Source organism: Bradyrhizobium forestalis (genome assembly GCF_002795245.1).
In the GTDB taxonomy this organism is placed as follows: domain Bacteria; phylum Pseudomonadota; class Alphaproteobacteria; order Rhizobiales; family Xanthobacteraceae; genus Bradyrhizobium; species Bradyrhizobium forestalis.
On the sequence record NZ_PGVG01000033.1, the window covers coordinates 1 to 56347 of the forward strand.

Genomic DNA, 56347 nt, shown 5'->3' on the forward strand with positions numbered 1-56347 from the left:
GCTCGTCCGCACAAATCTCATGCACAGACGGCCGATCAACAACTTGCTCGAACTACGGCAATCCGTCCCAATCAACCAAAATCAGTTGAACCTTGGACTATACTTCCAATGAACCGGACAGCCGTGGTTGCCATGCGGCGTCGAGCGGATGAGCCAGGCCGTCGATCTCCACGGCAACGCAGCGGGACAGGATGGATTCCGGAGCTCCTTTTGCGATCAGCATGTGCTCCTCGTTCCGTGCGACGAGAACGGACAAGCACCGTCGCTCGAAGTCGAATGGGACTTCCGAAAGCCGGGCCCAGCCGTCCAGGCCATCGTGGCTCGCTGACAATATCGCGTCGTCGAGAGGGCTTCTGACTCCGGCCTGGAACGTGCTGTTCAGGTGCGCGAAGCTCAGGACGCGATCGCTGGGCCGGTCCTGCGGATCGATATGCGCCTCCAGCGTGATCCTGGCTTCCGTCAGCGTACCGGTCTTATCGACGCAAAGCGTGTCCATCGCACCCAGGTCGTGAATCGCCGACAGTCGCTTCACGATGACCTTTCGCTCCGCCATGCGCAGCGCGCCGCGGGCGAGGGTCACCGTCATCACCATAGGCAGCAGCTCGGGTGTCAGGCCGACGGCGAGCGCGACCGCGAAGAGGAAGGATTCCATTGCGGGACGTTGCGCGACGAGATGAGCCATCAGCACAAACAACGTGAGGAAGAGCGTCAGTCGCAGGATCAGCAATCCGAGCCCTTGGACGCCTTCCTCGAGAGCGGTCGGTGGCGCGTTGGCGGCCATTGCCGAGGCGATCGCGCCGAAGCGCGTCCGGCCGCCGGTCCTCACGACCAGCATCTTGCCGCTCCCGCCGACGGTACTGGTTCCCGCGAACAGCGCGTTGGTGGCATCTGCCGGCAGTGCCGCCGAGCAGGGAGCGTCCGTCTTGAAGGCCGGAAACGGCTCACCCGTCATGAGGGCTTCATTGACCTGCAATTCCTGGGCATCGAGAACGACGCCATCGGCCGGTATCAGATCGCCGATACGGAGTTTCACGACGTCCCCGGGGACGAGAGCCGTCACCGAAATCGTCATGTCCCTGCCATCCCGGACGACGTCAGCCTGAATGGCGACCGATTCCCGCAACGCTTCGGCCGTGAGTTCGGCGCGATGCTCCTGAACGATATCAAGCGTGATGGACAGGGAGAGCACGGTTGCGATGACTGCAAAACTGCCGATGTCGCCGCTGAGCCCGGATACGAGCGCTGCCGCGAGCAGCATCGCAATCAAGGGATTCCAGAGGCGTTGGCCGAGCTTGCGCAAGGCTGACCGGTTTTGGGAGGCGTCAGCGCGGTTTGCTCCGAAGATCGCCAGCCTTCGGTTTGCTTCGATTTGTGCCAGGCCTTCGGGACCCGAGCCGAGCGCGCGGCAGAGCTCGTCCTTTGGCGTCTGCCAGAACTCAGCCGCCAGAGTGTTGGCCGGAGTGGACTGCTCGATCATCGAAGGGCTCGCCGGTCACTGACATTTGGGGCTCGGCAAGGGTAATAGGCTGCTCAATCTTCGGGTTGATACGGCTCAATTCGGTTTTGGGCGATTGTGGCGGCACCATCCTGATGCGGCCGGTCGAGAGCTTCGAGGGCAGCCTGCTCCTGCGACAGACGCCACTCGATGTAGTTGCGCTCGACATCCGTTAGATGCGTCTTGAGGAGCCGATGATAGCGATCGATGTTTCTGCTGTGGGCGCGACCGCGCGCAAGGCTGGCTGCCGACATGTCCCCTCCTCGTTCCCACACCTGAGGTCGCGCTGCCTCAACCCATCATTTTTTCCGCGGTTTTTCCAAAGGCGGGAAGATCTGATTGGCGGGTGGTTGCCCGCTGGTCGGAACGGCGATGGCAATGAAGCCGCGGCCCATCGATGCGTGACAGGCGTTGCAGCCGTCGGTCAGAACACGCATGGAAGCGGCGAACTTGCGGTCATCTCCCGCCGCGATCGCGTCGGCGATCGAGAGCAGCGGCTCCTTCATCGTGGTCACGTTGCTGACGGGGACTGCCGGATAGAAGATGGCCGCTTCGGCCAGGCTATTCGTCAGCTGCCGCAACTCATACGCGGCCAGGTCCCAGTTCTTCGCCTTGCCTGCATACCATAGCTTGAGATGCTCAAGCTGCGCCATGCTCATGACTTCGACGAGGCGAGGCGCCTCTTGTTTCGCGCTTGCGGACGGTGGAAAGTCGGACTGAGCAATCGCGGATGTAACCGCACCGGCCGACATCGCGAGAACCGCGCACCATTTCTTCAGCGTCATCCGAGCATTCCCCGTGAATCTCGACCCTTACTATCAGGGGCGCGTTCCATGCCCTTGCGCTGAATCAAGCTTTCGCGTTCCCCCGCCACGAAGTGAAACAGGAGCGCGACATCCCCGAAGGCGAGGTCGCCGAACGTCAATTTCGAAATTGGTCCCTTGCCGCGAGGTGCCCAAGCGAGATCAATTCGGCTTTCCAAGAAGTCTTCGGATGATCTTCCTCAAATTGTCGGCGTACTCGTCGACGACCTGCCGCCTCTCGGCCGATGGCGAAAGCTGACGATCATCGTCCTCGTCCGCTGACGGAATATCCGTCCGGGACCTCCCGCGGATGGAGGCGATCGGCTTTGTCACTTTCACGGGAATTCCGGCCTCGGGATGGAGCTGCGCGCACAGTTCAGGGTAAGGGCCAATTCCATCAGCGGATTTCACACAGGTCAAATCGCCGCCAATCGCTCGGCGTCTTGCCCGAAGAAGCGAGTTCGTGTGTCTCATCCGGTTAGCTCGCGGCGGCTAGGCGCACGAGGCCGTCGGATCGCATTTGGGGCAGCAGCCGTCCGCGGCTGCGCCGAGCTGACGTCCGATCTCGATCCTGAGAGCTTCCTTGTCCCATTTCGTGCCGTCACTTCTGATGATTCGCTTGGCGCGTTCGAAGGCGTGGCTCTCGGCAGCGTCATCTCCGATACGGACGATCACGTCGCAGTGGAAAGGACACGCCGTCGTCGCACGGGTCGTCTCCAGTGCGTAGCGCACGACGGCAGTGAGATCGTCGGTTTGAATGTCGGCAAGCATGTCGGGTCTCCTGATCGGCGTACTCCTTGGCCCAGACGATCCCGAGGGTTCGACGAAAATCGGCCCCGGGCTCCATGGGAGCGCCGAGGCCGACTGTCGCTTGGTTCTTCCATCCAGGGTCCGAGCCCGTCCAACAAACCCGCGTTGCCGATCTTCGTTCCATCGAACTCTCCGGCGGAGCCGCTCTCCGGCCTGCTCCATGCTCGCGGTCTTCTGCACCCATCTGTGAAAGCGGCGCCGGGAAGGCCTAGGGATCCGAACGTCGCTGCTTTCGGCAACGGTACCTCGACAAAGCGTTCCCGATGCCGATACGACGCTATAGTCAGGGTCACGAACATGTCTTGATCCAGCTCAAGGGCGGCCGGAGGCGCTTGACTGGGTGCTCTCGACTGGCTCCTTGCCCAGGAGCGCTTCGCGATGTCCTTGCCGCTCCCGTGTGGATCCGTTCAGGACGTTTGCCTAAGTATTGGCCCGCAATTTCAAGGCCGGAGCGCCGGGCGCATATGTGCAGCATGGAGCGCAACATCATCTTCAAATGTCCCCGCACTGGCATGAACGTGCAGCACTGGCTTTCCGACTCAGCGTCCGATGCCGCGGACACGCACGTATCCGTCCGATGTCCCGCTTGCGCCGCGCTCCACTTCGTCAACACCGCCAGCGGCAAGATGTTAAGCGAAGCGATCGGCCGGCGTCGCGGTCTCGGCGACCAGCCTGATCCGTCCCGTCCTTGACGTGGCGAGCCTCGCGCAGGCCAGAGGGCGTGCCAAAAACGGGCGAGGAGTCTACGCCCGCCCGGAGTAGATATCTGCAAAGCGTTCGCGCAAGACGTTCTTCTGCACTTTTCCCATCGCGTTGCGGGGCAAACCGTCGACGAACACGACGCGCTTCGGCTGCTTGAATCTAGCCAATCGTCCGGACAGCGCGGCGAGAATGGCGCGTTCGTCGACCGATGAGCCCGGCGACCGAACCACCGCCGCGGTAACACCCTCGCCAAAATCGGCGTGCGGCACGCCGACGACCGCGCTCTCGGAGACGCCCGGAATCGCGTCGATCTCGGTTTCGATCTCCTTGGGGTACACGTTGACCCCGCCGGTGATGATGAGGTCCTTGCCGCGCCCGACGATGTGCAGATAGCCATTCGCATCGAGCTTGCCGAGATCGCCGGTGATGAAGAAGCCGTCGGGACGGAATTCGGCCGCGGTCTTGTCCGGCATGTTCCAGTAGCCCGCAAAGACGTTCGGGCCCTTCACCTCGATCATGCCGACGTCCCCAACGGGGAGGGGGGCGCCGGTCTCGGGATCGGTGACGCGAACCTCGACGGCGGGAAGCGGCCGGCCGACCGAGCCGGCAATGCGAGGCCCCTCATAGGGATTTGAGGCGATCATCCCGGTTTCGGTCATGCCATAGCGTTCCAGAATCGCGTGCCCGGTCCGCTCCTTCCAGGCCCGGTGTGTCTCGGCCAGAAGCGGCGCCGAGCCGGCGACGAACAGCCTCATGTTGGCGGTGCTTCGCTCGTTCAGGTTCGCGCTCTCGAGCAGGCGGACATAGAAGGTCGGCACGCCCATCAGAACGGTGCTGCGCGCCATCGTTGCCAGAATGCGCTCGGCGTCGAACTTCTGCATGAACAGGATGCGCGCGCGTGCGGCGAGGGTGACGTTGCAGGCCACGAAGAGCCCGTGAACGTGATAGATCGGCAGCGCATGGATCAGCACGTCCTTGCTCGAATAGCGCCACTCCTCGACCAGCGTCAGGGCGTTCGAAGACAGATTGCCGTGTGTCAGCATGGCTCCCTTCGAGCGGCCGGTCGTGCCCGACGTGTAGAGAATGGCCGCGAGATCGTCATTCGCCCTGGCGACAGTGTCAAATCGCGCCGGGAAGTCTGCCACGGCATCGGTGAGCGAGCCCTTGCCGTGGTGATCGAGTGTCTCGACGCGGCCGCCTGCCTTGGCGGCGATGGCACGCAAATCGGCCTCTTCCCTGGGATCGCACACGATCAACGTCGGCTGCGCGTCGCGGATGAAATACTCGGTCTCAGTCGGCGTATAGGCGGTGTTGAGCGGCAGATAGACCGCGCCGGTGCGCAGCGTTGCAAGATAGAGCGCGACGGCCTCGACGGATTTCTCCGCCTTGACCGCGACGCGGTGGTTCGGGCCGATGCCGGTCCTGGCGAGAAAGTTCGCGAACCTGCCGCTCAGCGCAGCGAGGTCGGCATAGCTCAACGCCGCGCCGTCGTCCTTCTCGATGCAGATGGATTGGTCGGACTCCGCGCCGGCGAGCAGGCGATCGTACAGGTTCGAGGTCATGACGAGATCTTCCGTTGCGAGTTGGTATGAGGACTGAGAACGAGGTCGCGCGACGACAATTTTGCGCGAAGCGCCTTCTTCACCTTGTCGGAGGCCATGACGGTGCCGGCTTCCGCAAAGGCCTCGTGGTTCGCCTCGATGTGCTCGAGCGCGTAGAGATAGTTCACCATCAGCCCGTAGGACTGCTTCATGCCCTTGGCGGAGGCGTCGCCGAGGAAATTGAGCCGTTCCAGTCGCGCGCCATTGCCGAGATGGAAGCGGGCGACGGGGTCGACCGGCTTGCCCGAGGGGAGCTTGGCTTTCAGGAAGTAATAGGCGGCGAGCGCGGTGATGGCGTCTTTCGCCTGCGCGATGTCGCCGCCTTCATCGATTGCGGCCATCGCCTGGCGCGTATCGTCATCGATCGCAGCCGATGCCTCGCTCTTGAGCTCGCGCCGGACCCAGCCGGCAAAGCCGGGCACGGGCGACAGGGTGACGAAGGTCTTCAGGTTCGGCAGCTCGCGGGCGAGATCCTGCACCACCTGCTTGATCAGGAAGTTGCCGAATGAGACGCCGGCCAGGCCCTTTTGCGTGTTCGAGATCGAGTAGAACACGGCGGTCGTCGCCTCGCGCGCGGCAATCGCCTGGCGCGACTTGTCCAGCAGCGGCCCGATCGCGCCGGGAATCTCCTTGGTGAGCGCGACCTCGACGAAAATCAGCGGCTCGTCGACGAGTTGGGGATGGAAGAACGCATAGCAGCGGCGGTCCGGCGGCTCGAGCCGGTTGCGTAAGTCGTCCCAGTCCTGGATGGCGTGGACGGCTTCATAGCGGATGATCTTTTCGAGGATGTTGGCCGAGGTGGTCCAGTCGATCGGTCGCAGCACCAGAAAGCCCCTGTTGAACCAGGACGAGAACAGGTGGACGAAATCGTCGTCGACGGCCTCGAGCTCGGGATGTTCGCGCAGCAGCGAGAGCAGCACCTCGCGCATGCGCACCAGCGACGACGTCCCGCCGGGCGCCAGATTGAGGCGCCGGATCAGTTCCTGCCGGCGCGGCTCCGCAACGGCATGGAGCGCCTCGAGCCTGGCGCCGTCGCCGCCCTCCTTGCGCTGGTAGGCGGCGATCGCGAGCTCGATCGCGCGACGGTCCGGCCCGAACCGGTCGGCGAGGGAGGATAGAAATTTGAGCCGCTGCGGCTCGGCCGCCCGCTCGAAGGCCGCAAGCAGCGATTGCGCGATCGCAACGCCGGAGGCTTCGCCACGACGCGACAGCAGCGCCTCGCCGAGAAGCTCGAGGTCGCGGTCCTCGCCCGCATCGCGATCCGGCTTGATGCCGAGAACCGCACGGCCGCGTTGTGTCAACGTGTCGATCAGCCCTTGCAGGAATTCGGGCGCCGCAATGCGTCCGGATCGGATGTCGTTCAGCATGGTTCGTGCCTCCTCGGTTATCGCGATGGCGGACCCATCACGAGGTTGGGCAGAAAGGTCGAGATCGACGGGACAAGGCAGAGCAGGACGACCGCGAACGCCATCAGCACGACGAAGGGCAGCGTTCCCCAGATCACGTCCCGCAGGGGGATGTCGGGCGCGATGTTCCTGATGACGAAGATGTTGAGTCCGACGGGCGGATGAATGAGGCCCATCTCCATCACGATCGTCATCACCACGCCGAACCAGATCAGGTCGAAGCCGGCGTCCTTCAGCGGCGGCAGGATGATCGGCGCCGTCATCAGGATGATCGAGACCGGCGGCAGGAAGAAGCCGAGCACGACCACCAGCACCAGGATCGCACCCAGCAGCACCCATCGGGACAGCTGCATCGCGACGATCGCCTGCGCCGCCGCCTGGCTGATGTGGAGATAGCTCATCACGTAGGAGTAGAGCAGCGACATGCCGATGATCAGCATCAGCATGGTCGATTCCTTCAGCGTCGATTCCAGGATCGGGCCGAGATCCCGCGGCCGCCACACGCCGTAGATCGAGGCGATCAGGACCAGCGCCAGGATGCCGCCGAGCCCGGCGGTTTCCGACGGGGTGGCGTAGCCGCCATAGAGCGCGATCATGACGCCGCTGAGCAGCACGACGAAGGGCAGCACGCGCGGCAGCGCGCCGAACCGCATCGCCATGGTGAAGCGCTCGTTCGACAGGATCGGATGCTGCGCCGGATCGGCGGCATAGGCGCGCTGCGCCGCGTTGTATTCGGACTTGAACCTCAGCACCGCATAGGTCGCAAACAGCAGCACCAGGAGAAGGCCCGGCCCGATGCCGGCGAGGAACAGGCGTCCGAGCGACTGCTCCGCCGCCACCGCGTACAGGATCATGGTGATCGAGGGCGGCAGCAGGATGCCCAGCGTGCCGCCGGCGGCGATCACGCCCGCGGCGAAGCCGCCGGAATAGCCGCGCTTGCGCATCTCGGGAATGCCGGCCGAGCCGATCGCCGAGCAGGTCGCCGGAGACGATCCCGCCATCGCGGCGAACAGCGCGCAGGCAAAGACGTTGGCGATGCCGAGACCGCCGGGAATGCGGCCCATCCAGACATGCAGTGCGCTGTAGAGATCCTGTCCGGCCTTCGACTTGCCGATCGCGGCGCCCTTCAGGATGAAGAGCGGGATCGCCAGCAGCGTGATCGAGGCCATCTCCTCGTAGACGTTCTGCGTCACCGTATCGAGCGATGCGGCGGGCATGAAGTAGTACATGAAGATGACGGCGACCGCGCCGAGCGCCAGGGCGATCGGCATGCCCGAGGCCATGACGGCGAGGGTCGCGCCACCATACATCAGTCCGACGGCAAGCGTGCTCATTTGCTCCTCCATGCATCGAGGCTCGCGGCGAGCTGAAGCGCGATCTGCAGCGTCATCAGCGTCATGCCCAGCGACATCATGCTGTAGGGAATCCACAGCGGCGGGGCCCAGGTCGATCCGGACACCTGTCCGTCGACCCAGGCTTCGTGGAACAACGTCCAGGACTTCCAGGCGAAGAAGCAGCAGAACAGCAGGCTCGTCGTGTCGACCACGAGCATGCGGATGGCATTGCCGCGTTTCGACAGATAGCCGGTGAGGGCCTCGATGCCGATATGGCCGCGTCCGGCCTGCACGAAGGCGGTCGACAGGAACGTGGCGCCGACCAGCAGGAACACCGCGGCCTCGTCCTGCCAATAGGTTGCCGCGTTGAAGAAGTAGCGCGCGGCCACGCTGTAGCTCAGGATCGTGCTCGCGACGATGAGCGCGATCGAGCAGAGCACGACGATCGCCCTGTTGAGCAGGGTCATCGCGCGAGCGATCCGTCCGACCGGGGAGCCGGGGCGCGCCGCGGTCACGGCGGCGGAATGACCGAGATCGATGCCATGCGCGCTCATGAGCCGGCCTCCATGGCAAGCTTGATCAGGCGGGCGCAGTTTTCGTTCTTGCCCGCGTAGTCCTTCCAGGCCGTCTCGCGCGAGAGATCCCGCCAGGCCTGAACCGTCTTGTCGTCGAGATCGTGCACCGTCGCGCCTGCGGCCTGGTAGACCTTGGCCACGCGGACATCGTCCTCCACCGCCGCGGCGCGGCCGAACGCTTCGAGCTCGGCGCCGACCGAGACGATGATGTCGCGCTCCTCGCTCGAAAGCCGGTCGAACACCGCCTTCGACATCACGAGCGGCTCGAGCATGAACCAGTAGCTCTTGGCCCGCCCCGTCGTCAGATGCTTGGCGAGCTCTTCCAGGCGGAACGAGGTCAGGCTGGTGGACGAGGTGAGGGCGGCATCGCAGGCGCCGGTCTGCATCGCCGCATAGAGTTCGTTGGAGGGGAGCGACAGCACCGAAGCGCCGGCAGCCTGCAGCACGAGATCCATCTCGCGCGAGCCGCCGCGGATCTTCATGCCCTTGGCATCGCCGACCTCGACCAGCGGGCGCGCACGGCTGGCGACGCCGCCGGCCTGCCAGATCCAGGTGATGATGACGAGGCCCTTGGCGGCGAGGAATTTACTGAACTCCTGGCCGATCGGCTTGTTCTTCCAGCCGAGGCCTTCGTCGTAACCGGTGACGAGGCCCGGCATCAGGCCGATGTTCAGCTCGGGAAGATCGCCGCCGGCGTAGGAGATCGGGATGAGGCTCATGTCGAGCGCGCCTTTGCGCATCGCCGAGACCTGCGCGTTGGTCTTCATCAGCGACGAGCCCGGATAGATCTCGGCGGTCATCGCGCCCTTGCTGCGCTCCTGGATCAGCGCCCCGAAGCGCCGGCAGAGCCGGTCGCGGAAATCGCCCTCAGTCGCGGTGCCTCCCGGAAACTGGTGCGAGATCTTCAGGGCCGTGGCCGCGCGCGCCTCTCCGAACCGGAGCAGCGCCGGGGCCGCGATCCCCAGGGCCAGGGCTTGGCGTCTTGAAATCCTCATTCCATACCTCCCGTTGCCAGATTGCATTTTTTATTTCTGATCTTGCATACAATTAATATATGAACTGCATGCTGTATGTTTTGTCAAGCGTATGGTATGGAACTGACAGATTAGGTGTATACAATGAGCCAGGCCTCCAGACTGAAGCAGGCGATCGAAGACGCTGTGATTGCAGGGGAATTTCAGCCCGGCGATCGTTTGGACGAAGCCTCGCTGGCGGAGCGATTCGGCGTGTCACGGACGCCGATCCGGGAGGCACTGCTGCAACTCGGGGCCGAAGGCTTCATCGATGTGCGCCCGCGACGCGGCGCCATCGTCAGCGTCCCGTCACCAACGCGGCTGTTCGAGATGTTCGAAACCATGGCCGAGATCGAAAGCGCCTGCGGACGGTTGGCGGCGCGACGGCTGACGCCGGACAATGATGCGGCGATGGAAGCTGCGCATCGGGCCTGCGAGGCGGCCGCGCGAAACGGCGACAGCGAGCAGTACTACGCCGACAACCGCAACTTTCACGAAGCGATCTACCGCGCCAGCCGTAACAGCTTCCTGGCCGATCAGGCCTTCGCCTTGCATAAGCGCTTGAGTGCCTATCGCCGCATCCAGCTTCGGGCGCGCAACCGGCTGCTGCAATCGCTGCAGGAGCATGCCGGCATATTGGAAGCGATCCGCGCCGGCGACGAGCAATTGGCCGCGACCCGTCTTCACGACCACGTCCTGGTGCAGGGTGAACGGTTCTCGGACATGGTCCTCGGCCTTTCACCGCCCGGCCAATCTCCTGCCGAAAGCAGGCGGGAGACCGCGAAATAGACGTGGCTGTTCACACCTGGTCTGGGACGCAGACCGGTTGCCGTGCCGCGCGCCAGTTAGATGGCCCGCAGCCCTTTGGGCATCTCCCGGATCAGCGCATCGATATCGCTCTGCTCGAGCGTCTCCCTTCTCCAACAGCTTCTTCGCGACGCGGGCGGCTCGACAAGCTCATGCCGGGGCGCCTTGCGCGCCAGGATTGCGGTCAGCGCGCGGATCATTGACGGCGTCCGCGCGAGGGGGGAGCCAGCTAGCTCAACGCTGCCGAGAGCTTGTGCATCACCCGGTCGAGCACCTTCACCTCCTCGGCGGTCAGCACGCTGAGCAGCTCCGTCTCCCGCGCCAGAGCGTAAGGCACGATTTTGCGATAGAGCGCGCGGCCGGCCGGCGTCAGCGAGACGATCAGCTCGCGCCGATCGTCGGGATGGTGCTTGCGGCTCGCGATGCCGCGCGCCTGAAGCCCCTGGACGGCGCGGCTGACCTGCATCTTGTCGAGCGTCGTGAGCGGACCGATCTCCTTGGTCGCAATCTCCGCACGCGCGCCGAGAATGGCAAGCACGCGCCATTCCTGCCGCGTCAGCGTAAAGCGCTCGGAATAGACCTCGGCAACCGCCAGCGACACCTGCTCGGCAAGGCGCGCCAGCCGGTACGGAAAATATTGTTGCAGGTCGAGCTCGCGACCATCCTGTCCCGTGCCGCGCTCGGTCGCGTCCCTGCGCCGCACCTCACCCGCACGTCCCATCACGCGATGTCCGCCCGCCGATCCACCCGGCAGATTCTTCCGAGCCGGTTGATCCAGATCAAATCTAGGAAATAGTAACATCTGATACCAATTTCGCAACCGCAAGTCCAGGGAGCGAAACATCATGAAAATCGAGAAGATCCATCACGTCGCCTATCGCTGCGTCGACGCCAAGGCCACGGTCGAGTTCTACAAGAAGGTCATGAACATGGATCTTCTCGGCGCCATCGCCGAGGACCGGGTGCCTTCGACAAAGGCGCCGGATCCCTACATGCACATCTTCCTCGATGCCGGGAACGGCAACATCCTGGCCTTCTTCGAGCTGCCGAACTCTCCGCCGATGGGCCGCGATCCCAACACGCCGGACTGGACGCAGCACATCGCCTTCCAGGTCAAGGACCTCGCCGAGCTCGAAGAGGCCAAGGCGCGCGCGGAAGCCGCCGGCCTCGACGTCGTCGGCGTCACCGATCACACCATCTTCAAGTCGATCTATTTCCGCGATCCCAGCGGCCATCGCCTGGAGATCGCGGCCTGGACCGCCACGCCCGAGCAGATCGACCGCATGAAGTCGGTTGCGCACGAGATGGTCGAGGAATGGTCACGCACCAAGCGTCCGCCGCGCCACACCGCCTGGATGCATGAGAAGGAATTCGCGGACGCGCATTGATCCTTGGCCGTGCATCAGGAAGCGAACATGACGAGCTACATCTATCCGAAGTTCGGCTATCGGCGTTCCCAGGAGCAGGCCGATTGTATCGTGAAGCGGCATCCGATCGTGGTGATCGGCGCAGGTCCCGTCGGCCTGACCGCGGCGCTCGACTGCGCGGCACGCGGCCAGCCGGTCGTGGTGCTCGATGACAACGACACCGTCTCGATCGGCTCGCGCGCGGTCTGCTACGCCAAGCGTCCGCTCGAGATATGGGACCGTCTCGGTTGCGCGGCGCCCATGGTCGAGCGCGGCGTCAGCTGGAACGTCGGCAAGGTGTTCTTCCGGGACCAGCTATCCTACCGGTTCGATCTGCTGCCCGAGGCCGACCACCAATGGCCGGCCATGATCAATCTGCAGCAATATCATCTCGAAGAGATGCTGGTCGCCAAATGCGGGGCCAATCCGCTGATCGAGCTGCGCTGGAAGCACCGTCTCATCAGCCTCAAGCAGGCCGCCGACCATGCGACGCTGGCGGTGGAAACGCCCGACGGCATCTTCACCATGGAGGCGCAATGGGTGATCGCCTGTGACGGCGCCAACTCCGACCTGCGCAAGATGGTGGGCGCCGAGTTCACCGGACAGTTCTTCCAGGACCGCTTCCTGATCGCCGACGTCGCCATGAAGGCGGATTTTCCGACCGAGCGCTGGTTCTGGTTCGATCCGCCGTTCCATCCCGGCCAGTCCGTGCTGCTGCACCGGCAGGCGGACAACATCTGGCGCATCGACTTCCAGCTCGGCTGGGACGCCAATCCCGAGGAGGAAAAGCGGCCCGAGCGGGTGATCCCGCGCCTCCGCGCCATGCTCGGCGAGGATACCGAGTTCGCGCTCGAATGGGTCTCGATCTATCAGTTTGCCTGCCGGCGCATCGACAATTTCCGCCAGGGCCGGGTGCTGTTCGCCGGCGACGCCGCGCATCAGGTCTCGCCGTTCGGCGCGCGCGGCGCCAACACCGGTGTCCAGGACACCGACAATCTCGCCTGGAAGCTCGCGATGGTGCTGCGCGGCGAGGCCTCGGAAGCGCTGCTCGACAGCTATCACGAGGAGCGTGCCTATGCGGCGGACGACAACATCCTGAACTCGACGCGAGCCACCGACTTCATCACGCCGAAGACGAAGCCGAGCCGTTATTTCCGCGACGCCGTGCTGGAGCTCGCCCGGCATCACGGCTTTGCGCGGCCGCTGGTCAATAGCGGCCGGCTCTCGACACCGACCCCTTACGTGACCTCGGCGCTCAACACGCCCGACCATGATGCGGTGCCGGGCGGCATGCGGCCCGGCACGAATGCGGCCGATGCGCCGATTGCGGTGGATGGCAAGCCGGCCTGGTTCCTGCATTGTCTCGGCGATGGCTTCACGGTCGTCGCGTTCGGCAAGGTGAGCGACAAGACCGAGATCGCGGTGGGGCCGTTCGCGGCCAAGCTCATTCTCGTTGGCCGCGACATCGAGGATCCCAAGGGTCTGCTCGCGCAGCGCTACGGCGCCTCGCCCGGGACCACGTACCTGTTCCGCCCCGATCAATATGTCGCCGCGCGCTGGACCGGATTCGACGAGGCGAAGATCACCCAGGCGATGCTGCGCGCCGCCGGCCACGACACCGCCGATCGGACGGAGCTTGCGGCATGATGCTCAATTTGTCACCGAATATCGCCGATCCCGACGACTTCTACGCCGAGCTGATCGACAGCCAGCGCGATCTCGACGAGGAGCAGGCGCTGCGCATGAACGCCCGGCTGATCCTGTTGCTCGCCAATCACATCGGCGACCGCAAGGTTCTCACCGAGGCGATCGGCTGCGCCCGCGCCGGCGGCGGCTAGGTCGCGGGACCATCGGCCCATCGCCGGGCAGGGCGATCGCATATGACTCGTGGCGGCAGCCTGCGTGCACGCCTCGTCCTTCGAGACGGCGCTTACGCGCCTCCTCTCCATGAACCACCTGCCAGACGTCGTCTGACAGGTGGTTCATGGAGAGGAGCCCGCCTAAAGCGGGCGTCTCGAAGGATGGCCGCAGGGAAAGGTTTCTCAGATGCGATAGCCCTGCGTCGCCGGGGGAGGCCGCACGAAGGCCGCCGGCAGCGCCGGCGGCAGGTTCCCTTTGCGCGATCTCGCCGGCTGAATTCGGCGCCGAGGTCATTCGTACCGAAAAGCCATGGGGCACGAGCCGCTTTCTTGACTTGGCTCAAGGTAAATTCGGAGAAGTTCGACAACCTCCTTGGGCCCACATCAAGGCTGGAGGAAGCGTCATGCTAGGTCGAACCATTGCTGCAGCGTTGCTGTTCGTCACCTTGGGCCAGCCGGCTTTGGCTCAATCATCGGCGGACCATCAGGGCCATCATCCCGGACAGGAGCAGGCGCCGGCGTCGCCGCAGTCGAGCTCTCCTGCAAACCCATCCACCGAGCGGCAGAGCCCGATGCGCGGTGGAGATATGATGGGAATGATGGGGCGCGGAATGATGGGACAAGGAATGATGGGGCAAGGAATGATGGGACAAGGAATGAAGGGGCATGGCGCGACAGGCGGTGACGCCATGGAGCCGCCAGTCGCCTTCCGCATCATCTTCGCGCTGATGGATGCCGATGGTGACGGGAGCGTCTCGTTGCCCGAGTTTCAGGGCGCTCACGAGCGAATCTTCAAGGCGATGGATCGCGACAAGGACGGGAAGCTCACTTTCGAAGAGATGATGACGTTCATGCACAGGAGCAGGAGCTCCGTTCCGCAACAGTAGTGAGCCGAAACCGAAGGGCGGGCGCGTCAGGCCATGGCGTTTGATCGGGTCCTGCGATGGGCTCTGGTTGCGATCGCAATCGCAGGATTGACTGCAGGTGTTCTCGCGCGAGCCTCGGGCCGGCCTGATCTGGCCGATGTCGCATGGGCGCTCGGCACGGCGCCCGTGATCGCAGGATTGGCAGTCTCGATCGTCCAGGATGTGCTGAGGGGCCGCGTCGGAGTAGACGCGATCGCACTGCTCTCGATGAGTGCGGCGTTGGCGCTCGGACAGCCGCTCGCAGGGGCTGTGGTCGCGCTGATGTATTCCGGTGGCAACGTGCTGGAGGAGATCGCGGTCGCCCGGGCGGAACATGATCTGCGATCCCTGGTTGATCGGGCGCCGCGGCAGGTCCATCGCAAATCCGGCGAGCGGATCGAGGATGTTCCGATCGAGAAAGTCGCGGTCGGCGAAGAGCTTCTGGTGCAGGCCGGCGAGATCGTGCCGGTCGACGGTGTCGTTGCTTCGGCCTTTGCCACGATCGACGAGTCCGCCGTCACCGGCGAACCGATTCCGGTGGAGAAGCCACGCGGAAGCGCCGTTCTTTCTGGCTCTCTGAATGCGGGTGAGACCTTCCAACTGACCGTGACCGCGGCGGCCAGTGAGAGTACCTACGCGGGCATCGTGCGCATGGTGACTGCGGCGCAAACAGCGAGAGCTCCCTTTGTGCGGTTGGCGGACCGGTATGCGCTGATCTTTCTGCCGGTGACACTCGTCATCGCCTTTGTGGCATGGCACGTCTCCGGCGATTTGACCCGCAGCCTTGCCGTGCTGGTGGCGGCGACGCCGTGCCCCTTGATTCTGGCCGCACCCGTCGCCTTCATCGCCGGGGTGGCGCAAGCGGCCCGCCGCGGCATCCTGGTCAAGGGCGGGAGGGCGCTGGAAGCGCTGGCCCGTGCGCACACCGTGCTATTCGACAAGACCGGCACCCTGACGGTGGGCGGGGCGCGGTTGCTGTCCGTAGAAGTTGCGCCGGGCGAGGATCCGGATGAGGTCCTCACGCTCGGGGCGTCGCTCGAGCAAGCTTCGCATCACGTGCTTGCGAAGGCCGTCGTCGCTGCGGCCCTCGCCCAGGGGATCAAGCTGAAGCCGCCGGAACATGTCAAGGAGACCATGGGTTCCGGCCTCAGCGGCCAGATCGACGGACGCCAAGTCATGGCGGGCTTGCGCGAGATGCTTGTCCCGCGTGCCGAGCTCTCGCCATGGGAGTTGCGGGCGATTCGACGTGCCTCGTGGCGCTCGGCGCTGATCGTCTTTGTCGCGGTGGACGGCCGTCTCATCGGCGCGCTGCTGCTGGCAGACGAATTGCGAGCCGATACGCCACGCGCGATCCGGCTGCTGCGCGATGCCGGCATCGCGCGGATGGTGATGGTCACGGGTGATCGCGCCGCAGCGGCGCAAGCCATCGGAGCGGCGCTCGATCTCGATGCCGTGCTGGCCGATCGCGTTCCCTCGGATAAGGTCGAAGCGGTGCGTAGCGAACAGCGGCTGCATCCGACCATCATGGTCGGCGACGGCATCAATGATGCCCCGGCGCTGGCCATGGCTGACACCGGGATCGCGCTCGGCGCGCGCGGTGCCAGCGCCTCCTCCGAGGCGGCAGATGTGGTGATTCTCACCGATCGGCTGGATCGGGTCGGCGAGGCGATCACTATCGCGCAGCGCGCGCGGCGCATTGCCCTGCAAAGCATCTTCGTCGGGATGGGATTGTCATTAGCGGCGATGGCCGCTGCCAGCCTTGGCTGGCTCGATCCCGTACCCGCCGCGATCGTTCAGGAGGTGATCGATGTTGCCGTCATTCTGAATGCGCTGCGAGCGCTCAATCCGCCCCTCGCCAGGAGCGGTCCGCGCCTCACCGCGGAGCAGGGGCTGACGTTGCATCACGATCATCAGGCCCTGCTTAGGGATCTCGACCGCCTGCGCCAGATCGTCGATGCGCTGGACGATGCGGTGCCAGAATCCGCCGCTGCGTTGATTGGTGAGGCCGACCGACTGGTCCAGGGCAGTGTCGTGATGCACGAGCGCGAGGATGAAGACAGCGTCTATCCGAAGCTCACGGAGGTGCTGCGCGACCGCCACGGGCTCTCCGCCATGAGCCGTGCGCATCGCGAGATACTGCATCTCGCGCGGCTACTCGCCCGTATCGCGGAGGATCTGCCGTCAGAGAAGATCGACCGCTACCTTGTTCGAGACGCTCAGCGCGTGATCGAGGCGATCGAAACGCTGGTGCGCATGCACACGGCCCAGGAGGAGGATATCTACGAGGCCGTTGCGGCATAGGCGATAGCCGTGCCGTACGCCGGCTCCCAGCGATTGCCTCATCGCGAGGCTCCTGCGTCGATGAGCCCGTGCAGCTCATCACGAGCAGGCTTGAGTCAGCTCAATGCAACGCAGCGAGATCAGTTTCAAGCTGGCGCCGTAACGTCGCGAGGGAAGGACGGCATGCAGAAGCTCAAACGGGTATTGTGGGGCACCCTGGCGGCTCTCGTCCTGCTGTGGCTGGTTGCGGAGCCCCAGCCATTTGGGCCGGGCTCCTTCTTCCCACTTCGCGAGAGGATGGTGCAATTGAGCGGCGTGCTGGCAATCGGTTGCATGAGCATGGCGATGATCCTCGCGCTGCGACCGCGCTGGCCGGAGGCCTGGCTGGGCGGTCTCGACAAGATGTATCGCTTGCACAAATGGCTCGGTATCGCGGGGCTTGTGACTGCCATGATTCATTGGCTCTGGGCCAATGCCGCAAAATGGGCGGTCGGTTGGGGTTTGCTGACCCGACCGCAGCGGGGGGCAAGGCCCGTCATCGAGAATCCCATCGGGGCCTTCCTTGACGGCCTGCATGGACCGGCGGAGGGACTGGGCGAGTGGGCCTTCTATGGCACTGTCGTGCTGATTGCCCTGGCGCTCATTCAAATGTTCCCCTATCGGCTCTTCTACAAAACGCATCGGCTGCTCGCCATCGCCTATCTGGTTCTGGTCTTTCATGCGCTCGCGCTGATGAAGTTCAGCTACTGGATGTCGCCGCTCGGCTGGATCGTGGGGGCGCTGCTGGCCTTCGGGACATGGGCGGCGGCTGTTACGCTGTTGCGGCGCATTGGGGCCCGGCGGCAGGTCCAGGGCAGGATCACCTCGCTCAAATATTATCCCGGCGTCAGAGCAATCGAGACCGAAATCGAGGTGCCCCATGGCTGGCCGGGGCATAGACCGGGCCAGTTCGCATTCGCCACGTCCGATGTCTCCGAGGGCGCGCATCCCTACACGATCGCCTCCGGCTGGAACGCCGCAGATCCCAGGATCGTCTTCATCACCAAGGAGCTTGGGGACCACACCAGCCGGCTGCGGGAAAAGCTCCGTGTCGGGCAGGAGGTGAAGGTGGAGGGGCCCTATGGCTGCTTCACTTTCGACGACGAGTGCTCGCATCAGATCTGGATCGGCGGTGGTATCGGCATCACACCTTTCATTGCCCGCATGAAGCAGGCGGCCATGCGCAAGGAAGGTCCTGGTTGCGATGTCTTGCAGGCGGTTGACCTCTTTCACACCACCATTGATGTGGATGAGGAAGCCCTCGGCAAGCTTGCAGCAGATGCGCACTCGGCAAATGTTCGTCTCCACGTTCTCATCGACGCCCGTGATGGACGACTGACGGGCGAACGCATTCGCGCAGCCGTCCCGCAATGGCGTCAGGCGAGCATCTGGTTCTGCGGTCCGGCGTCCTTCGGCGAAGCGCTCAGGCGAGACTTCAGCGCGCACGGCTTCCCCGTCGAACGGCGGTTTCATCAGGAGCTGTTCGCGATGCGATGATGAAAGTCGCATGCTCGTGCCGCTTCCCAACTTGCCCTGGCAGCCAGTCCCTGTAATCTCTTCAAAACAACAGGGAAGGGTTCGATGGGAGGAGTTTTGGAGGGCGTGCGCGTGCTCGATTTCGGGCGCTATATCGCCGGGCCCTATTGCGCGACCTTGCTGGCCGAGTTCGGGGCCGAGGTCATCCGCGTCGAGAAGCGCGACGGCAGCGAGGACCGTTTCGTGGCGCCGGTGGGCGAAGGCGGCGAAGGCGCGCTGTTTCTTCAGGTCAATCGCAACAAGAAGTGCATCACGCTCGATCCGATGAAGGCGGAAGGGCAGGAGGTGATGCGCCGCCTGATCGCGACCGCGGACGTCGTGGTCGCCAATCTGCCGCCACAGACCTTGCGCGCGATGAAGCTCGACTACGACGCGCTCAAGGCGATCAAGCCGGACATCATCCTGACCACGGCCACCGCGTTCGGCGGGCCGGGGCCCTGGTCCGACCGCGTCGGCTTCGACGGCGTCGGGCAGGTGATGTCGGGCTCGGTCTACATGACGGGCGCGGGCGATCCGCCGTACCGGGCCGCGGTGAACTGGGTCGATTTCGGCACCGCGCTGCATTGCGCGTTCGGCACGCTCGCAGCCCTGATCGAGCGCGGCAAATCCGGACGCGGGCAGATCGTCGAGGGCGCGCTGCTCGCAACCGCGCTGTCCTTCACCAATGCCACGCTGATCGAGCAGGCCGTCATCAACGTCAACCGCGTGCCGACGGGCAATCTCGGCCAGACCGCGGCGCCGGCCGACATCTACCGCACCAGGGACGGCTGGGTGCTCTGCCAGGTCACCGGCCATCCGCTGTTCAAGCGTTGGGCGCGGCTGATGGGCGAGGAGGAGCTTTGGCTGAACGATCCGCGCTTCGCCGACGACATCAGCCGCGGCAACAACGGCCGCATCGTCAGCGAGCGGATGGCGCGCTGGTGCGCCGAGCGCACGACGCAGGAGGCCGTCGATGCGCTGGGCGAGGCGATGATTCCGACCGGCCCCGTGCTCTCACCGCAACAGGCGCTGGATCATCCGCATATCCGCGCCGCCGGCTTCATGCAGGACCTCGACTATCCCGGCCTGCCGAAGCCCGCGCCGGTGACACGTGCTGCGGTCCGGCTCTCGGAAACGCCGGGCGGCATCGCAACGCGCCCGCCGACACTCGGCGAGCACACCGATCTCGTTCTCGCCGAGCTCGGCTATGATGCCGGGGAGATCGCTGCGTTACGGCAAGGCGGCATCATCTAGGCATCACAGCAGCTGCTTCAACGCCTTTGCGTCCGCCGGCGCTGCGCTTTTCTGGTCGTTGTCGAAATAGACATAGACGTCGCAGCCCTGCCGCTTCCATGACTTGATGCGCTTCGCCCATTGCGCCAGCACGGCCTTGGTGTAGTGGCCGCGATAGCGCCCGCCCGGGCCGTGCCCGCGCACATAGACGAAATCGGCCGTGCGCCTCCACGGCGCCGGCGCATCGTGATGGTCGGACAGGCACAGCGAGATGTTCTCGTCGGCCAGCATCCGCAGGATGCGCGGCTGATACCAGCTCGGATGGCGGAATTCGAAGCTGTAGCGCCGCTTGCGCGACAGCAGCTTGAGGAAGGACGCGAGCCGGTCCGCGTTGGCCTCGAATTGCGGCGGCAGCTGGAACAGGATCGGGCCGGCCTTGCCGCCGAGCCGCGAGATGCGGTCCTCCAAGAGCTCGAGGCTGTTGACGGAGCGGTCCGACAGGCGCTTCCAGTGCGTGATGAACTTGGACGCCTTCCAGGCGAACACGAAATCGCGCCCGGTCTGCTCGCGCCATTCCTTCACCGCCTCCGGCGTCGGCGTGCGGTAGAACACCCCGTTCAGCTCCGTGGTGTCGAACTGCCCGGAATAGTAGCGCAGCTGCTCCTTCAGCGTCACGCCTTTCGGAAAGAACGGGCCTCGCCAGGAGGCGTAATGCCAGCCGGAGGTTCCGATCAAAACGCGCGCCATCTCTCACGTGCCATCCGTTGCCACTTGCCGGAGGGAACGTCCGTGCGGCCGATACGTTGCTCTGGGGATCAACGCAGGACCGGAACCGATGTACGCGCTGTTCGAAGGCAACAAGCAGATCGGCAATCCCTTTCCGACCGAGAAGGAGGTGTGGGAAGCCGCCTTGATCGAGGGGCTGGTGACCGACGTCCCGGTCGCGGACGAGGAGGGCGGCCACCTGTTGCCCGCCGGATATCACGTCGAGCGCATCGAGGAGACGTTCGAGCCGCGGCCGGGCTGGAAGCTGCCGCGGGAGAGCCTGTGAACGGATTGCCTCCAGGTTGAGTCGACTGTCGCGGCTCGTTCACCTCTCCCGCTTGCGGGAGAGGTCGGCGCGAAGCGCCGGGTGAGGGCTTTCTCCTCTTGGGGATTGTCCCATTGTGGAAATACCCTCTCCCCAATCCTCTCCCGCAAGCGGGAGAGGGAGCGCACCTCCCTCGTTGCAGCGATTAAGCCTCATGTCATCGCGCTTCAGTTCGACGCCAGCGCCGTCTTGGCGACCTCGGCCATCCAGTTCGACGCCACCGGCAGGATCGCGTCGTTGAAATCGTAGCGTGGGCCGTGCAGCTCGGCGCCCTCGCGCAACTCGCCATTGCCGATCCAGACGAAGGCGCCCGGCCGCTGCTGCAGATAGTGAGCAAAATCCTCGCCGGCCATGCTGGGCGGAAGGTCGCGCCGCACGGGCGCCTGCACTTTTTCCGCGGCGATGCGCGCGAGGTCGGCCTCAGTCGGCGTGTTGATCACGACGCCGACGCCCATGACGATCTCGGGCGTCACCTTGACGCCGAAGCTCGTCGCAATCCCGGCGCAGGTGCGCTCGATGCCGTCGAGGATGATGCCCTTGACCGCCTCGCGGTGGTACCGCAGCGTGCCGCGGATGGTGACGCGTCCGGCGATCTGGTTCGGCGCAGTGCCGCCTTCGATCGTGCACAGCGACAGCACGGCAGTGTCGAGCGGATCGACACTGCGCGAGGTGACCGACTGCAGCGCCACGATCAGATGGCCGGCTGCCACGACCGGATCGCGCGTCAGGTGCGGCATGCCGGCGTGGCCGGCATGGCCCTCGATGGTGATGGTGATGCGCCCGCCGGAGGCCATGACGACGCCGTCATGCACCGCGATGGTGCCGGCGGCAAGTCCCGGCCAATTGTGGAAGCCGAACACCTGCTCCATCGGAAAGCGGTCGAACAGCCCGGCCGCGACCATCGCGCGCGAGCCGCCAAAACCTTCCTCGGCCGGCTGGAAGATGAAATCGACCGTGCCGCTCCAATCGGTGTCGGCGGCGAGCAGCGCCGCGGCGCCGAGCAGCGAGGCGGTGTGGCCGTCATGGCCGCAGGCATGCATCACGCCTGATGTCTTCGAAGCGTAGGGCAGGCCGGTGTCCTCGGTGATCGGCAGCGCATCCATGTCGGCGCGCAGCCCGACACGGCGTCGCGCGTGCCCGCGCGTCAAGGTCGCGACGATGCCGTGGCCGCCGATGCCAGCCTCGAAGGGAATGCCGAGCTCGGTGAGCTTGTCCTGCACGAAGGCGGCGGTGGCTTTTTCCTGGAGCGATAGTTCGGGGTGGGCATGCAGGTGCCGGCGCCACTGGGTCAGTTTCTGGTGCAGCTCGGGGGGCAAGATAGGTCTCTCGCAGGGTGTCGGTTGCCGCCACCATAAAGGATTATCACCGTCATGCACCCCGCGCCTTGGAATGCCTCGCGTGCAGCAAAGCGCTTTGCCTAAGCAATATCGGGCGGGAGGCTGCCGAGAAAAAAGGTGCGCTCCCTCCCCCGCTTGCGGGGGAGGGTTGGGGAGAGGGTGTCTCCGCGTTGGGATTCCCCTAGAGGATAGAACCCTCACCCGTCCGCGGCGACAGAAGCGGTGGGTTACGCCAGTGGACTGCGCTTTGCGCAGCCACCGGCTAACCCACCCTACAAGTTACAGGCTCTCCTCAGCGCATCGTCGCGAGCCGCACGGCCAGCGCACAGGCGCGGTCGTATTCGTCGAGATTGATCCATTCATCCACCGTGTGTGCCTCGTTCTGCCCCGCGCCGAAGGTCACGGTCGGAATGCCGTGACGGACCATCCAGTTGGCATCCAGGCCGCCATTGGCGGCGCGCACGTTCGGGGTGCCGCCGACCGCCGACACCGCCTCGATCGCGCGTTTGACCACCGGCAGGCTCTCCTTCATGCGGAACGGATAATAGTCGGTCTCCGCCTTGAACTTGACCTTGCCGGACTTGCCTTGCGCGTTCGTCACCTTTTTGGCCGCCTGCTCGAACGCGGCCTTGTAGGCTTTGGTGATCTCCTTGAAGAATTTTCCGTCATGGCTGCGGCTTTCGCCGCGCACATGCACGTAATCGGTGACGACATTGGTGGCATCGCCTGCGGGGCGGCCCTCGCCGCCGGTGACGGGGCCGACATTGCTGGTGCCTTGCTGCTTGCCCTTCACCACCTTGCCGAACCAGCCGCCGGCCTTCACGTCGGCAAGCGCCAGCGCCATGATCATGGTCGAGGAGATGCCGCGCTCGGGTGCGACGCCGGCATGCGAGGCGCGGCCGAAGATCTCGACGGTCCAGCGGTCGGCGCCGACCGCCCCGATCACGACATTGGAGGCCGAGCCGCCGTCATAGTTGAACGCCATCACAGGCGAGCCGAGCTCGTCGAGCTTGACGTGGCGCGCGCCGTAGAGTCCGCTCTCCTCGCGCACGCAGAACAACAGCGTGATCGGCGGATGATCGAGCTTCTGCTTTTCGAGCTCGGCCGCCAGCGTCACCAGCACGCCGCAGCCGCAGCGATTGTCGCCGCCGAGCGCGGTCCTGGCCTCGTTGACGATCTTGCGTCCGGACTTCTTCGGCTTGGCGCCGGCACAGAGCGGCACGGTGTCCATGTGGGTCATGAACATGATGCGCGGCTGGTTGTGCAGCGCGCCGCGGCCGGGCAGGTCGACGATGAGGTTGCCGGTCTCGGTGGGCACCGGAATGCGCGTGTTGGCATCATCGAGCCGGATCGCCTTCGCCGGCACGCCGGCCTGCTTCAGCGCAGCCGTGAGCTCGCGCCCGATCGCCGCCTCCTGTCCGGTGACGCCCTCGACGGCGAGGAAGCGCATGAGACGGTCGGTGGCGGCTTTGGTGTCGACGGGCATGAGTGATTCCTTTGGCGGGTGCGGCGTGCCATCCTATGGGCTTGGCGAGGTGTAAGCCAAGAAGATCAGCACGCCGAGCGCCAGCATGGCAGCCATGAACAGCAGCACCGCCGGCAGACCCGCGAGCGCTGCCACCGCGCCGGTCACCGACTGCATCAAGGCCGCACCGAGAAAGAAGGCGAGGTTGACGGCCGCGAGCGCCTTGCCCGCAGTCTGCGCGTCGACCAGCTGCCGCGACATGCCGAACAGCAGCGGCTGGGCAGAGGTCGCAAGGCCCATGAGCACGAACAGCACCAGGTCGAATTGCGGCGGCATCACGGACACGCCGAGCAGCGTGGAGACCGCGTAATGCGGTGCGCCCAACGCCATCAGCGCCAGCAGCACCGCCCCGGCCAGATGCGAGCCCGCCACCAGTGCGCGGCGGTGGCCGAGTCTGCGGTCGATCATGCCGATGCACAGGGGGCCCGCGATCATCGCCAGCGTGAACGCGCCGAGCTGGTTGCCGGCCTCGACCCGCGACAAGCCCTTGACCTGCATCAGCCACGGCCCGCCCCACAGGCCGCGCAGCACCAGCGTGGCCGCCAGCGACACCAGCGCCAGCGCGATCAGGCCGCGCAAGGGGCGGGAGAGGCCGAGCCTGAGCACCTCGATCATCTGCGAGAGCGGCGAGGACTCGTCCTTGTGCTCGGCCGGCTGGTTCGGCACCAGCGCAAACACCGCGAGCGCCACCACGACGCCGCCGATCGCGGAAATCCAGAACCCCGCGCGCCAGCCCCAATTGTCGACCACGAAGGCGAGCGGGCTCGCCGACAGCAGCATGCCGATATTGCCGATCGAGAGGATGGCGCCCGACCACAATCCGAACCGCGCCGCCGATAATTGCTTGGCTGCGAGCGTCATCGGGCACATCAGCATGCCCGATGTGGCAATGCCGAGCAGCAGCTGCCCGACGGCAAAGCTCTCAGGTCCCGTCGCAAACCCCGAGGCCACCGCGCCGAACACGGTTCCCGCCAGCAAGCCGAGCGACACCGGCCGCACGCCAAACCGGTCCATCGCTGCGCCGACCGGGATCTGCGAAGCCGCAAAGGCGAAGGGATAGACCGAGGTGAGGCTGGCGAGCGCCTGCGGCTCGATGTGGAAATCCGCCGCCATCAGGTCGAGGCTGACCGCCGGAATCGTGCGCAGTAGGGTGGACAGCATGTGCCCGCAGGCGAGTGCAAGCAGCGCAAAGATCAGCGCGCGGGTGGTGGTGCCCGCGTCGTTGGCGGCGGTGGTCATGAGCGTCCCGTCCCGAGAAGGTTTTGGGTGGGGTTACAGGATTGAGGGGGCGGATGGCAACCTCAGCAGACCCAGAGCTGCGATGCGGAGTCGTGAAGGCGCAGTCGCAGCCTGAACGACGCGGTCATTGCTTGCGCGCGGTGGGTGCAGAGAGAAGCATCGTCAGGCGATAGTCGGGCCAGCCCGCGAGAGACAGCGACACCTGCTGATAGTGCAGCAGTCCCATGGTCGGATGATTGAACGCGCGTTCGCCGCCTTCGCGTGCCAAAACGCCCTGCGTCTCCCAGCAGCGCGCGAAGTCGGAGCTTCCAATTCTCAGTTCATCCACGAGCCGGCGGATATCCGGATCGTCGGAATAGCCTGTCACCGCGGCACGGAACTCTGCGACGACGCGATGCGCACGGGACGTCCAGACGAGGATGAGAGTTCGCGCCTCGAGCCTGAGGAAAATGTAGCGCAGGAGGTTCTTTTCGCCGTCGACATCGAGCCATCCCGCAAACAGCCGGGACGCTTTCGCGTTCCAGCGCCGCGCATTCCATGCGCGGTCGAGGATGTAGGCGGGACCATTGATGGCGTCGACGCAGGCCAGCACCCCATCGGGCGGATCGTCCCTGCTGCCCGGCCGCTCGGGATCGCGCTTGCCCGCAACTTCGAACAGATAGCTGCGCTCGGCGCGTGACAGGCGCAATCCGCGGGCGAGGCGCGCAAGCGTCGCGGCGGAGACGGACACATCGCGCCCCTGCTCGATCCAGGTGTACCAGGTGACGCTCACCCCGCACAGCTGAGCGACCTCCTCGCGCCGAAGGCCGGGCGTGCGCCGGCGTGGTCCGGCGGCGAGACCGAATTCCGCTGGAGACTGACGCTCGCGGAGCGCCCGCAGGAACGCGCTGAGCGAGAGAGCCGGAGCGATCGCGGCATGTCGTTTCATGGTGGTATTTATACCAGCATAAGGTGTGTGCTTAAACGGGTATCTTGGGCGGGTTAGTCCTATCTCGACTTCGTCGCTGCGCAAAGGACGGACGGGCATGGGCAAGCAATTCACTGGGATCGAACCGGAGCACGCGGCTTTCATCGCGCGGCAGAAGATTTTCTTTGTCGCCAGTGCCCCGCCGAAGGGGCGCATCAACGTCTCTCCCAAGGGGCTGTCCTCATTCCGCGTGCTCGGAGAGAATGACGTCGCCTATCTCGATTGCACCGGCAGCGGCAGCGAGACCCGCGCGCACCTGATCGCCTCGCATGACAAGCGGTTGACCATCATGTTCTGCGCCTTCGAGGGGCCTCCGATGATCCTGCGGCTCTACGGCCAGGGTCGATCGCTCATGCGCGGCACGCCGGAATATGCCGATCTCGTTCCGAAGTTCGAGGAAATTGCAGGCGCCCGCCAGATCGTACGTCTCTCGGTTGACCTCGTGCAGACGTCGTGCGGCATGGGCGTGCCGCTGTTCGACTACAAGCAGGAGCGCGGCAGCCTCGTGCGCTACTGGACGGCGCAGGGCGTCAACAACCTGCGAAAGTACTGGGGTCTGAAGAACATGAAGAGCATCGACGGCCTGCCGACCGCGTTTGTCCCTGACAGCATGGCTCCGCCAGTCTGACGGACCGGACCTCGCTCAGATGGGCGCGTTCCGCGACGAGCGGGTGAAGCGTTCGTCGCGGTCACGTTCGAACGTGACTTGAAATGACGTGATGGCTCAAGCCGGGGAAGCTGCTCGGAGCCGAAAATTGTGCCGAGCCCATGAGGCAAATGTAGTGGGCGCCTGACCTGCAACTTTGTTCGCGAGAGCGATCTCATCGTCGTGTGAGCCTGGGCCAAGGTACGTATAGGTCTCGTAGTAGGCCAGCGTCTCCCCTAACGCGTCAGCCCCAGGGAAGAAGCCTGCGTACACCTCCCGAGGAACTCGGGTGAACGAGAGCTGATGTCCCAACTGATTCAACGCGCTGAGGAGGTCGTTGAAGGTCAGGAAGTCGCCGACCAACGGCAGATGGGCGCCGTTGCCAGTTTCTTCCGGGTGCGCGAACGCGCCGGCCACGATGTTGCCGAGCTCGCTGATGTCACCCATGTGGAAGCAACGTACCGTGGGATCGATCGGCAGCATCCAGCCAAAGCTTCCGTCCCGCTGCTTTTGCGGACCGAACGGTCCCGAGAAGTTCTGATAGTAGACAGGAGGCACGACGAAGGTGTAGCGCGGAAATCCGGCGTCCTTCACGATCCGATCGACCTTCGCTTTATTGGTGAATTGGGGAAGATTGAACTTGCCGTCGCTGATCCTCTCGACGTTCGGAAGGGTCGACCAGATCAGATGGTTGACGCCTGCAGCTTTCGCGGCCTGAATTGCCGCTGTTGCCTGCTTGATCTCATCGGCGCCTTCTTGCCAGAAGTTGGTGACTAGAAAGACGCCGTGCGCACCTTCGAGGGCCGGTGCAAGCATCTCTGGCCGTTCCAGATCTGCCGCGACAACTTCGTCGGCGGCGCCCTTGTACTGGCCCGGGGCGCGCGAGAGCGCGCGCACCTTGAACCGGCCCCTGGCCTTCAGAGCACGCACCACGCCGGCTCCCTGATTTCCCGTAGCACCGAACACGGCGATCAGTTTCTTGTCGTCGGATATCATCTGCAGCTCTTTCGTTTTCAGCTTGAGGGGCTCGCGCGAACGCGGGACCGGTCCGCTCGATCATCTTCGGCTACATCTTGCGCCGGATGGAAATTCGTAACAATGTTTCAACAATTGACATCATTCGCCAGGATTCGATCCATATGAGCGATCCCGTGGAAACCTCGGAACTCGTCGCCTTCACCAAGACGGTCGACGCCAAATCCCTCTCGCGTGCCGCCGCCGAGCTGCGCGTCCCGCGCGCGACTGTGAGCCGCCGCCTCGCTCGCCTCGAGGAGCGTCTCGGCGCGCGCCTCCTCCGCCGCACAACGCGAAGCCTCGTGCTCACCGATATTGGTGAGGTGTTCTATCGGCAGGCCTGCATCGCGCTTGAGGCCGTGCGCCTCGCCGAGCAGAGCGTGCGGATGACCGACGACGTCGTGCGCGGCGATTTGCGCGTCTCGGTGCCGCCGGTGATGAGCGTCAGCTTCCATGCAATGCTCTGTGAGTTCGCGACGCGCTACCCCGAGCTGCGCGTCCATGTGCACACATCGAACCAGCTCGTTGACATCCTCCGCGACGGCTACGACGTCGCGCTCCGCGCCAGTAGCCAGATCCAGCCCGGCCTCGTCGCGCGCACGCTCTTCCGCGACCCGATGATCGCCGTCGCGGCACCCGCCTACCTCGCCGCTCGCGACACGCCGCGTACGCAACGCGATCTCCGAACCCACCGCTGTCTTCTTGGCTTTGCACGTGGCGAGCTGCCGGAGACGCACTGGCCCATAATCTCCGGGGGCAAGCTCCATCTCGACGGCGCGTTCTTCTCGAACGACATCGCCCTGTTGTGCGACGCCGCCGTAAGCGGGCTTGGCATCGCGCTCCTCCCGCGTGGCCTCGTGTCGCGGCACCTGGAGAGCGGCGCGCTCGTGCAGGTGCTCGCCGGCGTCGTCGGCGCCGAAATGCAGATCGCGCTGGTCTACCCCGAGCGCGCGTTCTTGCCGCCTCAAGTGCGCGCGTTCATCGATGCGGTCGCCGCCTGGGTGCCGCGCGAGCTTGTCGCGAACCAGCGCGCCTTACAGCGCGAGCTGTCGGGCGTGGTCACAAAGGCGAAGAAGGCTGCGCCTCGCTCTTCGAGCAAGAGAGGTTCCAGCGCTTAGCTGTCGTTGGCTTGCGACTATCGGTACGATCATTTTCAACCAATCTCAGCCGTTCGCGTTTATGGGTTCACGGCCTAATTCGCCGATGACAATGAGGGGTGCGAGGAGCTTTACTGAGAGCCACATCAACAGATGGTCCAAAAAGGGACCATTTAGCCTTATGTGATCCATTAATGATCATCTCTTGAAGCCGATCAGCCGGCCGATGCGTCAGGTGCGGACGTCATCTCAACCAACAGCTTCCGCGTCTCATCCAGCAGCGCCCGGATCGCCTTTCGCTCATCGAACCGCTCTCGTGTGAATGCGCCGTGCTTTCGCGCATTCCGGTTGCCCCATGGCGCTCCCGATCCCGCGGCGCCGCCGTGCATGCGGCAGCGGGGCTTGCCGCGCACCGCGGGCGCGGAGCAGGCGAAGCCGCTCCGCGTGCCGGCGCCGCAGCGCGGGCTTGCCAACATCGCGCGCGTGTTGCGGATGTGACCGGGGCTCATGCGCTGGCGCCTTGCCTTGCGTCAGCCCATTCGCGTTCACCGGCTTCGCGGGACGGGACGAGCCCTGTATCCGTCGCGGTGCCCGGATCGGCAACGATCATGCTCGCATGCTGCGTGACGTTGCCCACGATCGCCCGTCCGCCATCCTGCACCGACAGGTTCTGCACCGTGATCGCGCGGTCGTCGCTGTTGCGGTGGCGATTCAACGCCTCGACCTGGGCGGCGAAGGTGCGGGAGAGCCGGGTCAATGCGCGGGTGACACTCTCCTGCTGCTGCAGATCGTTGGTGCAGGCGAGCCGACAGGCGCAGCGCATCGCCATCGCGTGAACCGCCACCATCTGCGCCGCGAGCATGGCCTCGATGGAATCCTTCGGCGCGATGCTCCTGATCGTCGAGATCATGAAGGCGAGGTTGGCTTCGTCGGGCTTCTGTCCGATCACGCTCGCCTTGACCAATTGCCTCAGCATGCCGTGCAGCGCGTCGCGGTCGGCGGCGCCGAGGGCCTCGGCCAGCAGCCGCTCGCCGGCCTGCGGGTCGGGATGGCTGATCGCAATGCGCCGCTTGTAGAGCTTGACCCGCGGGCTCACGGCGGGCCCGTTGCGATGGTTTGCCGTAAGCGGCGAAGTGATGGGGCGTTCGAGAACTGTCGTCATGTGCTGTGTCCTTTGCTGAGGCAGGCGCGCGCGACCGTTCGCTCGTTGCGCGCGAATGCGAATTTCGGGATGTCGATGAAGGGTTTAGGCGTAACCGCGTCGGGGGCCCATAGGCGGGAAGGCCGTGACGCTCGCGATCTCTGCGATGATGCCATCATGCCACTGTTTTGCCCGACGAGTCAAAATCGATTTCGTAAATCCGAAAAATTCTTTCTCTGCGCGCAAGTCCTTGTTCTGACAGGGGCCGTCTACTGTGCATGGGGTTGTTTTCGCATTTTTTGTTTGGAAGCGGCGTGCACGTGCCGTGCGGCGGAATGCCGGCGCCCAAACGCGATTGCGAAATCCGGCACGGCCGGTCATCATGATCTTCGAACGCGTCGCACCAACAGAACTGCACAAGCGGCGCCAAGAGGTCTGGGAGAGAACGAATGCAGCGAATCGCCCGCCTGCTGGCAGTCATCGCCGGATTATGCGCTTTGGTGCTGGCGACAGAGGCGCTCGCGCAGAAATACCCGTCGCGGCCGGTCAAGGTCATGGTCGGCTTCAGCGCGGGCGGCCCGGTCGACGTCGTCGCGCGCATCGTCGGCGATCGGCTCGGCAACAAGCTCGGCCAGCCCTTCGTGGTCGAGAACCGCGCCGGCGCCAACGGCATGATCGCCGCCGAAGGCGTCGCGCGTGCGGATGCGGACGGCTACACCATGCTCGCCTGCAACTCGTCGACGATCACGCTGAACAAGACGCTGTTCAAGGAGATCCGCTACGATCCGCAAGTCGACTTTGCGCCGCTCACCACGGTGGTGTCGGCGCCGCTCGTGCTCGTCGTCAATCCGGAGAATCCCAGGACGGCGAATATCAAGTCGGTAGCCGATCTCGTCGCCGCGGCAAAGGCCGCGCCCGGCGCGCTGGCCTATGGCTCCGGTGGCAACGGCAACCTCGCCCATCTCGCCATGGAGCTGCTCAGCCAGAAGGCCGGCATCAAGCTGATCCATGTGCCCTATCGCGGCGGTTCGGCCGCCGAGGTCGGCATCCTCGCGCAGGAGGTGCTGGCGGTGTTCGATCCGCTCTCCGCCGTGCCGCTGGTCAAGGCCGGCAAGCTGCGCGCGCTGGCGGTGTCGTCGGCCGGGCGACTGCCCGCGCTGCCTGACGTGCCAACCGTGGCGGAAGCCGGCTATCCCGGCTTCGACATCTCGTTCTGGGTCGGCTTCTTCATGCCGAAGGCCGTGCCCGCGCCGATCCTGGAGACGCTGCACCGGGAGATCGTTGCCGCTGCCAAGGATCCTGCGGTCGAGGAGAAGCTCGGCTCGCAAGGTGTCGTCAGCGTGCTCAGCCAGACTGACTATGCCGCCAAGATCGCGAAGGAGACCAAGGAGCTTGCCGAAGTCGTCACGGCCGCGAACATCAAGGCGGAGTAGGGCGCGCGGTTTGTGTTTGCGCATGGTGGCGCGGCAGGCACCGCTGCACCTCTCCCGCTTGCGGGAGAGGTCGACGTGCGAAGCGCGGCGGGTGAGGGCTCTCTCCTCTAGGGGATTGTCCCGTTGCGGAGTTACCCTCTCCCCAACCCTCTCCCGCAAGCAGGAGAGGGAGCGCACCTGTTTCCGTCAGATACGACTTCGCGACGCGCCTATTCGCCGACGGTCAGCTGCTCCAGCCGATCGAGCAGCGGGCGTTGGCCGGCGTTGATCCTCTCCCGCGCCGCTTCGAGCGTGAACCATTCCGCGCGGTCGACTTCAGGAAAGGCCTGCCGCTTGCCGCTGCGCGGCGGCCATTCGATCTCGAACGTGTTGCTGCGAATGCTGCGCACGTCGATGTCCACCTCGGCCGCGAACGCGCTGACGAGCTTGCCGCCGCGCTGCCTGACCTGGCCAAGCGGGGTCAGCGGCATCGACAGCTCATGTCCAAGCTCCTCGGCAAACTCCCGTCGCGCGGCAATCTCTGCGTCTTCTTCGTCCGCATACTCGCCCTTCGGGATCGACCATGCGCCGAAATCCTTGTTGCGCCAGAACGGCCCTCCGGGATGAACGAGGAGAACCTCGACTGTCCCGCGCTTCCGATAGGCGATGATTCCGGCACTCTTCGATGGCATTGCGGGTTCCGTGCAGGCGCGATCGGAAGCCGTTCCATCGAGCGGCTTCGCCATCATCGTATCAGATCGCAGAGCGTGCTCGAGCGGCGAAGCGGATGGCGCGCGCCTTCGCGCTCTTTCCGGCGGCGCGTGCTGCGATCATGCTGCGTGCCTTGCCGTGGGCGGTGGCATTCTTCCGCAGCAGGGTTGCAAACCGCTTGCGCGCACGGCTCGTCGCCAGCCGCGCGGTGAGCTGCTCGGCCTTGCGAATGATCGTCGCGACCGAAGGCGTCAGGTTCACCGGAACAAGGGCGACGTTCCTTGTCTTCGAGAGGCTGCCGATGCCTTCGCATGGGGCTTCGCGCGGCAGGTCGATCCGGATCGCGAGCGCCTCCGAGCGTTCGATCCAGTCTTCGGCTCTGGTGCCGGTGATGATGCGGACATAGTCGCGTGTCTCGCGCGGCAGCTCGCTCTCTCTGGCAAGCCATTTCTGGATGCGGCCGGGACCAGCATTGTACGCCGCCGCAGCAAGGCCGAGATTGCCGAAATCGTCGCGCAGCTTGCGCAGGAGTTTCGCCGAGGCCGGCAGCGCCTTCATCGGATCGAAGGGATCGTCGAGCCCCACCTCGGCGGCCGTCTCCGGCATGAACTGCGCGACGCCCTGCGCGCCAGCATGGCTGACCTCGTTGGCACGAAAGCGGCTCTCCTGCCAGAGCAGGCGCGCGAAGAACGGCACGGGAATGCCGCTGGCCTCGGCGGCTTCCCTCAGCGCGTGACAGAATTGATCAGTTGGCGAAGCCGCGGCCGGCACGTCAGGCTCGACCGTGCGTGCCGGCTCGATCGTCTCCTCGTAAGCCGCGCGCGCATTCGCGAGCTCGATGGCCTGCACGCTCGCGAGGAAGAGCTCGACCAGTGGAACCAGCGAGGGGACGCGATCGGCCTTTGCAGTGGAGTTGTCGAAGCTTGATGCCTGCCGGGAGGGCGATGAGCCGACGTCGCACATCAGAATCAGGAACGCAGCGCAAGCCGCGACGAGACATCGCATCTCGGTAAGAGTCCTCGAACTGTGGGGGAACGGCCAGCGCGTTACGCCGGTGACAAGGACTTCTTAACCGCAATTGCGGCGAAGCTGCGATTCCGAAAGGCGGCCGGTGTTAGTACGGTGTTCCCGCCGCAGGACATGCGCGGTCGGGCCCGCGGATCTACGGGAACCACAGAGAGATGCAGCGCTGTGAGAGGTGTTGCGGTCGCCGGTCGGCGCTTACGCCTTGGGAAAATCCTTGCGCATCGCGATCTCGGCAGCATCGCCCGGCGACAGCACGGTCTGATCGAAGGCGGCCTGCGGCTTCGTCATGATGTCGTAGAGCGAGATGCCCTTGATCGGCTTGCCCATGAGCTCGCGGACGCAGTCGGCGAGCGTGCCGTTGTAGACGAGATAGGGCGGACCCCGATCCTTCTGCCTCTCGCCTTTCAGCGACGGCCACTTCTTCAGCTCGGCCGGCGCGTCATAGGCGATCGGCGATCCCTCTTTGAACATGCGCTTGGTCCCGGTGGCTTGGATTGCCGGGAATCCTACAGCCGCCGGGTAAACACCCGTTAAAGAATTAGTTCAAATCAGCCGGCAACAAAGGCGAGCAGGGTGCCGTTGGCCTTGGCCGGCGGCACGCAGATCGCAGGGCCGCTGCGCACGGCTGCTGAACCGAGCGCCTTTTCCGTCGCCGCGAGATCGCCGCTGACCAGCACCAGGGCTGCACCGCCGCGCTCGGAGAGTCCCGCGAGCGGCACGCCGGGATAGCGCTTGGCGAGCTGGTCCAGCGTCAGATAGACGAAGTCGGCGCGATCGCCGCCGGAGGGCACTGTTACGGCGCCGTCGGCCTCGGCCTGTGGCTCGCGGTCGATCAGGCGTGCAAGATGTGCGGCGTCCTTCGCCGGCTCGGCCGCTGCGATCAGCGCCTGCTTGATCCGCCTGGCTGCGTTGGCGTGCCTCATCAATTCCGGAATCCACACGGTCTCGCGGGTCTTGTGCTGGCAGGCGAAGATGCGCACGCCGCCCGGCGCTTCCGCGGTCGGCCACATGAGGGTGCGGAATTTCGCCGCCGAGACCGTGCCGTTCGGCAGCGTCACGGGACGTTCGAAATCGGTCGGGCCGATCGGCTCCAGGCCTCGTGCGCGGATCTCCTCGGCGCCGGCGGCGGAATCGACGGCGGTGAAAGCGATACGCTCGATGCCTTCGCCGCGCTTGTCGAGGAAGGCGCGGGCCGGGGCGTTGAGCTCGGTTGCAGCGAGCACGCCGAGCAGCTCCATATAATCGGGGTCGAACATGATGGTGTAGTTGCCCGTGCCCATATGGACGCTGTGGGTGCCGCGCGGGGATACGGTGAAGCCGAGCTGCCGATAATTCTCGGCGGCCTGGTCGAGCTCCTTCACCATGACCACGGCGTGGTCGATACCGATGATGTTCTTGAGGGCCACTGTTCTTCCCCGATTGCAAACTGACTTTTAGGCCGCGCCTGCGGCTGCCGGTCATGTCTACGCCGGATAGGCGGCCAAGTCATTTTCAATTCAGCGCTAGATGCGGAATTTCATTCCGCGCGAGCGCATCCTCGTGCGACGCGCGTCAGCGCGCCTGCTCGATATAGGCGGCGAGGACTGCGCGCTCCTCGCTGGTCATCTCGGTGATGTTGCCCGGCGGCATGGCGTTCGACCAGGCGGCGACACGCCCGATCAGGCGGATGTTGCGATGGATGTGCTCGGGCGCGTCGAGCAAAATGCCTTTCGGGGCGGTCACGATGCCGGCCCAGACCGGCTCGGCCGCGTGGCACATGCTGCAGCGGGACATCACGATCTCCTCGACATTGGCGAGCGTCGGCGGCGTCGACAATGCACCCGTCTTCACCTCGCGCGGGCCGGCGGCGGAAAGGAAGAGGATCGCGATCACGCCGGCCGCCGACACGCCCCACACCCACCACGGCGAATTGCGCCCGGCATGGCGCTCGTTGAAGAAGTGGCGGATCACCGGCCCCAGTGCCAGGATGATCGCGACGATGATCCAGTTGAAGCGCGTGGCGTAGAGCAGGGGATAGTGGTTGCTGATCATCAGCACGACCACGGGGAGCGTCAGATAGTTGTTGTGGACCGAGCGCTCCTTGCTGGCCTTGCCGAGCTTTGGATCGGGAGCCCGGCCCGCGATCAGGCTGGCTACGATCTTTTTCTGGTTCGGGATGATCAACGCGAAGACGTTGGCGACCATGATGGTGCCGATGATCGCGCCGATCTGGTTGAAGGCGCCGCGGCCGCTCAGCACATGGGTGAAGGCATAGGTCAGCGCGACCAGGAACAGATAGCCGCCGATGGCAAAGGGCAGCTCGCGCTGCGCAAGACCGCTGCGGCAGGCGGTTTCATAGAGCAGCCAGGCCAGCGCGAGGCTGCAGAAGCTGAACAGGCCGGCCTGGAATGGTGTGAGGTCGAGGATCGACTTGTCGACCAGGAACAGATCAGCCTCGAGATAGTATACCACCACCATCAATGCGAAGCCGGACAGCCAGGTGGTGTAGGCCTCCCATTTGAACCAGGTCAGCTCGTCCGGCATTTGGCTCGGGGCCACCAGGTATTTCATGATCCGGTAGAAGCCGCCGCCATGGACCTGCCAGGCTTCGCCCTGCACGCCATCAGGCAGGTCGCTTCTGGACCGGAGGCTGAGGTCGAGGGCGATGAAATAGAAGGAACTGCCGATCCAGGCGATCGCCGCCACCACGTGCAGCCAGCGCAGCAGCAGGCTCGCCCATTCCGATATGACGGATCCCCACATGATCTTCCCATCAGTCGCGACAGCCATGCCGCAGCCTCGATGACCGCAACCGGCCGTCGCCGCCCTCACAATGTGTCGCACCGATCAGCTGCATTTTCCAGTATGATGGGCTGCAGCTGATGCACATCGTGCGGGCATGAGCTGACGTGGGATGCGGCAGAGGGCCGACTTGCTGCAGACCATTTGCGGGTGATCGGCATCGACGCGCGACCTTTGCAAGGCGGGGAGAAAGACGACGTGAGCAACAGGATATCGTTCGTGGCGATGCTCGCAGGGCTGCTGGTCGCGTTTGCGGCCGGCGCGCAGGCCGAGCCGGTGCTGCAAGGCAAGGACGCCTATGGCGACTGGCGGGCCGACAAGCCCGGCACGGTCAGGCTGATCCGGCCGCAGGATCTGGTCAGGCCCGGCGCCACGCGGTCGGTCGCGAGCTCGTCGCGCGTGGCGCCGCGTCCGCCGGAGGCCGCGCTCCAGGTGCCGGCCGGCTTCAAGATCGAGCTGTTCGCCGAAGGCCTGCGCGCGCCGCGCATCGTGAGGGTTGCGCCGAATGGCGATGTGTTCGTCGCGGAGACGCGCGCCGGCACCATCCGCGTGTTGCGTACCGGAGAGGACGGCAAGGTCGCGACCAACGAGGTGTTTGCCAGCGGCTTGCGGCAGCCGTTCGGCATCGCCTTCTTTCCGAACGGCGACAATCCGCAATGGATCTACATCGCCAACACCGACAGCGTCGTCCGATTTCCCTATCAGGCCGGTGACCTCAAGGCGCGTGGCAAGGCGGAGACGATCGTCGCGAGCCTGCCGCATGACGGCGGCCATTCCACCCGCGATATCGTCTTCACGCCCGACAACAAGCGCATGCTGGTGTCGGTGGGTTCGCTCAGCAACGTCGCCGAAGGCATGGGCACGCCGCCGGGCGGGATGGAGGCGTGGTCGAAAGCGCAGCCGCTTGGCGCAACATGGGCCAGCGAGACTGAGCGCGCGAACGTGCTGGCCTTCAATCCCGACGGCAAGGAGCGGAAGATCTACGCCACCGGCCTCCGCAACTGCGTCGGCCTCGCAATCCAGCCGCAGAGCGGCCTGCCCTGGTGCTCGACCAACGAGCGCGACGGTCTCGGCGACGATCTCGTGCCCGATTACGTCACCAGCGTGAAGGAGGGCGCGTTCTACGGCTGGCCATGGTTCTACATCGGCGGCAACGAGGACCCGCGCCACGCCGGCGCGCGGCCGGACCTCAAGGACAAGGTGACAGTGCCTGATGTGATGATCCAGCCGCACTCGGCCTCGCTCGGCATGACCTTCTACCAGGGCACGCAGTTTCCGTCCGAATACCAGGGCGACGCCTTCGCCGCCGAGCACGGCTCCTGGAACCGGTCGAAGCGCACTGGTTACAAGGTCATCCGCATCAAGATGAAGGACGGCAAGCCGACCGGGGAGTACGAGGATTTCGTCACGGGGTTCGTGGTGAGCGACACTGAGGTGTGGGGACGGCCGGTTGGAGTGGCGGTGGCAAAGGATGGATCGCTGCTGGTGTCGGAGGATGGCAACGGCACGATCTGGCGGGTGACACGCGCGCGGCAATGACTCTCCCCTTGCCGGGCTGGGCTATCGCATATGGCATTTTGCGCGACCTGAGCACGCGCTTCGTCCTTCGAGACGACCGCTTCGCAGTCTCCTCAGGATGAGGCTAAGCAGCACTGGTGCTCTTTTTGAAACTACAGCCGCGCACTCAATCCTCATCCTGAGGGCCCGCCAACGGCGGGCGTCTCGAAGGATGGCCACAGGCGAAATCGCTCCCATATGCGATTGCCCTGCCTTGCCGGGTGAGGGATCTCTATCCTCAAAAGTGGCCGTGCGATTGGAGAGAACCCCTCATCCGGCGCTTCGCGCCACCTTCTCCCACAAGGGGAGAAGGGAAGAAAGACCTACCCCCGCCTCACGCTCGCCCCGCCATCCACCGGCAGCGTCACGCCGGTGATGAAGTTCGCTTCGTCTGACGCCAGGAACAGCGCGGCGTTCGCGACGTCCCAGCCGGTGCCCATCTTCCTGCGCAGTGGCACCTTGCTGTCGCGTTCGGCTTCGACCTCGGCGCGGGTCTTGTGCCATTCGCGGGCGCGGGTGTCGACGGCCATCGGCGTGTTCATCAGGCCGGGCAGGATGACGTTGGCGCGGATGCCGTATTCGGCGTTCTGATAAGCGAGCTGTTCGGTGAAGGCGATCATCGCGGATTTCGTCGCCTTGTAGGCGACATAAGGATACGTTGTGATCGCGGCCATCGAAGAGATGTTGATGATGGCGCCGCCTCCCTGCGCGCGCATGATCGGGATCACTTCCTTTGCGGCGAGAATGCAGCTCTTCAAATTGATGGCGACGACGCGGTCGAACGCCTCTTCGGTCAGTTGCAGCAATTCGGCATCGCCGCCGGACAGGCTGACGCCGACATTGTTGTGCAGCACGTCGATCCGGCCCCAGCGCGTTTGCGCGTCGGCCACCATCGCCTTGATGTCGGCGACTTTGGTCACGTCGGCCTTGAAGGCTGTCGCCGTGCCGTGTTTCGCGGTGATCATCGCCACCGTCTCCTGTGCCGACTCCAGATGGTGGTCGACGCACAACACCTTCGCGCCCTCGCGTGCGAAGGTGAGCGCTGTGGCGCGGCCGTTGCCCATGCCTTCGCCGGGGCTTTGCCCGGCGCCGACCACGATCGCAACCTTGTCCTTCAAGCGCATCTCGGCTCACTCCCAGGCTCGTCCATTATTTTCGTGCAGATTAGCAATCGCCCCGACCGGAGAGAAGGGCGTGGCTTCTGCGTTCATGTCATTGACATCACATGGAATTGCATGTTGCGGCCGGTGCATCGCACATGGCTGACCCCATAGTCCAGGAACCGTTCTGAGGTTGCAGCGTTTGCCGCCGGAGCCTTTCCCGCGCTAGGCTCAGTCCCGGGGCTTCCCAACCGCCAGTGGCTTGCCGATGAATCTGCTCGATCCGCAAGGACCCGTGGCTGCGGCCAACAGCACCATTTTGGTCGATTCCGTCTTCATCATGCTCGTGATCGTGGTGCCGACCATTTTCGCGATTCTTGCTTTTGCGTTCTGGTTTCGCGCCTCGAATCCCAAAGCGCGTTACCGGCCTGAGTTCGTCTATTCAGGCCGCGTCGAAATGGTGGTGTGGGCAATCCCCGCACTCACGGTCATTCTGCTCGGTGGCGTCGCCTGGATCGGCTCGCACCAGCTCGATCCGGCCGCGCCCGTGCCGGGCACCGGCAGTCCGGTGCGGATCCAGGCCGTGTCGCTCGACTGGAAATGGCTCTTCATCTATCCGGACCAGCGCATCGCCACCGTCAACACGCTGACGGTGCCGGCCGGAGCCGAGCTGAACTTCCAGCTGACATCGTCGAGCGTGATGAACACGTTCTTCATCCCGCAGCTCGGCAGCATGATCTACACCATGAACGGCATGGTGACGAAGCTGAACCTGCGCGCCGACAATGAAGGCAAGCTTCAGGGCCTGTCAGCGCATTTCTCCGGCGACGGCTTTCCCGACATGATGTTCGACGTCAACGTGATCTCGCCGCTGGCGTTTCCGGATTGGGTGGCGAGTACGGCGAAGACGGATGCGGTGCTGAACGCCGACAGCTACAAGAAGCTGATGCAGCAGGGCATCGAGCGCGGCCGGCCGACCTACCGTCTCGAAGACCCGCGCCTGTTCGACCTGATCGCGACCCAGCACATTCCGCCGGGACCCGGGCCGGAGCTCGCATCCGAAGCGGGCCGGTCGCACAGTGGAGGCCATGATGCTCGGTAAGCTCGATTGGTCGGCGATTCCGTTTGATCAACCGATTCCGCTCGTCGCCGGCGCGATGGTGCTGGTCGCGATCCTCGGCGTGCTGGCCTGGGTCGTGGTGAAGGGACATCTGCCCTATCTCTGGCATGAATGGATCACCAGCGTCGATCACAAGCGCATCGGCGTCATGTACATCCTGCTCGCCTCGGTGATGCTGCTGCGCGGCGGCAGCGACGCCATCATGATGCGGATCCAGCAGGCGGTGGCCTACCAGTCACAGGGTTATCTGCCGCCGGAGCACTACAACCAGATCTTCTCGGCGCACGGCACCATCATGATCTTCTTCGTGGCGATGCCGTTCGTGATCGGGCTGATGAACCTCGTCGTGCCGCTCCAGCTCGGCGTGCGCGACGTCGCCTTCCCGACGCTGAATTCCGTCGGCTTCTGGCTGACCGCGACCGGCGCGCTGCTGGTCAATATCTCGCTCGTGGTCGGCGAGTTCGCGCGCACCGGCTGGCTCGCCTTTCCGCCGCTGTCGGAATTGTCCTACTCGCCGGGCGTCGGCGTCGACTATTACGCCTGGTCGCTGCAGATCTCCGGCGTCGGCACGCTGGTGGCCGGCATCAATCTCGTCACCACCGTGCTGAAGCTGCGCACCAAGGGCATGAACTATCTGCGCATGCCGATGTTCTGCTGGACCACGCTGGCCTCGAACCTTCTGATCGTCGCCGCGTTCCCGATCCTCACCGCGACGCTCGCGATGCTGCTGCTCGACCGTTATCTCGGCTTTCACTTCTTCACCAACGAGGCCGGCGGCAACGTCATGATGTTCATGAACCTGATCTGGGCCTGGGGCCATCCGGAGGTCTACATCCTTGTGCTGCCCGCCTTCGGTATCTTCTCGGAGGTGGTCTCGACCTTCTCCGGCAAGGCGCTGTTCGGCTACCGCTCCATGGTGCTGGCGACCATGGCGATCTGCGTGATCTCCTTCATGGTCTGGCTGCATCACTTCTTCACGATGGGGGCGGGGCCGGACGTCAACGCCATCTTCGGCATCGCCAGCATGATCATCGCAGTGCCGACCGGCGTGAAGATCTACAACTGGCTGTTCACGATGTATGGCGGCCGCATCCGTCTTGCGACGCCGATGCTGTGGGCGGTCGGCTTCATGGTCACCTTCATCATCGGCGGATTGACCGGCGTCCTCGTCGCGGTGCCGCCAGCCGATTTCATGCTCCACAACAGCATGTTCCTGGTTGCGCATTTCCACAACGTCATCATCGGCGGCGTTCTGTTCGGCGCCTTTGCCGGCTTCGAATACTGGTTTCCGAAGGCGTTCGGTTTCCGCCTCGACGAGCGCTGGGGCAAGGCCGCGTTCTGGTTCACCTTCACAGGCTTCTACGTCACCTTCATGCCGCTCTACATTGCCGGCATGCTCGGCATGACCAGGCGCATGCAGCACTATGACGTCGCGGCCTGGCGGCCCTGGATGATCATTGCGGCAGTCGGCATGGCCGTGCTGACGATCGGCGTGATCTGCCAGATCATGCAGCTCGTGGTCAGCATCCGCAATCGCGAGGCGCTGCGCGATCGCACCGGCGATCCCTGGGACGGGCGCTCGCTGGAATGGGCGACCTCGTCGCCACCGCCGGTGTTCAATTTCGCGTTCAATCCAGATGTGCGTGGCGAGGATGCCTATTGGGAGATGAAGGCGCATGCCCGGCAGCAATCGTTCGCGCATGAAGAGCCCGAATATCAGGACATCGAGATGCCGCGCAATTCCCCCACCGGCTTCGTCTGCGCGTTCTTCGCCACCATCATGGGCTTCGCGCTGATCTGGCACATCTGGTGGATGGTGATCCTGGGGGGTATCGGCGCGTTCGCGACCTTTGTCGTATTCGCCTGGCGCGATCATGACGAATACGTCATCCCGGCCGAAGAAGTTGCCCGCATCGATCGCGTCAATCTCGAGGAGCGGCGCAGCCTCGTCAGCATGGCGGGAGCAGTCTGATGACGATGACCGCGACCGTCGGCCACGCCCGTGCCGATCCCCATCACATCGGCGTCGTCATCGAGCATCCCGGGCCCGCGCCGAAGCGGATCGTGACCGCCTACGGCTTCTGGATCTTCCTGCTCTCCGATATCGTGATGTTCTCTTGCTTCTTCGCGGCCTATGCCGTGCTGGTCGGCCAGACCGCCGGCGGCCCGAAGGGTGCGGAGATCTTCGAACAGAGGAACGTCGCGATCGAGACGGTCTGCCTGCTGCTCTCGAGCTTCACCTGCGGCATGGCCAGCATCGCCGCCGACGTGCGCAGCCGGTTCTGGTTCTATCTCGGCATGAGCGTGACCTGCGTGCTCGGCCTCATATTCCTGGCCATCGAGTTCCGCGAATTCGCCGACCTTGTCGCTCGTGGCTACGGCCCGTCGCGCAGTGCGTTCCTGACCGCGTTCTTCTCGCTGGTCGGCTGCCACGGCCTGCATGTTTCTGCCGGCGTGCTCTGGCTGCTCACCATGATGGCCCAGGTGTTCGCAAAGGGCTTTCGCGCCGACGTGTTGCGGCGGATGATGTGCTTTGCACTGTTCTGGCACGCACTCGACATCATTTGGGTCGGGGTGTTCTCCGTCGTCTACCTGCTTGGGGGTGCCCCATGAGCGATCAGACGCATATTCCGGCCGGGCACGATCTCGCGCCGGGCGAGGAAGAGCAGCATAGCGTCGGCGAGCGGATCCTGGGCTATGTCGTCGGTCTTGTTCTGGCGCTGTTGCTCACGGCGACGTCGTTCTTCATCGCCGGCACGGACCTCGTCTGGCAACCCTCGATTCCCGTCGCGCTGATCGTGCTCGCGATCGCGCAGATGGGCGTGCACCTCGTGTTCTTCCTGCACATCACCACCGGCCCCGACAACACCAACAACGTGCTGGCGCTTGCCTTCGGACTGCTGATCGTCTTCCTGGTGGTGGGCGGCACGGTCTGGATCATGTCGCATCTGAACGCGAACATGCCGCCGATGGATCAGATCATGCGGATGCAGTGATAGTGCGCGATGGCGCGACGATATTTGACTCGGTCGGTTGTTCGGGTTCACCTCTCCCCAGCGGGGAGAGGTCGGATTGCGGCGCGCAATTGCGCGCCTGAGCAATCCGGGTGAGGGGCCGCCACATGGCCGCGAGACTGTAACCCCTCACCCGGATCGCATCTTTGATGCGATCCGACCTCTCCCTTCGGGAGAGGTGAACCCGGAGCTCGCATCGATTCAACCAAGACTCACTTTGCTTTAGCGCCGCTCCAAAAGAAGAGCCGCTTGTGGTGACAAGCGGCCCAAGTCTAGGGAGGAAACGCCCGAGCAAGGACAATCCGATGAGGATCGTCTGCCAAGGGAAGCACTCGCGCAAAGCGCGTGCGCACCTTGATAAGTGCAGCAACTCCCGACGAAGTTCAATTCCGGATCAATACGGTCTCGAACTACCACTCACGGATGCGTGAACCAACTCGCTCACTTTGGCCGGCGGCAATTGTAGGCCTTGCGGAAACCGGCCGCCTGGGCGTCGTCCTCAGAGCAGAACCAGCGGTCGGGCTTGGTGGTCGCCGGATAGCTCGGGCAACCGCGCAGATGATAGATGCCGATATTGCCGGTGACGCGGGCGCGCACCGCGAGCTTGCCCTTGATGCTGCAGCTGGGCGGCATGGTCAGCTCCTCCGGGAACAGCACGGCGCGAATTTCCTTGTCGCGATCGGGCCGGCAGGCGGCGCCCAGCAGCGCGCCGTCCTTCTTGCCGCTACGGAAATCTTGCGGCGCAACAAAGCAGCCCTTCCAGATGCCAGCCGCCGCCGTCTTGGCCTCGGTGGCCGCCGGCTTGACGTTGGCCTTGATCGGCTCGCGCGCGAGGGCAAAGCCGAGCTTGATCAGCTGCTCGTTCAAGCTGGCCTTGTCGCCTTCGGCCGTGCAGATGGCGCGGTGCCGCTTGCCAAAACTCTTCTCGGGTCCGACATCGTCGCAGCGCACGGAGCGCTTGTTGATCAGCTTCGTCAGCTGGTCGCGGGCCTCGATGCCGCAGGTCCAGGAATCGGCGTGATCGTCGATGCAGACCTGGTCCAGCTCGGGCGCGTCGACGCCGTCGAGCCGGTAGGTGACGTCGCCGAGCTGGATCGAGTTGCCGTCACGGACCGTCGCGGCGCCGGTCAGCGCGGCGACTGGTCCGGACGAAGCCAGAAATCCGGACAAGGCGAATAACGAAACGAGCGCAGAAGCGCGGGCGGCGGCAAAGAATTTCTGGAAGGACATACGGTCTCGCTATCGATGGCTCGTGCGCCCTGTTCCTAGCATCCGGATGTGGCGATACCAATGGTCTGCACCCTGCGAAGTGCGACATTCCGGTCTCGCGGCTTTACTCGGCCGTCGCTCTGCCCCTATCGTTCGCCGGCCTCGCGGAACACGAAAGGCCGAATCGCCCGGAAAGCGGCGAGGGGAGGAAAAGGTTGCGATGAAAGACCCCGTGGACGTCCTGATCATCGGCGCCGGCGCCTCCGGCGCGGCGGTGGCGTGGTCGCTGGCCGAGACCAAGATGCACATCCTCTGCCTGGAGCAGGGCGGCTGGATGAACCCGGCGGAATATCCCAGCACGGGCCGCGACTGGGAGGCCAAGTTCTACGGCGAGTGGTCGTCGAGCCCCAACGTCCGCGGCCGGCCCGAGGACTACCCGATCAACGACGACAATTCCCCGATCAAGGTCGTCAACTACAACGCGGTTGGCGGCTCGACGGTGATGTACACCGCGCACTGGCCGCGGCTGCACCCTTCCGATTTCAAGGCGAAGACGCTCGACGGCGTCGCCGACGACTGGCCGATCGATTACGATGCGCTGACCCCGTTCTTCGAGGAGAACGACCGGATCATGGGCACGTCCGGGCTGTCAGGCGATCCGCTGTCGCCGCTGACGCATCCGCCGATGCCGCAGCAGCCGATGGGATTGTCCGGTGCCATCATCGCCAAGGCCATGAATAAGCTCGGCTGGCACTGGTGGCCGTCGGATACGACGGTCGCGACGATGGATTATGAGGGCCGGGCGCGCTGCATCAATCTCGGCCATTGCACGCCGGCCTGCGCGCAAGGCGCAAAGTCCTCGACCGACATCACCTATTGGCCGCACGCGATCCGTGCCGGCGTCGAGCTGCGCACCCATTGCCGGGTGCGCGAGATCACCACCGACGAGAACGGCATGGCCTCGGGCGTGGTCTATTACGATAAGGACGGTGTCGAGCAGTTTCAGCCCGCGCACGTCGTCATCATCGCCTGCAACGGCGTCGGCACGCCGCGGCTGCTCTTGAACTCGGCCTCGGGGCGTTTCCCGAACGGCCTTGCCAATTCGTCGGGCCTCGTCGGCAAGAACCTGATGTTCCATCCCTATGCGCAGATCTACGGTTATGTGAAGGAGCCGACCGACAGCAACCGCGCGCCGCCGACCTGCCTGTGGAGCAAGCAATGGTACGACACCGACCTGTCGCGCGGTTTCGTGCGTGGTTATGGCGTCCAGTTTGTGCGCGGCGCCGGGCCGGTGTTCGAGGCCGTCGTCAGCGAGCAGAAGGGCATTTTGCCCTGGGGTACCGATCATCACCGCGTGTTCCGCAAGCTCAACGGCCATCGCCTCGGTTTCTCCGCGATCTGCGAGGATTTGCCGGAGGAGCACAATCGCGTCACGCTCGATCCGGTCCTGAAGGACAGCCACGGCATTCCAGCGCCGAAGGTCGACTACACCATCAGCGAGAACAGCCGGAAGATGATGGAGCATGGGCTGGCGCGCGGCCGGGAGTTTCTCGAGACGGCTGGCGCGACCGACATCTGCGTCAATTCGCCGATCCCCTGGGGCGGCTGGCACCTGCTCGGCACCGCGCGGATGGGCACCGACCCCGAGCGCTCCGTCGTCAACGAATGGGGCCGCTCGCACGACGTGAAGAACCTCTTCATCGTGGACGGCAGCATCTTCGTCACCTCGGGCGGCGTGAACCCGACCTCCACCATCCAGGCCCTCGCGCTCTACATCGCCGACCAGATGAAGCAGCGCCTCGCGAATTTGTTCGACTGATCATGATGTGGATCCAAGCGAGCGACGACCGCGGTGCACCTCTCCCGCTTGCGGGAGAGGTCGGCGCGGAGCGCCGCCTGAGGGCTCTCTCCTCTGGGGGAGTCTCTCTGTGGAGACACCCTCTCCCCAACCCTCCCCCGCAAGCGGGGGAGGGAGCAGACCTTCATCGCCGCACGAGAAGAGCACGCCATGACTGATCTACTCACCCTCACACCGCGGCAGCGCGACGACCTCCGCACCGTCGCCGCGATGATCATTCCGGCGAGCGAGGAGTACCGGGTGCCGGGCGCCGATGACGACATCATTCAGGCCGACATCCTCGCAACGCTCGGCCGGGACACCAAACACGTCGTGGCGGCGCTGGATCATCTGGCGCGGCTTGCGGGGATGCCGCTCGCCGACCTCGAGCCTGCCGCGCGCGATGACGTCGCGCAGCAATTCCGCAGCTCCGGCGGCGGGGCCGCCGCAACGCTCGTCCGTGTGGTGCTGCAATGCTATTACCGCGACGACCGCGTGCTGCGCTCGCTGGGGCTGGAGCTGCGCGCGCCATTCCCCAAGGGCCACGTGCTCCCGGACGGCGACTGGTCGCTGCTCGATCCGGTCAAGGCAAGAGGCGGCTCGCTGAGGCGGGCCCCCTAGCCATCTGGGCAGTCGAGCCCTGCACTCCAGGCGGGCACCTTGCGCTGGCGGGAACAGGCCACCATCTGTGTGAGCCTCAAGGACTCTCGCCATGCTGGACCTCACCTCAGATATCGCCGATACCGCACCGGCATCGCGAACGACGGCGTCTGCCCCGGTTGATGACCGGGCTCTGCTGGACGCCTATTCCAATGCCGTGATCGATGTCACCGACCGCGTCGGCCCCGCTGTCGTGCGCGTCGAGACCGGGCCGAAAGTGCCGAACGGCCGCGAGCGCGGTGGGCTCGGCTCGGGCATCGTGATCTCGCCGGACGGACTCGTGCTCACTAATAGCCATGTGGTCGGCTCCTCCAAGGAGATCCGGCTGCGCGACGTCGAGGGCCATGTCGGCGACGCCCGCGTGCTCGGCGTCGACCCTGACACCGACCTTGCGCTGCTGCGCGCCAACGGCGTGCGCGACTTGCCCTATGCCGCGCTCGGCAACTCCAAGACGTTGCGGCGCGGCCAGCTCGTGATCGCGATCGGCAATCCGCTCGGCTTCGAGTCGACCGTGACGGCCGGCGTGGTCTCGGCGCTCGGCCGCTCGATCCGCTCGGTCAGCGGCCGCACCATCGAGGACGTGATCCAGACCGATGCCGCGCTCAACCCCGGCAATTCCGGCGGGCCGCTGGTGTCGTCGAATGCCGAGGTGATCGGCATCAACACCGCCATCATCAACGGCGCGCAGGGCATCTGCTTTGCGGTCGCCAGCAACACCGCGCAATTCGTGCTGTCGGAGATCATCCGCCATGGCTATGTCCGCCGCGCCTATATCGGTGTGGCCGGGCAGACCGCGCCGGTCCCGCGGCGGCACGCGGTGCTGGCCGGTGTCGAGAACAAGATGGGCGCGCTTCTGATGCAGATCGAGCCGGATGGACCGGCGGCCAAGGCGGGGCTGCTGCCCGGCGACGTCGTGATCAGGCTCGACGGCGTCGAGATCAACGGTGTCGACGATCTGATCCGCGTGCTCGATCGCGATCGGATCGGCCGGCGGCTCGCCATGGACGTGCTGCGGCTCGGCCGCCTGCGGGCGATCGATATCGACCCGATCGAGCGCAAGCCGGCGCGCTAGCGTCGGCCCCTCCGGGCAGGGTATGACGGTGTCATGCCTCGCCTTCGGAAGCCTGCCGCATGATGCCGGCGCACGAGACCTACGACGTCATTGTCGTCGGCGCCGGTGCCGGTGGCATGACGGCGGCGGCCGTGGCCGCGGCTGAAGGTTTGCGCGTGCTGGTGATCGAGAAGACCGCCTTCGTCGGCGGCACCACCGCGTGGTCCGGCGGCATGGTCTGGATCCCCGCCAATGCCAATATGAAAGAGGTGGAGCTGTCGGACAGCATCACGGATGCCGTGCAATATCTGTCGAGCACGGTGCCGGAGCCGGCCAATGCCGGCCTGCGCGCTGCCTTCCTCGCGCGTGGGCCGGAAGCGATCGCGTATCTCGAAGCCAACACCGAACTGCGGCTCCAGCCCGTGAGAGCTTGTCCGGACCATTTTCCGGAACGGCTGGGCGCAACGCCCGGCGGCCGCGTGCTGGAGCCGGTCGCGTTCGATGGCATGTGGCTGGGCAAGGCGTTTGCGCGGCTGCGCGCGCCACTGCCGGAATTCACGCTGTTCGGCGGGATGATGGTCAATCGGCTCGACATTCCGCATCTGCGGCGTTTCGGTAAATCGCTGCGTTCGACCCTACGTGCGGCGCGGCTGGTTTCCGAATACGGGTTGCAGCGGCTCCGCTCGCCGCGCGGCACGACGCTGCATCTCGGCAATGCGCTCGCCGCGCGACTGTACGCCTCGCTGCTGGCGCGGCAGGTCGAGATCCTCTTCAGCGCCGATGTCGAGGATTTGTCGATGCAAGGCGATCGCGTGGCCGGCGTGGTGATCCGCCATGGCGCCCGCGACCGCCTGATCGCGGCGCGCCGCGGCGTCGTGCTTGCGACCGGCGGATTCTCGCATGATGCGGCATTGCGCAGGCGCTTCTTCCCGGCCGGCGCAGGTCTTGTCTCAGCGACCAACACATCAAGTACGGGCGGCGGGATTCGGCTTGCGACCGCGGCCGGTGCCGCGCTCAACACCGACGCGACGAGCGCAGCCTATTGGGTGCCGGCCTCGCTGTTCCGCCGCGCCGACGGCAGCCGTGGCGTGTTCCCGCACGCCGTGACCGACCGCGCCAAGCCCGGCGTGATTGCCGTCAACGCGGCCGGCCGGCGCTTCGTCAACGAAGCGCTGTCCTACCACGAGTTCGTGCTCGCCATGTTGCGTGACAGCAATGGTGAGCCGGACCGGCCGTTCCACCTGATCTGCGACCGCGAGTTCCTGTGGGCTTACGGCCTCGGTCGCATCAAGCCGTTCACCCGCAACTATCGGCGCTATGTCGCAAGCGGCGAGTTGATCGAGGCCCCTGACGTGGCGCAGCTGGCTGCGAAGATCGGCATCAAGCCGTCTACGCTCTCGGCCACGATTGCGGCCTATAACGCCGATGCGAAGGAGGGCCGCGATCCCGAATTCGGCCGCGGCAGCACCATCTATCAGCGCCATCTCGGCGATGCCGCCCACAAGCCGAACCCCTGCGTCGCGCCGATCGTCACCGCACCGTTCTTCGCGCTGCGCATCTATCCGGCGGATCTTGGCACCGCGATCGGCATGAAGGTGGACGCCCAGGCCCGCGTGCTGCGCGCGGACGGCACGCCGATCGCCGGCCTCTATGCCTGCGGCAACGACATGGCCTCGATCATGAACGGCAATTGTCCGGGGCCGGGCATTACGTTAGGACCGGCGCTGACGTTCGGGTACATCGCGGGGCGGCATCTGGCGGAGGGGGCGACAGTCGCCACGGATATGGCCGCAGCCTCGGTCTAACCATCCCCACCGCTGTCATGCCCCGCGAAGGCGAGGGCATCCAGTACGCCGCGGCCTATCGATTGAACCACAACCGTCTCGGAGTACTGGATCGCCCGCCTTCGCGGGCGATGACACCGAGTGTGTGGTGGTGGCTTGCCTTACTCCGCCGCCGCCGCAAAGCGGCTGTTCTCGAACTCCGCTTCCAGCCGCGCCGTCTCGGCCGCCGCCAGTTTGACGTTCGCTTCCTTGACATGGCCGAAGCCGCGAATCGTCTCCGGCACGCGGGCAAGCCGCGCCAGCAGCGGGATCTGCTCCGCCTTCAGCCCGGCGATCCGCTGATCGATCATGGCCAGATAATCCTCGATCAGCTTGCGCTCGGTGCGGCGCTCCTCGGTGCGGCCGAACGGATCGAACGCGCTGCCGCGCAGGAACTTGAGCCTGGCGAGAACGCGGAAGGCGTGGATCATCCAGCCGCCGAACTCCTGCTTCCGGAGCCGGCCCGTCGTCTTGTCGCGCTTCGCGAAGATCGGCGGCGCCAGATGGTATTTCAGCGTGAAGTCGCCGTCGAACTTCTCCGACACCTTCTTGGCAAAGCTGCCGTCGGTATAAAGCCGCGCGACCTCGTATTCGTCCTTGTAGGACATCAGCTTGAACAGGTTCTTGGCGACGGCCTCGGTCAGCTCGGTGGAGGTGGGCGAAGCCGCGCTTTCCGCCTTGCGCACCTTGGCGACCGCGGCGAGATAGCGGTCGGCATAGGTCTTGTCCTGATAGAAGGTCAGGAACTCGGCGCGGGCTGCGATGATGTCGTCGAGCGATTTCGCCGGCGCGGATGCGCGGCTCTTGAACTGGAGCACGCTGCGCACCCGCGACATGTTGTGAGCGGCGAGGCGACCCCAGGTGAAGGCCAGCTTGTTCATCTCGATTGCGGCGCCGTTGATCTCGATGGCGCGGAGCAGCGCCTCCAGCGACAGCGGGATCGCGCCCTTCTGGAAGGCGAAGCCGAGCATGAACGGGTTGGTCGCGATGCTGTCGCCCATCAGCGCCGCGGCAATGCCCGTGGCGTCGATGATGTCGAGGTTCTTGTCGCCGATCGCGTCGCGCAGCACGGTCTGCATCGTGCCCATCTCGAAGTCGAGATCGGGATTCTGCACGAAGCTCGCGGTCGGCTGCAAATCGGCGTTGATGTAGGCCTTGGTCACGCCGCGCTCGGCGCGGCTCAACGCGGTCGGGCCGGCCGAGACGATCATGTCGCAGCCGAGAATGACGTCGGCGCCGCCGGTGGTGATGCGGACCGCGGAGATGTCCTCCGGCCTCCGTGCGATGCGCACATGGCTCATCACGGCGCCGTTCTTCTGCGACAGGCCGGTGAAGTCGAGCGCCGAGCAGCCGCGGCCGTCGACATGGGCGGCCATGCCGAGCAGCGCGCCGATGGTGATGACGCCGGTGCCGCCGATGCCGGTGACCAGGATGTTGTAGGGGCCGTCCAGCTCACGCGCCGGCGGCAGCGGCAAATCGGCGAATAGCTGGCCGGAATCGACCGCCGAGGTCTTCATGCGCTTCAGGCTGCCGCCATGCACGGTCACAAAACTCGGGCAGAAGCCTTCGACGCAGGAAAAGTCCTTGTTGCAGTTCGACTGGTCGATCTGGCGCTTGCGGCCGAACTCGGTCTCCAGCGGTTGCACCGAGACGCAGTTGGAGGCCTGCGAGCAGTCGCCGCAGCCTTCGCAGACCAGCTCGTTGATGAAGGCGCGCTTGGCGGGATCGGGATAGAGCCCGCGCTTGCGGCGGCGGCGCTTCTCGGCGGCGCAGGTCTGGTCGTAGATAACGACCGTGAGGCCCTTGATGTCGCGCAGCTCGCGCTGCACGGCGTCGAGCTCGCGGCGGTGATGGATGGTCGCGCCTTGCGGGAAGTAGTTTCCTTGCGGGTACTTACCCGGATCGTCCGAGACGATCGCAAGCCGCTTGACGCCCTCGGCCCAGACTTGATGTGCGATCTGCGCGACGTTGAAGCTGCCTTCGGCCGGCTGGCCGCCGGTCATCGCCACCGCGTCGTTGTAGAGGATCTTGTAGGTGATGTTGATGCCGGCGGCGGAGGCGGCGCGCAGCGCCAGCAATCCGGAATGCGTGTATGTGCCGTCACCGAGGTTCTGGAAGATATGCTTCTCGGTGATGAAGGGCGACTGGCCGATCCAGTTCACGCCTTCGGCGCCCATATGCGAGATCAAATCGGTACGGCGCGTCGGCATGCTCAGGGCCATGCCGTGGCAGCCGATGCCGGCCATGGCGCGGCTTCCCTCGGGCACGCGGGTCGAGGTATTGTGCGGACAGCCCGAGCAGAAGAACGGCGTGCGCGCGAGCTTGATCTGCGTGTTGGTAGTGACGGGATTGTCGAACGCCTCGAGCCGGGCGAGGCGCTGCTCCAGCACCGGGCTGTGATGGCCGAGCTTGCGCAGGCGGGCCACCAGCGCGCCCGCGACGATGGTCGGCGTCAGCTCGCCCTCGCTCGGCAGCAGCGGTGCGCCGCGCTCGTCGCGCTTGCCGGTGACGGTCGGGCGCTTGGACGCGTCGATATTGTAGAGGATGCGCATCAGCTGGTCTTCGATGAAGCCGCGCTTCTCCTCGACGACGAGCACGTCCTGAAGGCCCTCGGCGAAGCGCTTCGCGCCGCTTTCCTCCAGCGGCCAGGTCAGCGCGACCTTGTAGATGCGCAAGCCCAGATCCTGCGCATCCTTGTCGGTGATGCCCAAGTCGGCGAGGGCCTGACGCAGATCGAGATAGGCTTTGCCGGTCGCGACGATGCCGAGCCTTGCGGGCCTGGAATCGAGCACGATGCGGTCGAGCTGGTTGGCGCGGGCAAAGGCCTGCACGGCGGCCATCTTCGGGCCGAACAGGCGCTTCTCGGCGTCCAGCGGCGGATCGGGCCAGCGGATGTTGAGGCCGCCGGGCGGCATCTCGAAATCATCGGGGAGCACAATTTTGATGCGCTCGGGATCGCTGTCAATCGAGGCCGAGCTCTCGACGGTCTCGCTGATGGCCTTGAAGCCGACCCAGCAGCCGGAGAAGCGCGACAGCGCGAAACCGTAAAGGCCGAGGTCGAGATAGTCCTGGAGTGTCGCGGGATTGATCACGGGGATCAGCGCCGCCGCGAACACCTGCTCGCTCTGATGCGCCAGGGTCGAGGATTGGCAGCCGTGGTCGTCGCCGGCGAGCGCGAGCACGCCACCGTTGAGCGAGGTGCCGGCCGCATTCGCGTGCTTGAGCGCGTCCACCGAGCGGTCGACGCCCGGGCCCTTGCCGTACCAGATGCCGAACACGCCATCGACCTTGGCGCCGGGGAACAGGCCGACCTGCTGGCTGCCCCAGACGGCGGTCGCCGCCAGATCCTCGTTCAGGCCGGGGACGAAGGCGATGTCATGCTGCTGAAGGTGTGACTTCGCGCGCCACAGCGCGTGGTCGTACATGCCGAGCGGGGAACCGCGATAGCCCGAAATGAAACCGCCGGTGTTGAGCCCCTGGAGCCGGTCGCGTTCGCGCTGCAGCATAGGCAGGCGGACCAGCGCCTGCGTGCCGGACAGGAAGATCCGCTTCGATTCGAGCCGGTATTTGTCGTCCAGCTCGACCTGCATCAGCGTCATTTCGGAAGTCCTCGTCTCTTGGTTCGGCGTGGGGTTTGCGCTGCGGGAAGGAGTGCGGCTGCGCGAAGCGGATTGTGACAGTCAAAAGTATGCGTTGGCGAAGTCAATATCGCTGGCCGCATCCGTGGCGCTCCTGCTAGTCATGGCTTGCACGCGGAGGAGAGCATGACGGCGTTCGATACCGAGATCACTCAGACCGGAGGCGCCTTGGTCGGGCCGTGGCGCCGGCCGCGACAAATGTTGCAGGCGCAAACCTACGACGCGCATGCCTCCATCCACGATGACGCGACCGCGCAGAAGCTCGGCTTCAAGGGCGGCACCATCGAGGGGCCGACGCATTTCAGCCAATTTGCCCCGCTGTGCGAGCGGCAATGGGGGCAGGTCTGGTTCGAAAGAGGCTGCCTTTCCGCGCATTATCGCAGCGTCTGCTACGAGGGTGAAGAGGTGCAGGCGATCCTGATGGCTTCCTCGGGTGAGCAACTGGAGTGTCAAATTCAGATGGTCAGGCGGGACGGCACCGAGGTGCTGCGCGGCACGGCCTCCATCGTCGACAGCCCAACGGCCCTTGATCTGCGTCTGCGTGAGCTTAAGCCGCTTGCCGACCCTGTGATTCTTCGCGATGTGCAAGTCGGTGTAACCAGCAAGCGTCAGGCGGTGCGCATGGCGTTCGACCAGAACATGGGCGACCTCTATCCGTTCTCGCTCAGGCAGAAGCTTGCCGTCATCACCGAGAGCTCGCCCTACTACTCGGGCGCGGATAATCCGTGGGGCAAACCCATCATCCCGATGGAGATGCTGAGCGTGCTGTTCCAGTACCGCTCCAAGGAGGATCCATTGCCGGCCAAGGGCCCAGCCGTCGGCCTGTTCGCCGACCAGGAGATCCGCCTGGTGAACGGCCCGCTCTTCATCGGCGAGGAGTACGAAGTCGAGCGCGAGGTGGTCGCGCTCTCCGGCAGCCGCCGCACCGAAAGCGCCTGGGTCAAGACACGCGTGTTCGACAAGGCGGGCACGATGGTGGCGACCATGTTGCTGAACATGGCGACGCTGAAGGACTCGTATGCGCCGTATGAAGAAGAGCATCGGCGGCTGTATGGGGCAGGGTCGTAGGCGCAAGGTGTCGCCATACGCGCTCCTCGTCATTCCGGGGCGCGCGTAGCGCGAACCCGGAATCCATTTCACCTCACGGACTGCTGCCCGATGGATTCCGGGCTCGACGCTTACGCGTCGCCCCGGAATGACAACGGCGAGCGCTCATCCTTTAAGCAAATGCACGTCGCAAAGCCGTCGCACAGGGAATAAGCAGACGTCGACAATCGATGTAACCATCTGACTAAACAACAAATTCCATCGCCGCCCGCGCTCCACCACAATTGTACACAATGGCACGGCGCTTGCAGAACTCCTGGCCAAGAGAGTTCTCGCGGGGCCTGCGTCATGTTGAACTCAGCCAAGTCGACAAAGAGCGTCATCAGCGCCGAGCCCGAGCCGATCACGCTCGACTGGCCCGCCACCGCGCTTCTCATCATCGACATGCAGCGCGATTTTCTCGAGCCCGGCGGCTTCGGCGAAACGCTCGGCAACGACGTCAGCCAACTCGCAGGCGCGGTGAAGCCGATCGGCGCGGTGCTGACAGCGGCGCGCGACACCGGCATGCTGGTCATCCACACGCGCGAGGGGCATCTGCCCGATCTCTCCGACGCGCCGCCGGCGAAGGTCGAGCGCGGCGCGCCGAGCCTTCGCATCGGCGATCCCGGTCCGATGGGGCGCATTCTCATTCGCGGTGAGGCCGGCCACGACATCATCCCCGAGCTCTATCCGCTCGACAGCGAAATCGTGATCGACAAGCCGGGCAAGGGCGCCTTCTACGCCACCGAGCTCGGCGATGTCCTGGAGAAATACGGCATCGAGAATTTGCTGGTGTGCGGCGTCACGACCGAAGTGTGCGTCAACACCACCGTGCGCGAGGCCAATGACCGCGGCTATCGCTGCGTCGTCATCTCTGACGGCTGCGCATCCTACTTCCCCGAATTTCACGAGATGGGCCTGAAAATGATCAAGGCCCAGGGCGGCATCTTCGGCTGGGTTGCGAGCTCAGCCGGGGTCTTGGAGGCGATGAAGGTTTCGACCACATAGGGGGTATTATCATGAGCACATTGACGGGGACGGCCGGCAGTTCTGATCTGAACAAGTCTGGATTCAAGCCGGCACTATGGACATCGGGCGACTGGAACGCGTTTTTCGGCTTCGGCACCAACATCCTCGTCAACATGCTGGTGCTCACGGGCCTGTTGCGGTTCGTCCTGAAGATGCCGGATAGTCTCGTGTTCGGCCGCATCCTGCCCGCCTTGGGGCTGATGATGTGTCTCTCCACCTTCTACTATGCGTACCTCGCCTATCGGCTGGCCCAGAAGACCGGCCGCAACGACGTCTGCGCGCTGCCGTCTGGCGTCAGCGTGCCGCACATGTTCATCGTCACCTTCGTGATCATGCTGCCGATCACGCTGAAGACCGGCGATCCGCTCAAGGGCTGGTCGGCGGGCCTCGTCTGGGTGTTCTTCCAGAGCTTCATTCTCATGATCGGCGGCTTCATCGCGCCGTTCATCCGCAAGATCACGCCGCGCGCGGCGCTGCTCGGCACGCTTGCCGGCGTCTCCGTCACCTTCATCTCGATGCGGCCGGCGCTGGAGATGTACATGACGCCGCAGATCGGCCTCGTCTGCTTCGCCATCATTTTGGTGAGCTGGTTCGGTGGTGTGAAGTATTGGCGCGGCGTTCCCGCCGGACTCGTCGCGATCGCGGCCGGCATGATCATCGCCTGGGGTTCGAACCTGTTCGGGCTCGGTCTCGGCGGCTTGAGCCTCAAAGGCGTCGGCGCGGCCTTTGCCAATTTTGGTTTCTCGGTACCGATCCCGGCCGTAGGCTATGTCTTCTCCGGCTTCGAGTTCCTCGGCATCATCCTCGTCACCGCCATTCCGTTCGGCATCTACGACCTCGTCGAGGCCATGGACAATGTCGAGAGCGCGGAGGCTGCCGGCGACGAATATCCGACCACGCGCGTGCTCACCGCTGACGGCATCGTCAGCCTGATCGGCTGCCTGATGGGCAATCCCTTCATCAACGCCGTCTATATCGGCCATCCCGGCTGGAAGGCGATGGGCGGCCGCATCGGCTATTCGGCGGCGACCGGCATCATGGTGGTGGTGCTGTCCTGGTTCGGGATCATCTCGGTGCTGCTGGCACTCGTGCCTGTCGTCGCGATCTCGCCGATCCTGCTCTACATCGGCATGCTGATCGGCGCGCAGGCGTTCCAGACCACGCCGGTCAAGCACGCGCCCGCGATCGTGCTGGCGCTGACCCCGCATCTTGCCGCCTGGGCAAAGCTCCAGATCGACACGATGCTCGGCTCCACCATGAACGCGGCGGCAACCGTCGGCGGATTGGCGGCCGACAAGGCCGATGCGGTCAAGGCCGCCGCGATCGCTGCGCTGCCGCAGCAGGGCGTGTTCTATCACGGTCTCGAGGTGATGGGTGGCGGCTCGATCCTCGGCGGTCTCGTGCTGGGCGCGATCGGCGTCTTCATCATCGAGCGCGACTTCGAGAAAGCCTCG

At 64.9% G+C, this 56347-nt stretch carries 51 protein-coding genes (1 of these 51 cut by a window edge); 24 read left to right on the plus strand and 27 right to left on the minus strand.

Annotated elements, in window-relative coordinates:
* Nucleotides 1–97 precede the first annotated feature (97 nt).
* The 9 genes from CVM73_RS29365 to dctP all read right to left on the minus strand — a co-directional run bounded on the left by CVM73_RS29365 (nt 98) and on the right by dctP (nt 9721).
* On the minus strand, nt 98–1477 hold the full coding sequence (locus CVM73_RS29365) for an HAD-IC family P-type ATPase (protein WP_100235277.1): 1380 nt from the start codon (nt 1475–1477) through the stop codon (nt 98–100).
* A 53-nt stretch (nt 1478–1530) separates the two neighbouring features.
* Nucleotides 1531–1749 (minus strand): hypothetical protein, encoded by a 219-nt coding sequence (locus CVM73_RS29370; protein WP_100235278.1) that lies wholly within the window; start codon nt 1747–1749, stop codon nt 1531–1533.
* Nucleotides 1750–1794: 45 nt separating this feature from the next.
* A complete protein-coding gene (locus CVM73_RS29375) occupies nt 1795–2280 on the minus strand; it encodes a hypothetical protein (protein ID WP_100235279.1) in 486 nt (161 codons plus the stop codon).
* Nucleotides 2281–2790: 510 nt separating this feature from the next.
* Nucleotides 2791–3069 carry a hypothetical protein gene (locus tag CVM73_RS29380; protein ID WP_100235280.1) on the minus strand — a complete coding sequence of 93 codons (279 nt, stop codon included), beginning with the start codon at nt 3067–3069 and terminating at the stop codon, nt 2791–2793.
* A 782-nt stretch (nt 3070–3851) separates the two neighbouring features.
* Nucleotides 3852–5372 (minus strand): malonate--CoA ligase, encoded by a 1521-nt coding sequence (locus CVM73_RS29390; RefSeq protein ID WP_100235282.1) that lies wholly within the window; start codon nt 5370–5372, stop codon nt 3852–3854.
* Nucleotides 5369–6778 (minus strand): malonyl-CoA decarboxylase, encoded by a 1410-nt coding sequence (locus CVM73_RS29395; RefSeq protein WP_100235283.1) that lies wholly within the window; start codon nt 6776–6778, stop codon nt 5369–5371. The genes CVM73_RS29390 and CVM73_RS29395 overlap by 4 nt, the downstream gene beginning before the upstream one ends.
* A 17-nt stretch (nt 6779–6795) precedes the next feature.
* Nucleotides 6796–8151 (minus strand): TRAP transporter large permease, encoded by a 1356-nt coding sequence (locus tag CVM73_RS29400; RefSeq protein ID WP_100235334.1) that lies wholly within the window; start codon nt 8149–8151, stop codon nt 6796–6798.
* Entirely contained in the window at nt 8148–8705 is a 558-nt protein-coding gene (locus CVM73_RS29405) for a TRAP transporter small permease (RefSeq protein WP_100235284.1), read from the minus strand. The genes CVM73_RS29400 and CVM73_RS29405 overlap by 4 nt, the downstream gene beginning before the upstream one ends.
* Nucleotides 8702–9721: a TRAP transporter substrate-binding protein DctP gene (gene dctP, locus CVM73_RS29410; RefSeq protein ID WP_100235285.1), complete on the minus strand. Its 1020-nt coding sequence runs from the start codon at nt 9719–9721 to the stop codon at nt 8702–8704. The genes CVM73_RS29405 and dctP overlap by 4 nt, the downstream gene beginning before the upstream one ends.
* A 123-nt stretch (nt 9722–9844) precedes the next feature.
* Here dctP and CVM73_RS29415 point away from each other — a divergent pair, with 123 nt between their 5' ends.
* Nucleotides 9845–10528 carry a GntR family transcriptional regulator gene (locus CVM73_RS29415; protein ID WP_100235286.1) on the plus strand — a complete coding sequence of 228 codons (684 nt, stop codon included), beginning with the start codon at nt 9845–9847 and terminating at the stop codon, nt 10526–10528.
* Between the two features lie 56 nt (nt 10529–10584).
* Here the strand turns inward: CVM73_RS29415 and CVM73_RS39825 are convergent, their stop codons facing one another.
* Both CVM73_RS39825 and CVM73_RS29420 read right to left on the minus strand, forming a co-directional pair.
* Nucleotides 10585–10746, minus strand: a complete 162-nt coding sequence (locus CVM73_RS39825) for a hypothetical protein (protein WP_158237614.1) — start codon at nt 10744–10746, stop codon at nt 10585–10587.
* 29 nt (nt 10747–10775) lie between these two features.
* Nucleotides 10776–11267 (minus strand): MarR family winged helix-turn-helix transcriptional regulator, encoded by a 492-nt coding sequence (locus CVM73_RS29420; protein WP_100235287.1) that lies wholly within the window; start codon nt 11265–11267, stop codon nt 10776–10778.
* 124 nt (nt 11268–11391) lie between these two features.
* Here CVM73_RS29420 and CVM73_RS29425 point away from each other — a divergent pair, with 124 nt between their 5' ends.
* The 7 genes from CVM73_RS29425 to CVM73_RS29455 all read left to right on the plus strand — a co-directional run bounded on the left by CVM73_RS29425 (nt 11392) and on the right by CVM73_RS29455 (nt 19804).
* Nucleotides 11392–11934, plus strand: coding sequence for a VOC family protein (locus CVM73_RS29425; RefSeq protein ID WP_057195783.1), 543 nt, complete (start codon nt 11392–11394; stop codon nt 11932–11934).
* Nucleotides 11935–11961: 27 nt separating this feature from the next.
* A complete protein-coding gene (locus CVM73_RS29430) occupies nt 11962–13599 on the plus strand; it encodes an FAD-dependent oxidoreductase (RefSeq protein WP_100235335.1) in 1638 nt (545 codons plus the stop codon).
* The gene (locus CVM73_RS29435) at nt 13596–13790 is read left to right on the plus strand and encodes a DUF2783 domain-containing protein (protein WP_100235288.1); all 195 of its coding nucleotides are present in this window, start codon (nt 13596–13598) and stop codon (nt 13788–13790) included. Before CVM73_RS29430 ends, CVM73_RS29435 begins: the two co-directional genes overlap by 4 nt.
* Nucleotides 13791–14242: 452 nt before the next feature.
* A complete protein-coding gene (locus CVM73_RS29440) occupies nt 14243–14698 on the plus strand; it encodes an EF-hand domain-containing protein (protein ID WP_430641322.1) in 456 nt (151 codons plus the stop codon).
* A gap of 33 nt (nt 14699–14731) precedes the next feature.
* A complete protein-coding gene (locus CVM73_RS29445; RefSeq protein WP_100235290.1) occupies nt 14732–17017 on the plus strand; it encodes a heavy metal translocating P-type ATPase in 2286 nt (761 codons plus the stop codon).
* 162 nt (nt 17018–17179) lie between these two features.
* Nucleotides 17180–18532, plus strand: a complete 1353-nt coding sequence (locus tag CVM73_RS29450) for a ferredoxin reductase family protein (RefSeq protein ID WP_100235291.1) — start codon at nt 17180–17182, stop codon at nt 18530–18532.
* Between the two features lie 84 nt (nt 18533–18616).
* Complete coding sequence (locus CVM73_RS29455; protein WP_100235292.1) at nt 18617–19804, plus strand: CaiB/BaiF CoA transferase family protein; 1188 nt, start codon at nt 18617–18619, stop codon at nt 19802–19804.
* Nucleotides 19805–19807: 3 nt separating this feature from the next.
* On the opposite strand, the gene CVM73_RS29460 is transcribed toward CVM73_RS29455, so the two are convergent.
* The gene (locus CVM73_RS29460) at nt 19808–20530 is read right to left on the minus strand and encodes a DUF72 domain-containing protein (protein ID WP_100235293.1); all 723 of its coding nucleotides are present in this window, start codon (nt 20528–20530) and stop codon (nt 19808–19810) included.
* An 88-nt stretch (nt 20531–20618) separates the two neighbouring features.
* Here CVM73_RS29460 and CVM73_RS29465 point away from each other — a divergent pair, with 88 nt between their 5' ends.
* On the plus strand, nt 20619–20834 hold the full coding sequence (locus CVM73_RS29465; protein ID WP_100235294.1) for a hypothetical protein: 216 nt from the start codon (nt 20619–20621) through the stop codon (nt 20832–20834).
* A 206-nt stretch (nt 20835–21040) separates the two neighbouring features.
* Here the strand turns inward: CVM73_RS29465 and CVM73_RS29470 are convergent, their stop codons facing one another.
* From CVM73_RS29470 to CVM73_RS29485, 4 genes are all read right to left on the minus strand, one after another.
* The gene (locus CVM73_RS29470; RefSeq protein ID WP_100235295.1) at nt 21041–22189 is read right to left on the minus strand and encodes an amidohydrolase; all 1149 of its coding nucleotides are present in this window, start codon (nt 22187–22189) and stop codon (nt 21041–21043) included.
* A 313-nt stretch (nt 22190–22502) separates the two neighbouring features.
* A complete protein-coding gene (locus CVM73_RS29475; RefSeq protein WP_100235296.1) occupies nt 22503–23696 on the minus strand; it encodes a M20/M25/M40 family metallo-hydrolase in 1194 nt (397 codons plus the stop codon).
* Between the two features lie 33 nt (nt 23697–23729).
* Complete coding sequence (locus tag CVM73_RS29480) at nt 23730–24974, minus strand: MFS transporter (protein ID WP_100235297.1); 1245 nt, start codon at nt 24972–24974, stop codon at nt 23730–23732.
* A 124-nt stretch (nt 24975–25098) separates the two neighbouring features.
* On the minus strand, nt 25099–25902 hold the full coding sequence (locus tag CVM73_RS29485) for a helix-turn-helix transcriptional regulator (RefSeq protein ID WP_167407132.1): 804 nt from the start codon (nt 25900–25902) through the stop codon (nt 25099–25101).
* A 97-nt stretch (nt 25903–25999) separates the two neighbouring features.
* On the opposite strand from CVM73_RS29485, the gene CVM73_RS29490 reads away from it, so the two are divergent.
* Nucleotides 26000–26569 carry a pyridoxamine 5'-phosphate oxidase family protein gene (locus CVM73_RS29490; protein ID WP_100235299.1) on the plus strand — a complete coding sequence of 190 codons (570 nt, stop codon included), beginning with the start codon at nt 26000–26002 and terminating at the stop codon, nt 26567–26569.
* A gap of 96 nt (nt 26570–26665) precedes the next feature.
* Here the strand turns inward: CVM73_RS29490 and CVM73_RS29495 are convergent, their stop codons facing one another.
* Entirely contained in the window at nt 26666–27583 is a 918-nt protein-coding gene (locus CVM73_RS29495) for an NmrA/HSCARG family protein (protein WP_208639258.1), read from the minus strand.
* Between the two features lie 86 nt (nt 27584–27669).
* Here CVM73_RS29495 and CVM73_RS29500 point away from each other — a divergent pair, with 86 nt between their 5' ends.
* Nucleotides 27670–28719, plus strand: a complete 1050-nt coding sequence (locus CVM73_RS29500; protein WP_245452465.1) for a LysR family transcriptional regulator — start codon at nt 27670–27672, stop codon at nt 28717–28719.
* Between the two features lie 194 nt (nt 28720–28913).
* On the opposite strand, the gene CVM73_RS29505 is transcribed toward CVM73_RS29500, so the two are convergent.
* Both CVM73_RS29505 and CVM73_RS29510 read right to left on the minus strand, forming a co-directional pair.
* Complete coding sequence (locus CVM73_RS29505) at nt 28914–29207, minus strand: HGGxSTG domain-containing protein (RefSeq protein ID WP_100235301.1); 294 nt, start codon at nt 29205–29207, stop codon at nt 28914–28916.
* A complete protein-coding gene (locus CVM73_RS29510) occupies nt 29204–29860 on the minus strand; it encodes a hypothetical protein (RefSeq protein ID WP_100235302.1) in 657 nt (218 codons plus the stop codon). Before CVM73_RS29510 ends, CVM73_RS29505 begins: the two co-directional genes overlap by 4 nt.
* Before the next feature lie 428 nt (nt 29861–30288).
* Here CVM73_RS29510 and CVM73_RS29515 point away from each other — a divergent pair, with 428 nt between their 5' ends.
* Nucleotides 30289–31272 carry a Bug family tripartite tricarboxylate transporter substrate binding protein gene (locus tag CVM73_RS29515; RefSeq protein WP_100235303.1) on the plus strand — a complete coding sequence of 328 codons (984 nt, stop codon included), beginning with the start codon at nt 30289–30291 and terminating at the stop codon, nt 31270–31272.
* Nucleotides 31273–31481: 209 nt separating this feature from the next.
* Here the strand turns inward: CVM73_RS29515 and CVM73_RS29520 are convergent, their stop codons facing one another.
* From CVM73_RS29520 to CVM73_RS29540, 5 genes are all read right to left on the minus strand, one after another.
* The gene (locus tag CVM73_RS29520) at nt 31482–31943 is read right to left on the minus strand and encodes an NUDIX hydrolase (protein WP_100235337.1); all 462 of its coding nucleotides are present in this window, start codon (nt 31941–31943) and stop codon (nt 31482–31484) included.
* Nucleotides 31944–32004: 61 nt separating this feature from the next.
* Nucleotides 32005–32967 carry a lytic transglycosylase domain-containing protein gene (locus CVM73_RS29525; protein ID WP_100235304.1) on the minus strand — a complete coding sequence of 321 codons (963 nt, stop codon included), beginning with the start codon at nt 32965–32967 and terminating at the stop codon, nt 32005–32007.
* Between the two features lie 216 nt (nt 32968–33183).
* Nucleotides 33184–33459, minus strand: a complete 276-nt coding sequence (locus CVM73_RS29530) for a hypothetical protein (RefSeq protein ID WP_100179281.1) — start codon at nt 33457–33459, stop codon at nt 33184–33186.
* A gap of 77 nt (nt 33460–33536) precedes the next feature.
* Nucleotides 33537–34394, minus strand: a complete 858-nt coding sequence (locus CVM73_RS29535; protein WP_100235305.1) for a VOC family protein — start codon at nt 34392–34394, stop codon at nt 33537–33539.
* Nucleotides 34395–34539: 145 nt separating this feature from the next.
* Complete coding sequence (locus tag CVM73_RS29540; protein ID WP_100235338.1) at nt 34540–35730, minus strand: urate hydroxylase PuuD; 1191 nt, start codon at nt 35728–35730, stop codon at nt 34540–34542.
* A 237-nt stretch (nt 35731–35967) separates the two neighbouring features.
* Between CVM73_RS29540 and CVM73_RS29545 the strand changes: the two genes are divergently transcribed.
* Nucleotides 35968–37308 (plus strand): PQQ-dependent sugar dehydrogenase, encoded by a 1341-nt coding sequence (locus CVM73_RS29545; RefSeq protein ID WP_100235339.1) that lies wholly within the window; start codon nt 35968–35970, stop codon nt 37306–37308.
* Between the two features lie 341 nt (nt 37309–37649).
* On the opposite strand, the gene CVM73_RS29550 is transcribed toward CVM73_RS29545, so the two are convergent.
* Nucleotides 37650–38450, minus strand: coding sequence for an SDR family NAD(P)-dependent oxidoreductase (locus CVM73_RS29550; protein WP_100235306.1), 801 nt, complete (start codon nt 38448–38450; stop codon nt 37650–37652).
* A 244-nt stretch (nt 38451–38694) separates the two neighbouring features.
* On the opposite strand from CVM73_RS29550, the gene CVM73_RS29555 reads away from it, so the two are divergent.
* From CVM73_RS29555 to cyoD, 4 genes are read left to right on the plus strand one after another with little or no spacing between them, the layout of a single operon-like run.
* The gene (locus CVM73_RS29555) at nt 38695–39528 is read left to right on the plus strand and encodes a cytochrome ubiquinol oxidase subunit II family protein (protein ID WP_100235307.1); all 834 of its coding nucleotides are present in this window, start codon (nt 38695–38697) and stop codon (nt 39526–39528) included.
* Nucleotides 39518–41518: a cytochrome o ubiquinol oxidase subunit I gene (gene cyoB / locus CVM73_RS29560; RefSeq protein WP_100235340.1), complete on the plus strand. Its 2001-nt coding sequence runs from the start codon at nt 39518–39520 to the stop codon at nt 41516–41518. The genes CVM73_RS29555 and cyoB overlap by 11 nt, the downstream gene beginning before the upstream one ends.
* A complete protein-coding gene (locus tag CVM73_RS29565; RefSeq protein ID WP_100235308.1) occupies nt 41518–42159 on the plus strand; it encodes a cytochrome (ubi)quinol oxidase subunit III in 642 nt (213 codons plus the stop codon). Before cyoB ends, CVM73_RS29565 begins: the two co-directional genes overlap by 1 nt.
* Entirely contained in the window at nt 42156–42542 is a 387-nt protein-coding gene (gene cyoD / locus CVM73_RS29570; RefSeq protein ID WP_100235309.1) for a cytochrome o ubiquinol oxidase subunit IV, read from the plus strand. Before CVM73_RS29565 ends, cyoD begins: the two co-directional genes overlap by 4 nt.
* Nucleotides 42543–43001: 459 nt before the next feature.
* Here the strand turns inward: cyoD and CVM73_RS29575 are convergent, their stop codons facing one another.
* A complete protein-coding gene (locus tag CVM73_RS29575) occupies nt 43002–43790 on the minus strand; it encodes a thermonuclease family protein (RefSeq protein WP_100235310.1) in 789 nt (262 codons plus the stop codon).
* A 199-nt stretch (nt 43791–43989) separates the two neighbouring features.
* Here CVM73_RS29575 and CVM73_RS29580 point away from each other — a divergent pair, with 199 nt between their 5' ends.
* The 4 genes from CVM73_RS29580 to CVM73_RS29600 all read left to right on the plus strand — a co-directional run bounded on the left by CVM73_RS29580 (nt 43990) and on the right by CVM73_RS29600 (nt 49122).
* Complete coding sequence (locus tag CVM73_RS29580) at nt 43990–45588, plus strand: GMC family oxidoreductase (protein WP_167407133.1); 1599 nt, start codon at nt 43990–43992, stop codon at nt 45586–45588.
* A 189-nt stretch (nt 45589–45777) separates the two neighbouring features.
* Entirely contained in the window at nt 45778–46227 is a 450-nt protein-coding gene (locus CVM73_RS29590) for a hypothetical protein (RefSeq protein ID WP_100235313.1), read from the plus strand.
* A gap of 91 nt (nt 46228–46318) precedes the next feature.
* Complete coding sequence (locus tag CVM73_RS29595; RefSeq protein ID WP_100235314.1) at nt 46319–47338, plus strand: S1C family serine protease; 1020 nt, start codon at nt 46319–46321, stop codon at nt 47336–47338.
* A 59-nt stretch (nt 47339–47397) separates the two neighbouring features.
* Nucleotides 47398–49122 carry an FAD-dependent oxidoreductase gene (locus CVM73_RS29600; RefSeq protein ID WP_100235315.1) on the plus strand — a complete coding sequence of 575 codons (1725 nt, stop codon included), beginning with the start codon at nt 47398–47400 and terminating at the stop codon, nt 49120–49122.
* Nucleotides 49123–49262: 140 nt separating this feature from the next.
* Here CVM73_RS29600 and CVM73_RS29605 read toward each other — a convergent pair whose 3' ends face one another.
* Nucleotides 49263–52739: an indolepyruvate ferredoxin oxidoreductase family protein gene (locus CVM73_RS29605; RefSeq protein ID WP_100235316.1), complete on the minus strand. Its 3477-nt coding sequence runs from the start codon at nt 52737–52739 to the stop codon at nt 49263–49265.
* 165 nt (nt 52740–52904) lie between these two features.
* Here CVM73_RS29605 and CVM73_RS29610 point away from each other — a divergent pair, with 165 nt between their 5' ends.
* From CVM73_RS29610 to CVM73_RS29620, 3 genes are all read left to right on the plus strand, one after another.
* Complete coding sequence (locus tag CVM73_RS29610) at nt 52905–53846, plus strand: hypothetical protein (protein WP_100235317.1); 942 nt, start codon at nt 52905–52907, stop codon at nt 53844–53846.
* A 327-nt stretch (nt 53847–54173) separates the two neighbouring features.
* Nucleotides 54174–54872, plus strand: coding sequence for a cysteine hydrolase family protein (locus tag CVM73_RS29615; protein WP_100235318.1), 699 nt, complete (start codon nt 54174–54176; stop codon nt 54870–54872).
* An 11-nt stretch (nt 54873–54883) separates the two neighbouring features.
* A protein-coding gene (locus tag CVM73_RS29620) for a regulator (protein ID WP_100235319.1) crosses the window boundary here: on the plus strand, nt 54884–56347 show its 5' portion. It continues 204 nt past the right edge of the window; 1464 of the gene's 1668 nt are visible here — the first part of the coding sequence; it begins with the start codon at nt 54884–54886; its stop codon lies off the right edge, out of view.

Bases quoted from the DNA above. Each gene is read 5' to 3' on its own strand.
- CVM73_RS29365 (WP_100235277.1), bottom strand. From the start codon at position 1,477: ATGATCGAGCAGTCCACTCCGGCCAACACTCTGGCGGCTGAGTTCTGG.
- CVM73_RS29370 (WP_100235278.1), bottom strand. From the start codon at position 1,749: ATGTCGGCAGCCAGCCTTGCGCGCGGTCGCGCCCACAGCAGAAACATC.
- CVM73_RS29375 (WP_100235279.1), bottom strand. From the start codon at position 2,280: ATGACGCTGAAGAAATGGTGCGCGGTTCTCGCGATGTCGGCCGGTGCG.
- CVM73_RS29380 (WP_100235280.1), bottom strand. From the start codon at position 3,069: ATGCTTGCCGACATTCAAACCGACGATCTCACTGCCGTCGTGCGCTAC.
- CVM73_RS29390 (WP_100235282.1), bottom strand. From the start codon at position 5,372: ATGACCTCGAACCTGTACGATCGCCTGCTCGCCGGCGCGGAGTCCGAC.
- CVM73_RS29395 (WP_100235283.1), bottom strand. From the start codon at position 6,778: ATGCTGAACGACATCCGATCCGGACGCATTGCGGCGCCCGAATTCCTG.
- CVM73_RS29400 (WP_100235334.1), bottom strand. From the start codon at position 8,151: ATGAGCACGCTTGCCGTCGGACTGATGTATGGTGGCGCGACCCTCGCC.
- CVM73_RS29405 (WP_100235284.1), bottom strand. From the start codon at position 8,705: ATGAGCGCGCATGGCATCGATCTCGGTCATTCCGCCGCCGTGACCGCG.
- dctP (WP_100235285.1), bottom strand. From the start codon at position 9,721: ATGAGGATTTCAAGACGCCAAGCCCTGGCCCTGGGGATCGCGGCCCCG.
- CVM73_RS29415 (WP_100235286.1), top strand. From the start codon at position 9,845: ATGAGCCAGGCCTCCAGACTGAAGCAGGCGATCGAAGACGCTGTGATT.
- CVM73_RS39825 (WP_158237614.1), bottom strand. From the start codon at position 10,746: ATGATCCGCGCGCTGACCGCAATCCTGGCGCGCAAGGCGCCCCGGCAT.
- CVM73_RS29420 (WP_100235287.1), bottom strand. From the start codon at position 11,267: ATGGGACGTGCGGGTGAGGTGCGGCGCAGGGACGCGACCGAGCGCGGC.
- CVM73_RS29425 (WP_057195783.1), top strand. From the start codon at position 11,392: ATGAAAATCGAGAAGATCCATCACGTCGCCTATCGCTGCGTCGACGCC.
- CVM73_RS29430 (WP_100235335.1), top strand. From the start codon at position 11,962: ATGACGAGCTACATCTATCCGAAGTTCGGCTATCGGCGTTCCCAGGAG.
- CVM73_RS29435 (WP_100235288.1), top strand. From the start codon at position 13,596: ATGATGCTCAATTTGTCACCGAATATCGCCGATCCCGACGACTTCTAC.
- CVM73_RS29445 (WP_100235290.1), top strand. From the start codon at position 14,732: ATGGCGTTTGATCGGGTCCTGCGATGGGCTCTGGTTGCGATCGCAATC.
- CVM73_RS29450 (WP_100235291.1), top strand. From the start codon at position 17,180: ATGCAGAAGCTCAAACGGGTATTGTGGGGCACCCTGGCGGCTCTCGTC.
- CVM73_RS29455 (WP_100235292.1), top strand. From the start codon at position 18,617: ATGGGAGGAGTTTTGGAGGGCGTGCGCGTGCTCGATTTCGGGCGCTAT.
- CVM73_RS29460 (WP_100235293.1), bottom strand. From the start codon at position 20,530: ATGGCGCGCGTTTTGATCGGAACCTCCGGCTGGCATTACGCCTCCTGG.
- CVM73_RS29465 (WP_100235294.1), top strand. From the start codon at position 20,619: ATGTACGCGCTGTTCGAAGGCAACAAGCAGATCGGCAATCCCTTTCCG.
- CVM73_RS29475 (WP_100235296.1), bottom strand. From the start codon at position 23,696: ATGCCCGTCGACACCAAAGCCGCCACCGACCGTCTCATGCGCTTCCTC.
- CVM73_RS29480 (WP_100235297.1), bottom strand. From the start codon at position 24,974: ATGACCACCGCCGCCAACGACGCGGGCACCACCACCCGCGCGCTGATC.
- CVM73_RS29485 (WP_167407132.1), bottom strand. From the start codon at position 25,902: ATGAAACGACATGCCGCGATCGCTCCGGCTCTCTCGCTCAGCGCGTTC.
- CVM73_RS29490 (WP_100235299.1), top strand. From the start codon at position 26,000: ATGGGCAAGCAATTCACTGGGATCGAACCGGAGCACGCGGCTTTCATC.
- CVM73_RS29495 (WP_208639258.1), bottom strand. From the start codon at position 27,583: ATGATATCCGACGACAAGAAACTGATCGCCGTGTTCGGTGCTACGGGA.
- CVM73_RS29500 (WP_245452465.1), top strand. From the start codon at position 27,670: ATGGAAATTCGTAACAATGTTTCAACAATTGACATCATTCGCCAGGAT.
- CVM73_RS29505 (WP_100235301.1), bottom strand. From the start codon at position 29,207: ATGAGCCCCGGTCACATCCGCAACACGCGCGCGATGTTGGCAAGCCCG.
- CVM73_RS29510 (WP_100235302.1), bottom strand. From the start codon at position 29,860: ATGACGACAGTTCTCGAACGCCCCATCACTTCGCCGCTTACGGCAAAC.
- CVM73_RS29515 (WP_100235303.1), top strand. From the start codon at position 30,289: ATGCAGCGAATCGCCCGCCTGCTGGCAGTCATCGCCGGATTATGCGCT.
- CVM73_RS29520 (WP_100235337.1), bottom strand. From the start codon at position 31,943: ATGCCATCGAAGAGTGCCGGAATCATCGCCTATCGGAAGCGCGGGACA.
- CVM73_RS29525 (WP_100235304.1), bottom strand. From the start codon at position 32,967: ATGCGATGTCTCGTCGCGGCTTGCGCTGCGTTCCTGATTCTGATGTGC.
- CVM73_RS29530 (WP_100179281.1), bottom strand. From the start codon at position 33,459: ATGTTCAAAGAGGGATCGCCGATCGCCTATGACGCGCCGGCCGAGCTG.
- CVM73_RS29540 (WP_100235338.1), bottom strand. From the start codon at position 35,730: ATGTGGGGATCCGTCATATCGGAATGGGCGAGCCTGCTGCTGCGCTGG.
- CVM73_RS29550 (WP_100235306.1), bottom strand. From the start codon at position 38,450: ATGCGCTTGAAGGACAAGGTTGCGATCGTGGTCGGCGCCGGGCAAAGC.
- CVM73_RS29555 (WP_100235307.1), top strand. From the start codon at position 38,695: ATGAATCTGCTCGATCCGCAAGGACCCGTGGCTGCGGCCAACAGCACC.
- cyoB (WP_100235340.1), top strand. From the start codon at position 39,518: ATGCTCGGTAAGCTCGATTGGTCGGCGATTCCGTTTGATCAACCGATT.
- CVM73_RS29565 (WP_100235308.1), top strand. From the start codon at position 41,518: ATGACGATGACCGCGACCGTCGGCCACGCCCGTGCCGATCCCCATCAC.
- cyoD (WP_100235309.1), top strand. From the start codon at position 42,156: ATGAGCGATCAGACGCATATTCCGGCCGGGCACGATCTCGCGCCGGGC.
- CVM73_RS29575 (WP_100235310.1), bottom strand. From the start codon at position 43,790: ATGTCCTTCCAGAAATTCTTTGCCGCCGCCCGCGCTTCTGCGCTCGTT.
- CVM73_RS29580 (WP_167407133.1), top strand. From the start codon at position 43,990: ATGAAAGACCCCGTGGACGTCCTGATCATCGGCGCCGGCGCCTCCGGC.
- CVM73_RS29590 (WP_100235313.1), top strand. From the start codon at position 45,778: ATGACTGATCTACTCACCCTCACACCGCGGCAGCGCGACGACCTCCGC.
- CVM73_RS29595 (WP_100235314.1), top strand. From the start codon at position 46,319: ATGCTGGACCTCACCTCAGATATCGCCGATACCGCACCGGCATCGCGA.
- CVM73_RS29600 (WP_100235315.1), top strand. From the start codon at position 47,398: ATGATGCCGGCGCACGAGACCTACGACGTCATTGTCGTCGGCGCCGGT.
- CVM73_RS29605 (WP_100235316.1), bottom strand. From the start codon at position 52,739: ATGACGCTGATGCAGGTCGAGCTGGACGACAAATACCGGCTCGAATCG.
- CVM73_RS29610 (WP_100235317.1), top strand. From the start codon at position 52,905: ATGACGGCGTTCGATACCGAGATCACTCAGACCGGAGGCGCCTTGGTC.
- CVM73_RS29615 (WP_100235318.1), top strand. From the start codon at position 54,174: ATGTTGAACTCAGCCAAGTCGACAAAGAGCGTCATCAGCGCCGAGCCC.